A 52,818-nucleotide genomic window follows, 5' to 3' on the forward strand; every position below is an offset into this window, starting at 1 on the left:
TCCTGCACGACCCACCAATGTAAAAAAGCGCCCTAAAGGCGCTTTTTTGCTATCTACGATATATAAGATTCGAACCTGCAGCAGGTTCGAGTCGACAAAATTGTCGGGAACAATTTTGCACAACGCGTAGCGTTGCCCGAAGGGTGAGTCTCAGGATGAGACGAGTAGCGAAGAGAGACAACGGAGCCGCTTGCGGCGACGGCCCGAAGGGCGAGCGAAGCGAGTCATCCTGCACGACCCACCAATGCAAAAAAGCGCCCTAAAGGCGCTTTTTTGCTATCTGCCATTTCCTCGAAAATCACAACAATCCGCAATACTTTAATGCTGCGTTAATCTACCGTCGCGCTGTGTTTACCGTGGCTACAATTGGCACAGGCCAGTAGCCCGGACAGATGCGCAGCATCGCCTCCGGGAAATGTGCCGGGCCTGATGCCTTTGCGTGGCTTCATCCCGGGGGCGGCGCTTGACGCGCCTTGCCCGGGCTACAGATTCGTGCGTTCTGCAGGTTTGGCAGCCCGGACAGATGCGCAGCATCGCCTCCGGGAAATGGTCCCTGAGGGCAAAATTCCTCACGACATTTTCTGCACAATCGGCTATCTTGTTTAGCATATAAAACACCATTACCGAATAATGCCGTTTTGCGGGCGTTATTGCGGTTTTCAAGTTAAGCCAGTGAAACGAGACTGCAAGATGAGCGTAATGTTTGATCCGGAAGCGGCAATTTATCCCTTTCCCCCCAAGCCCATGCCGTTAAACCGCGATGAGAAGCACTTCTATCGTGAAAAAATTAAACGCCTGCTGCGTGAACGCGATGCGGCAATGGTGGCCCATTACTACACCGACCCCGAAATTCAACAACTGGCTGAAGAGACCGGTGGCTGCATCTCCGACTCTCTGGAAATGGCGCGCTTCGGCGCCCGACATTCCGCCTCTACGCTGCTGGTCGCCGGCGTACGGTTTATGGGAGAAACGGCGAAAATCCTCAGCCCGGAAAAAACCATCCTGATGCCCACGCTGCAGGCGGAGTGTTCATTGGATCTTGGCTGCCCGATCGAGGCGTTCAGCGCTTTTTGTGACGCTCACCCGGACCGTACCGTTGTGGTCTATGCCAATACCTCTGCGGCGGTTAAGGCTCGCGCCGACTGGGTTGTGACCTCCAGTATCGCAGTGGAACTCATTGAGCATCTGGATAGCATGGGGGAAAAAATCCTCTGGGCGCCGGACCGCCATCTGGGCAGCTACGTGCAAAAACAGACCGGCGCCGACGTGCTGTGCTGGCATGGGGCCTGTATTGTTCATGATGAATTCAAAACTCAAGCGCTGGCAAGAATGAAAGCGCTATATCCGCAGGCTGCGGTTCTGGTTCACCCGGAATCATCGCAGGCGATCGTCGATATGGCCGATGCGGTAGGTTCAACCAGCCAGTTAATCAGTGCGGCAAAAACGCTCCCGCACCAGCAGCTGATTGTCGCCACCGACCGGGGTATTTTTTACAAAATGCAGCAGGCGGTGCCGGAAAAAGAGCTGCTGGAAGCCCCTACGGCAGGCGAAGGAGCGACCTGCCGCAGCTGCGCGCACTGTCCGTGGATGGCGATGAATGGCCTGCAGGCCATTGCTGAAGCGCTGGAGAACGGGGGCGCTGAACATGAAATTCATGTTGATGAACAGCTGCGTACCGGGGCGCTGGTTCCGCTAAACAGAATGCTCGATTTTGCGGCTACACTTCGGGGATAGTTCATTACTGCGTCACAGTACGCTCTGGGGATAAGATGGATTTTTTTAGTACGCAGAATATTTTAGTTCACATACCCATTGGCGCCGGGGGCTATGATCTGTCGTGGATTGAAGCCGTCGGTACTATCGCAGGCCTGCTGTGCATCTGGCTGGCGAGCCTGGAGAAAATCGTCAACTATGCCTTTGGGTTAATCAACGTCACGCTGTTTGCAATTATCTTTTTTCAGATCCAGCTGTACGCCAGCCTTCTGCTCCAGGTCTTCTTCTTTGTTGCCAACGTCTACGGCTGGTATGCCTGGTCACGACAGACCAGCGATAACCAGGCTGAGCTGCAAATCCGCTGGCTACCGCTGCCGAAAGCGTTAGGCTGGCTGGCGGCCTGCGTGGTGGCGATTGGCCTGATGACGCTATTTATCGATCCGGTTTTTGCGTATCTGACCAGGATTGCCGTTGCGCTGATGCACGCCCTGGGCCTGCAGGTCGTTATGCCGGCGCTGCAGCCAGACGCATTCCCGTTCTGGGACTCCTGCATGATGGTACTCTCGATTGCGGCGATGATTCTGATGACCCGAAAATACGTTGAAAACTGGCTGCTGTGGGTGATCATCAACGTTATTAGCGTCGTTATTTTCGCCCTCCAGGGGGTTTATGCGATGTCGCTCGAATATTTGATTCTGACATTCATCGCCCTCAACGGCAGCCGGATGTGGATTAATAGCGCGCGTGAGCGAGGCTCTCGAGCGTTTTCCCGCTAGTGGTGATGGTAATGGCCATGCCCGGCGTGCGTCATGTTGAGACGGCACTCCGGGCCGCTGCAGGGCTGATACTCCATCTGCACCGTTACGTGTCCAATTTCGTACTTATGCTGTAAGAAATGTTGGATCCGTTCCAGCAGGCCATCGTGATCGTGCGGCGGCACCACCTGCACGTGCAGCGTCATCACCGTTTTTTCGCCGACCAGCCAGGCGTGGACGTGATGTACATCGCGCACCTCCGGTATTGAGCGACGCAGATCGCGCTTTAGTGCCTCAACATCAAGCGAGCGCGGCGCCCCCTCCAGCAGTTCGTTGACGCTCTCCTGCAGCAAACGCCAGGCGCTGCGCAAAACCAGGCACGATACCAGCACGGACAGGATGGGGTCGATAGGCGTCCAGCCGGTCGTAAGGATCACGATAGCGGCAATAATCGCCCCGACCGAGCCGAGTAAATCCCCCAGCACATGCAGAGCGGCGGCCCGCACATTGAGATTACGTTCTTCACTGCCGCGATGCAGGATCCAAAAGGCCAGAATATTAGCCAGCAGGCCGGCAACCGCAATAACCATCATCGTTTTACCGGCCACCGGCTGCGGATGATGAAAGCGCTGAATGGCCTCCCAGACGATGAGGATCGTAATGACCACTAAAGCAATGGCATTGAGAAAAGCCGCCAGCGTGGTCAGCCGCAGCCAGCCAAAGGTATGTTGCGCATTCGGCGGTCGACTGGCGAAACGCACTGCCAGAAAGGCGAACAGCAGCGCTGCTGCGTCCGTCAACATATGCCCGGCATCGGCCAGCAGCGCCAGTGAACCTGAAATGAGTCCGCCTGCGACCTCAACCAACATGAACCCGGCAGTAACGCAGAACGCCAGCAGTAGCCGACGGGCATTTTTATCTTCGGTGGGTTGCGCAGAATTATGCGAGTGTGATTGCCCCATGGTGCCTTCCCTACATTATTATTTTGATGATTACTTTATGACATGATTCCCTTTCTGGGGTGAATAAAATGAAAAAAAGGAGAGCCTTAGCTCTCCTCCCTGGTGTCCGGTACTCAGCTTACTGGGTGGTACCGTCGGTTTTCGTCGCTTCGTCCTGACCGACTTTTTTATCAGTATCCGGACAGCGGCCATCTTTGCACATTGAGTTTTTGTGCACTTCGTCGCTCGACATGCCGTCATGGTTCATGGTCGAGCCGTCAGGGTGGAGCATGGTGCCGTTGGTATCGGTGGAACCGGAGTTGATTTTACCGTTGTCGACGTTGTTTGGCGCCACGTTTTCACGCGCATCGGGGGCGACCTGGCCCGCGTCGGCCGCTGCGTTCGCTTGCCCATTATTCGACTGCGCCCCGGTATCGGCGGCCAGTGCCGAGCCGCTGGCCAGACCAAGGGTTGCTGCGAGGAGAAGACTGGTTAGCTTATTCATTTTCATTGGATGCTCCTGTTATGTCGATTTGTCGAATTACCTCTTCCAACAGTGCATTTGCCGGAGGTTTGACTCGTTGTGGTTAAAGCTTCGGTGATAGCAAGCGGCATTAATATATAATGCTGAATGCTAAAGAAAATTAAGTTCTAACAGTTAAAAATTATAGCTTGTGGCCACTATTCCGCGACTTTATGGCGTTTTTTAGCCTATTTCCAGGAATATTCTGCCGCTACTGTAAAATCACGTTTACACTTTTTGCATGAAGAGATAGATTGGAGGGATTGCATTTCACTGGATAAGTATGGCAACGCTGGAAATAAGATGAATTATCAGAACGACGATTTACGTATTAAAGAGATCAACGAATTATTACCTCCCGTTGCGCTCCTGGAAAAGTTCCCCGCTACCGAAAATGCTGCCAATACCGTTGCGCATGCTCGTAAAGCGATCCATCAGATCCTGAAAGGGAATGACGATCGCCTGCTGGTGGTCATTGGGCCCTGCTCCATTCACGATCCGGCGGCGGCAAAAGAGTATGCTGAACGTCTGCTTAAGCTTCGTGAAGAGCTAAAAGGCGAGCTGGAAATCGTGATGCGCGTTTATTTTGAGAAACCGCGTACCACCGTCGGCTGGAAAGGGCTGATCAACGATCCGCATATGGATAACAGCTTCCGCATCAACGATGGCCTGCGTATCGCGCGCAAGCTGCTGCTTGATATCAACGACAGCGGGCTGCCCGCGGCGGGGGAATTCCTCGATATGATCACGCCGCAGTATCTTGCCGATCTGATGAGCTGGGGCGCGATTGGCGCGCGGACCACGGAGTCGCAGGTGCATCGTGAGCTCTCTTCCGGCTTGTCCTGCCCGGTTGGATTTAAAAACGGCACCGACGGAACCATCAAAGTGGCTATCGACGCCATTAACGCCGCCGGCGCGCCGCACTGTTTCCTGTCGGTGACCAAATGGGGGCATTCGGCAATTGTGAACACCAGCGGTAATAGCGATTGCCATATTATCCTGCGCGGCGGAAAAGAGCCGAACTACAGCGCGCAGCACGTTGCCGAAGTGAAGGTCGGTCTGGCGAAAGCAGGTCTGCCCGTTCAAATTATGATTGATTTCAGCCACGCCAACTCCAGCAAACAGTTTAAAAAGCAGATGGATGTCGGCGCTGACGTATGTCAGCAGGTTGCCGGCGGCGAGCGGTCGATTATGGGCGTGATGATTGAAAGCCACCTGGTGGAAGGCAATCAGAGTCTTGAAAGCGGCGAACCGCTGACCTACGGTAAAAGTATTACCGATGCCTGCATCGGCTGGGAAGATACCGATACGCTACTTCGCCAGCTGGCCGGGGCGGTAAAAGCGCGTCGCGGTTAAGTCTGCAGCGAACGGCGCAAAAAAAAGCGTGGATTGCTCCACGCTTTTTTTACATCCTGCGAGTATTACTTCGCTTTGCCCTGGTTGGCAACGGCAGCCGCTTTCGCGGCGATCTCGTCGGCGTTACCCAGATAGTAGTGTTTGATCGGCTTGAAGTTTTCGTCAAACTCATACACCAGCGGTACGCCAGTAGGGATGTTCAGTTCAAGGATCTCTGCTTCGCCCATATTGTCGAGGTATTTCACCAGCGCACGCAGGGAGTTGCCGTGAGCGGCGATAATCACGCGCTCACCGCTTTTCAGACGCGGCAGAATCGTTTCGTTCCAGTATGGCACGACGCGGTCGATGGTCAGCGCCAGACTCTCGGTCGTCGGCAGTTCTGCATCGGTCAGTTTGGCGTAGCGCGGATCGTGGCCTGGATAGCGCTCATCGTCTTTGGTCAGCTCCGGCGGCGTTACAGCAAAGCCGCGACGCCACTGTTTAACCTGTTCGTCACCATATTTTTCAGCAGTTTCCGCTTTGTTCAGGCCCTGCAGCGCACCGTAGTGGCGTTCGTTCAGTTTCCAGGATTTCTCAACCGGCAGCCAGGCCTGATCCAGTTCGTCCAGCACGTTCCACAGGGTGTGGATGGCACGTTTCAGCACAGAGGTATAAGCAAAGTCGAAGCTGAAGCCTTCTTCTTTCAGCAGCTTACCGGCCGCTTTTGCTTCACCAACGCCTTTTTCAGACAGGTCAACGTCATACCAACCGGTGAAACGGTTTTCGTTATTCCATTGGCTTTCGCCGTGACGAACGAGTACCAGCTTAGTTACAGCCATACACTTACTCCTCAATACACGTCATCTTTCGCGCCGCCTCGTCGTTGGCTACTTTCACTCACCCTGGTCACATAGTTCACTATGTTCCCGGGGATTTGCTCATTTGCCGCCTTGATGCGACCCGAAATCTGTAGTGTGTATATTTATTGATTGATAACTATTCTCATTATATTGCCGCGATTTACCTCACGGCAATGCTTATCCCTAACCATAGCGAAAATAGTGGCTCAGTGTAAGGTGCTTGTAAAACAGAGGTTATGTTTTTGTCTGTAAGTGACGTAATTTTCAGCAAAATGATAAAAAGCCCTCCATCGGGAGGGCCAGAGGCTATCGAGCGATAAACTGATATTCCGTCAGGCTGACGTACTCTTCGCCGGGGCGCAGTACACAATCCGGCTGCGGCCATTCCGGATGATTCGGAGAATCTGGAAGGAACTCGCTCTCCAGAGCCAGGCCCTGCCAGTCATCGTACGCCTGCGCTGTGCGCGACGGCGTGCCGCCAAGATAGTTGCCGGAGTAAAACTGCAACGCGGGGGCGGATGTATAAACCGTCATCTGTAGCTTTTCGTCCTGCGACCAGACGTGAGCGGCCGGAGTATCGGCATTCCCCAGCGCCTGTAGCAGGAAGGCATGGTCATAACCTTTTACTTTTTGCTGATCTTCGTCGCGCAGGAAGTCGTCCGCCAGGGTTTTCGGCGTGCGGAAATCGAAGCTGGTCAGGGTGACGTTTTGCAGATCTCCCCCCGGAATACCGTCGCTTTCGACGGGCAGATAAACATCGGCAAAAATTTGCAGCTTATGGTTGCGCACGTCGCTCTGCACGCCATCGAGGTTGAAATAGACGTGGTTTGTCAGATTCACCGGGCACGGCTGGTCCACGGTGGCGCGATACTCAATAGCGATCCGGTTATCGTCGGTCAGGCGGTAGTGCGCGGTTGCCGTCAGATTACCGGGATAGCCCTGATCGCCATCGCGGGAGGAGAGAGAAAACAGCGCGTGGCGAGCGTCAGCGCTAACAATTTGCCAGCGGCGCTTATCAAAACCTTCCGGTCCGCCGTGGAGCTGATGGCCAGCCTCGTTGGAGGGCGTCAGATTGATGAGCTGGCCATCCAGGGTAAAGCGGCTGTTGGCAATACGGTTAGCGTAACGGCCTACGGAAGCGCCAAGGTAAGCGGCCTGGCGCGTATAGTCGCCGGGGGTCGCGCAGCCGAGCAGCGCTTCTCGTTCGCTACCGTCCGCCAGGGGCACGCGCGCGGAGAGCAGCGTCGCGCCCCAGTCCATCACGGTGACCGTCATGCCTGCGTCGTTACGCAGGGTAAGAAGATTCCATGGCTGGCCGTCCGGCGCCAGCTCCGTTGTTTGCTTTAGCATTGCCCGGCTCCCTGCGACGGTTTGCAGACGTAGAAGGTCTCTTTAATGCCCGTTTTCGCTTCATACTCTCTGGCAACGGCCTGCTGCACGGTATCAACCAGCTCCTCCGGCACCAGCGCGACGATACAGCCGCCGAAGCCGCCGCCGGTCATGCGAACGCCGCCTTTGTTGCCGATGGTCGCTTTGACGATCTCTACCAGGGTATCAATCTGCGGTACGGTGATTTCAAAATCATCGCGCATGGAGGCGTGAGATTCCGCCATCAGTTCGCCCATCCGCTGCAGGTCGCCTTTTTCCAGCGCCGATGCGGCTTCTACGGTGCGGGCGTTTTCAGTCAGCACGTGGCGAACGCGTTTGGCGACTACCGGATCAAGCTCGTGAGCCACGGCGTTGAACTCTTGCAGCGTGACGTCACGCAGAGCCGGACGCTGGAAGAAGCGCGCGCCGGTTTCGCACTGCTCGCGACGGGTGTTGTATTCGCTGCCCACCAGGGTGCGCTTAAAGTTACTGTTGATAATCACTACCGCGACGCCTTTCGGCATCGACACCGCTTTCGTCCCTAAGGAGCGGCAGTCGATCAGCAGAGCGTGATCTTTTTTACCAAGCGCGGAGATCAGCTGGTCCATAATGCCGCAGTTGCAGCCGACGAACTGATTTTCCGCTTCCTGGCCGTTCAGGGCAATTTGCGCGCCATCGAGCGGCAGGTGGTACAGCTGCTGGAACACCGTGCCGACGGCGACCTCCAGCGAAGCCGAGGAGCTTAACCCGGCGCCTTGCGGCACGTTACCGCTGATTGTCAGATCCGCGCCGCCGAAGGCGTTATTCCGCTGCTGGAGATGCTTCACCACGCCGCGGACATAGTTTGACCACTGCTGGGTATCGTGGCTGGTAATCGGCGAGTCGAGAGAGAATTCATCGGTCTGATTGTCGTAATCGGCGGCAATAACCCGCACGGTACGATCGTCGCGCGGCGCACAGGCGATAACCGTCTGGTAATCAATGGCGCAGGGCAGCACGAACCCATCGTTATAGTCGGTATGTTCGCCGATCAGGTTAACGCGGCCTGGGGCCTGGATAACATGGCTGGCCGGGTAGCCAAATTTCTCAGCAAACAGGGCTTGGGTTTTCTCTTTCAGACTCATGGTTATACTCCGGATTCGCGAAAATGGACGTCGCTCACAGCGCGCAGACGCTCGGCGGCCTGCTCGGCCGTCAGGTCACGCTGGGTTTCAGCCAGCATTTCATAGCCGACCATAAATTTACGCACCGTGGCGGAACGCAGCAGCGGCGGGTAAAAATGGGCGTGCAGCTGCCAGTGATTATTCTCTTCATCGTTAAACGGCGCGCCGTGCCAGCCCATGGAGTAGGGGAATGAGCACTGGAACAGGTTGTCGTAACGACTGGTCAGCTTTTTCAGCGCCAGCGCGAGATCGCTGCGCTGGTCGTCGGTCAAATCAGTCAGGCGCTGGACGTGCGCTTTTGGCAGCAGCAGCGTTTCAAAAGGCCACGCGGCCCAATAAGGAACCACGGCGAGCCAGTGGTCAGTGTCAACGATAGTACGGCTACCGTCGGCTGATTCGCGCTGCACGTAATCCACCAGCATCGGCGCGCCGTGCTCGGTGAAGTACGCTTTTTGCAGACGATCTTCGCGTTCCGCCTCATTAGGCAGAAAGCTGTTGGCCCACACCTGCCCATGGGGGTGCGGGTTGGAGCAGCCCATCGCCGCCCCTTTATTTTCAAAGACCTGCACCCAGGGGTAGCTCTTTCCAAGGTCGGCGGTCTGCTCCTGCCACGTTTTAACCACGCCTTCCAGCGCCTCAACGCTCAGTTCCGGCAGCGTTTTGCTGTGATCTGGCGAGAAGCAGATGACCCGGCTGGTGCCGCGGGCGCTCTGACAGCGCATCAGCGGATCGTCGCTTTCCGGGGCATCAGGGGTATCGGTCATCAAAGCCGCAAAGTCATTGGTAAAAACAAACGTGCCGGTGTAGTTCGGGTTTTTGTCGCCGGTGACGCGGGTATTGCCCGGGCACAGGAAACAGTCCGGATCGTGCGCGGGCAAGGTCTGCTTTGCCGGCGTTTCCTGCGCCCCCTGCCAGGGGCGCTTGGCGCGATGCGGAGAAACCAGAATCCACTGCCCGGTTAACGGGTTATAACGACGATGTGGATGGTCGACGGGGTTAAATACGCTCATGAAGGTTCCTTAGTCTGGATAACCCTGCGGATGACGGGACTGCCAGTGCCAGGTGTCCTGCGCCATTTCGTCAAGGTTGCGCGTCACGCGCCAGTTCAGCTCGCGGTCGGCCTTTTCAGCGTCCGCCCAGTAGGCCGGGAGGTCGCCTTCGCGGCGCGGCGCGAAGTGGTAGTTAATCGGTTTGCCGCAGGCTTTGCTAAAGGCATTGACCACGTCGAGTACGCTGCTGCCGACGCCTGCGCCAAGGTTATAGATATGCACGCCGGCTTTGTCGGCCAGTTTTTCCATCGCCGCGACGTGGCCGTCGGCAAGGTCCATGACGTGAATGTAGTCACGTACGCCGGTGCCGTCTTCGGTTGGGTAGTCGTTGCCAAATACCGCCAGCGATTCACGGCGCCCAACCGCGACCTGCGCGATATACGGCATCAGGTTGTTCGGAATGCCCTGCGGGTCTTCGCCCATATCGCCCGATGGATGGGCGCCAACCGGATTGAAGTAGCGCAGCAGTGCGATGCTCCAGTCCGGCTGCGCTTTTTGCAGGTCAGTCAGGATCTGCTCAACCATCAGCTTGCTTTTGCCGTACGGGCTCTGCGGAGTACCGGTCGGGAAGCTCTCGACATAAGGAATTTTGGGCTGGTCGCCGTAGACGGTGGCGGAGGAGCTGAAAATAAAGTTTTTCACGCCCGCAGCGCGCATAGCGGAAACGAGTTTTAGCGTTCCGGTTACGTTGTTGTCGTAATATTCAAGCGGTTTGGCGACGGATTCCCCGACGGCTTTCAGGCCGGCAAAATGGATCACCGCTTCAATGGCGTGATCGTGAAGAATTTCCGTCATCAGCGCTTCATTACGAATATCGCCTTCAACAAAGGTGGCGCTTTTGCCGCCGAGACGTTCAATGATTGGCAATACGCTGCGCTTACTGTTGCAGAGATTGTCGAGAATAATCACGTCGTGTCCCTGCAGTAGCAGTTGAACGCAGGTGTGACTTCCAATGTAACCGCTACCACCTGTAACCAGTACTTTCATGATTCGCTCCAATAGGCTTATCGTGTGAGAAGAAGATAGCATACCAAAGAAGGTAAAAGTGTGACATAGGGCAAATTGGTGGAATCGTTTACACTAAAATTTCCAGCCGTAGCTTTTAAGATTTTTTGATTATAGTACAGGGGGTTAATTTATGATCAGGCTATTATTCTGAAAAAATAAGGGATCCGCAGACCCCTTTACAGGCTTAATTTTCCAGCGGGCCGACCCGGTAGGTGTAACCGTCTCCACTGCTCACGAACGCCAGGCGATGGGTGATGCAGTCGGGAGCGTCTTCCGCATGGTGGGAGACAAACAGCAGCTGCGTCGCCCCTTCGCTAATGAGCACATCAACAAAGCGGCGCACCAGCTGGCGGTTGAGCGGATCCAGCCCCTGCAGCGGTTCATCGAGGATCAGCAGGGTAGGGTGCTTGACCAGCGCGCGGACGATCAGCGCCAGCCGCTGCTGCCCCCAGGAGAGGCTATGGAACGGCGCATCGGCGGTGCGTTTATCAATCCCCAGAATATCCAGCCAGTTCTGCACCAGCTTATGCTGTTTGTCGGAAACGGCCTGATAGATGCCAATCGAGTCGAAATAGCCCGAGAGAATCACGTTACGTACGTTGGTGCTGACGCGGTATTCAAGGTGCAGGCTGCTGCTGACGTAACCGATATGCTTCTTAATATCCCAGATCGTTTCCCCGCTGCCGCGGCGGCGGCCAAACAGGGTCAGGTCGTTACTATAGCCCTGGGGATGGTCGCCGGTGACCAGGCTGAGTAGCGTCGATTTACCGGCGCCGTTGGGGCCGACTATCTGCCAGTGTTCGCCGGGATTTACCGTCCAGTTCAGATGATTAATGATGGGGCGGTCATTGTAGGAAACCCTGCCGTCGTTGAGCACGATGAGCGGCGCATCGTCGTCCAGCCCAAGACGCGCGGCCGGGGCATCGGGCTCCGGCAGCGTCATGCCATCAAGCCTTTCGCTGTGGGCCAGCTGGGCAATGAGCGCCTGCTGCAGCAGGGCCTGCTTTTCGCCGGTTTCGCTCAGAACACACTCCGCCAGCACGCCGGCAAACTGAACGAACTCCGGGATTTCATCGAAACGATTAAGAACCAGCACCAGGGCGATCCCTTCGCCGTTGAGCGTGGCCAGCAGCGCCGCAAGCTGCTGGCGTGAGGCGATATCAAGACCGTCGAACGGCTCATCAAGGATAAGCAGGTCGGGGTCGCCCATCAGCGCCTGGCACAGCAGGGTCTTACGCGTTTCTCCGGTAGAGAGATATTTAAAGCGGCGCTCAAGCAGGTGGCTGATAGCGAACTGTTCAGCAAGGCGGGCGCAGCGGGAGGGGTCTTTAATCTCATCCTGGATAATTTCCGCTGTCGTGCGTCCGGTATCTTCTTCTCCGGGGCTGAGCAAGTCCGTGTTGTTGCGCTGCCACTCATCGCTGACCAGCTTCTGCAGCTGTTCAAAAGAGAGACGGGTAACGCGTGCGAACGTATTCTCGCGCTGTCCGCTGAGCAGCGTCAGCTCTCCGGATAGCGCCCGCGCAAGGGCCGACTTCCCGCTGCCGTTGCTGCCGACGAAAGCCCAGCTCTCGCCAGCCTGCACGCAGAGCTGTTCAATATTTAACGTTTTGGTGTCGCTCAGGCGAAACATGCCTTGCGAAATTTGCAATGATGACATTGTGTATCCCACTTTTTGCAGCGATTTATTTCAGGGATACGTCTTCACGCCCACAATGTCAATGGCGTTAGCATAACGTGGCGAGAATGATGCGATCGGCATTGAAATATGCTATCGCTTCCGCGCCTTCGGCCAGATCGCGCGTCTGTTCCACCGGCAGGGTGGCGCAAAGGCTTTGACCATCCGGGAGCGCCATCAGTACTTCGCACTGCTCCGGCCCGCGTTCGATGCGGCTGATTCGGCCGGACAGCTGATTATCAGCCTGTACCGCCTGCGCGGCATCCAGGGTGATGCCAACCCACGGCGCCTTCAGCAGCACTAATACTTCCTGGCCTTCATCCAGGCCAAGACGATCGGCGCTTTGGGCGGTAATCGCGACTTTGAGACGGGTTTGCCCGTCGGCCAGCAGGACCTCCACGTGCTGCTGAACCTGCTGATGGTCGCGGCCGGTAATCGTGCCGAACCACTGGTTGCGCGCGCTGGTCTGCAGAGAGAATCGCGAAATGGCGGCCAGCAGGCTGTCGAGGGGAAGGGCGTCATCATCGCTCAGGACATCGAACGCTTTCTGCTGAATCTGCGCCAGCAGGTCGTAGAGCTGAATCAGCCGCTGCCCGTAACGGGTGAGGACCGCGCCGCCGCCGCCTTTGCCGCCGGTCGCCCGGTCAACCAGGGTCTGCTCGCTGAGCTGATTCATTTCATTAATGGCATCCCATGCGCTTTTATAGCTGATGCCGGCATTTTTGGCCCCCTGGCTAATGGAGCCGGTCAGGTCAATTTGCTTCAGCAGGGCGATACGACGGGGATCGGCGAACAGGCGCTGCTGTAATTTAAGGGTAAGGAGAATTTCGGCCTGCATAATCATGTCCTGATGAAAAAAAGGTATTGTGACCGATAGCGGTCATCTTGCAAGATGCTTCTGCGGCGGCAGTCCGTGAGGCACCGCACAAATGGGGCGTGTTTTTCCGGCGGAATTCGTTACAATAAAGTATTCGTACTTTCTGGAGCCAACCATGTTAGAGCTATTGAAAAGTCTGGTTTTTGCCGTAGTCATGGTCCCTGTGGTGATGGCTGTCATCCTGGGGTTGATTTACGGGCTGGGCGAAGTGTTTAACCTCTTCTCCGGAGCCGGCCATAAAGACAGCAGGCCGCAAAACCACTGATTTCCCCCGCGCCCGGTTTGACCGGGCGTTTTTATTTTTCCCCCTTCGTTTGATCCTCCGCTCATTACCCCTAATTTTCTCTGGGAAAGTCCTGGCTCTATCGTTATATTGTCAGCTACATAACGAACCTACGGGAGATTCAGATGGCAGGTCAATGGTTACGCTTTTTTGCCGGAACAACGTTAACGCTCTGCGTTGCCGGTCACGCGCTGGCGGATGAGGGCAAAGTGACGGTTTTTGCCGCAGCATCGCTCACTAACGCCATGCAGGATATCGCTAAAGAGTATAAGAAAGAGAAGAACGTTGAGGTTGTCTCTTCATTTGCTTCTTCATCCACGCTGGCGCGCCAGATTGAAGCGGGCGCGCCGGCGGATCTGTTTATCTCCGCCGATCAAAAATGGATGGATTACGCGGCCGGGAAAAAGAGCATTGATTCTGCTTCTCGGACGACCCTTCTCGGAAACAGCCTGGTCGTGGTAGCGCCGAAAGCCAGCGCTCAGGGCGAGATAAGCATCAATGATAAAACCAACTGGACCAGCCTGCTGAAAGGCGGCCGCCTGGCCGTTGGCGACCCGGAACACGTGCCTGCTGGCATCTATGCGAAAGAAGCGCTGCAAAAGCTGGGAGCCTGGGATACCCTGTCGCCTGAGCTGGCTCCGGCAGAGGACGTGCGCGGCGCGCTGGCCCTGGTTGAACGCAGCGAAGCCCCGCTGGGGATCGTGTACGGCTCTGATGCGGTCGCCAGCAAGGGGGTAAAAGTTGTCGGTACCTTCCCGGAAGATTCCCATAAGAAGGTGGAATATCCGCTGGCAATCGTCGACGGCCATAAAAATGCCGCGGTCAGCGCGTTTTATGACTATTTAAAAGGGCCGGAAGCGTCCGCCATCTTTAAACGTTACGGATTCACTACCCACTAATGTTCTTAAGCGATCCTGAATGGCAGGCGGTACTGCTGAGCCTGAAAGTCTCCTCCCTGGCGGTGGTAGTTAGCTTACCTTTCGGCATCTTTTTTTCCTGGCTGCTGGTTCGTCGGGATTTTCCCGGCAAAGCGCTGCTCGATAGCGTTATCCACCTGCCGCTGGTGCTGCCGCCGGTGGTGGTGGGCTATCTGTTGCTGATTGCGATGGGGCGCCGCGGCTTTATCGGCAGCTGGCTATATGACTGGTTTGGGCTGAGCTTTGCGTTTAGCTGGCGCGGCGCGGTGCTGGCGGCGGCGGTCATGTCCTTTCCGTTGATGGTGCGGGCCATTCGCCTCGCGCTGGAAGGGGTGGACATCAAGCTTGAGCAGGCGGCGCGTACCCTGGGCGCTGGGCGCTGGCGCGTATTTTTCACTATTACGCTACCGTTGACGCTACCCGGTATTATCGTCGGCACCGTGCTGGCTTTTGCCCGTTCGCTGGGCGAGTTTGGCGCCACTATCACTTTTGTTTCCAATATTCCCGGTGAAACGCGTACCATCCCTTCGGCCATGTATACCCTGATCCAAACCCCCGGGGGAGAAGGCGCAGCCGCGCGTTTATGCTTGATTTCGATTGTGCTGGCGCTGGTATCGCTGCTGATTTCCGAATGGCTGTCCCGCCTCAGCCGTCAGCGGATGGGGAAATAACATGCTTGAACTCGATTTTACCCAGACGCTGGGAACCCACTGTCTGCAAATCCGCGAGACGCTCCCTGCCAGCGGCATTACAGCGGTATTCGGCGTCTCTGGCGCGGGAAAAACCTCGCTGATCAACGCTATTAGCGGCCTGACCCACCCGCAGCAGGGGCGCATTGTCCTTAACGGCAGAGTGCTGAACGATGTTGAAAAACGTATCTGCCTGGCGCCGGAAAAACGCCGCATTGGCTATGTTTTTCAGGACGCGCGCCTGTTTCCGCACTATAAAGTACGGGGCAATCTGCAATATGGCATGGCAAAAAATATGGCCGGACAGTTCGATAAGCTGGTCGATCTGCTCGGCATTGCGCCACTGCTTGATCGGCTACCGGGAGGACTCTCCGGCGGAGAAAAACAGCGGGTCGCGATTGGCCGGGCGCTGCTTACCGCGCCGGAGCTGCTGCTGTTAGATGAACCGCTGGCATCGTTGGATATCCCGCGCAAGCGCGAGCTGTTGCCCTATCTGCAGCGGCTGGCGCGCGAAATTAACATCCCGATGCTGTACGTCAGCCACTCTCTTGATGAGATCCAGCACCTGGCGGATAACGTGCTGGTGCTGGAGGCGGGGAAGGTGAAAGCCTTTGGCTGCCTGGAAGAGGTGTGGAGTAGTAGCGTGATGCACCCCTGGCTGCCCGAGGATCAGCAAAGTACCATCCTGAGCGCGATTGTTGCCGCCCAGCATCCGCAGTATACGATGACCGCCCTGGCGATCGGCGACCAGCAGATATGGGTCAACCGGCTTGACAGGCCGCTGGGCGAAACCGCGCGCATGCGCATTCAGGCCTCAGACGTGTCTCTGGTACTGCAGCCCGCTCAGCAAACCAGTATTCGCAATATTTTGCCCGCGGAGGTTATGCAGTGTATTGAAAGCCATGGGCAGGTTGAGGTCAGGCTCGAAATAAGCGGCCGTACGCTGTGGGCGCGCATCAGCCCCTGGGCTCGCGATGATCTGGGCGTTGCCCCGGGCCAGCGGCTGTATGCGCAGATAAAAAGCGTGTCGATAGCCGCCTGATTACAGCAGGTGGCGATAGATGTAGTCGGCGATGCTGGTGGTTTCGTTTTCACCGATCACCACGTTGGCGCGCGCTTTCACTTCCTCTACCGCGTTGCCCATCGCTACGCCGGTGCCGGCGGCCTCCAGCATGCTGAGGTCGTTATAGTTGTCGCCGAAAGCGATAACATCCTGCATTGACAGTCCCCGGGACGCCACCCACTGCGCCAGGCGTTTACCTTTACTGTTGCCTTCCCGGGCAATATCCACCTGATCGTGCCACGACCATTCGCACTCCAGGCCCAGCGTCTGGCCAACGTGCAGGGCAAAACGCTGCAGTTTGGCGGTATCTTCATCGGTCAGGGCGAATTTCCACACGGCGTTAACTTCGCGCGCCGCCTGCGCCAGAGAGTCGACCTGAGTAAATACCGGGCGCTGCTCGACGGGCAGAGACTGGGCCCAGTTGGCAGTGCGGATGACGTGCCCGGTCGGCCGCTCGTAGAGCATGGCGTCATCAACGTACATCAGGCCGTGAATATCATGCTGGTTCAGTAGCTCCGTCAGGCTCAGGGCTTTATCGACCGGCATCGGATCGGACTCAAGCACCTTTTTTGCATGATAATCATACAAATAAGTACCATTGCAGCAAATTGCAGGTGTATCGAGAGCCAGTGCCTGATAAAAAGGATGGATAGCGACGTGATGTCGTCCGGTGACGACAATGATCTGGTATCCAGCATCTTTGGCGCGAGCCAGCGCGTCGAGCGAGGCGGGGAGGATGGTCTTTTTGCCGGTTAAGAGCGTGCCGTCTAAATCCAGGGCAATCACGCGTGAGGTCATGTGTTGTTTCCGGTTAATGATGAAAAGTTAGCAGGCTATGATGGTACACCGCTGTGCCATTCCGGCAAACTTTTCAGCATCTACCGCTAAAGAGCCGATACACTTGATCTTTCAGGCTGCCTGGAGGCAATCTGAAAAATGTTGTGTATGCGTATTGTATTTTTCAGGGCGCCGTTAGTCTGAAAAATGAAATTTCCACGTGCAGTGAGGAAGGAGTATTCATGAAACAAACCGTTTATACCGCCAGCCCGGAAAGCCAGCAGATTCACGTCTGGGATCTGGATCCTGAGGGGAAACTGACGCTGGTGCAGGTTGTTGATGCCCCGGGGCAGGTGCAGCCGATGGTGGTGAGCCCGAACAAAGAGTATCTCTACGTCGGCGTGCGTCCGGAGTTTCGCGTACTGGCCTACCGCATTGCGCCCGATAATGGCGCCCTGACCTTCGCTGGCGAAGCCGCGCTGCCCGGTAGCCCAACGCACATCTCTACCGATCATCAAGGCCGCTTTGTGTTCAGCGCATCCTATAACGCGGGCTGCGTAAGCGTTACGCCGCTGGTGGACGGCCTGCCGCGGGAAGCGGTGGCGGTGGTGGAAGGGCTGGAAGGCTGCCACTCGGCAAATATTTCCCCGGACAATCGCACCCTGTGGGTTCCGGCGCTGAAACAGGATCGTATCTGCCTGTTTACCCTGAGCGACGACGGTTTCCTGGCTGCCCAGGAACCGGCTGAGGTGACCACCGTTGAAGGCGCGGGCCCGCGTCATATGGTCTTCCATCCGAACCAGCAATACGGCTACTGCGTTAACGAACTGAACAGCTCCGTTGACGTCTGGGAGCTGAAGGATCCGCACGGCAAAATCGAGTGCGTGCAGACGCTGGACATGATGCCGCCTGATTTCACCGGCGTTCGCTGGGCGGCAGATATTCACCTGACGCCCGATGGCCGTCACCTCTACGCCTGCGATCGCACCGCCAGCGTTATTACCATCTTTAGCGTTTCGGAAGACGGCAGCGTGCTGTCCATCGAGGGCTATCAAAATACCGAAACCCAGCCGCGCGGCTTTAATCTCGATCATAGCGGCAAATTCCTCATCGCTGCCGGTCAGAAATCGCATCATATTGCGGTGTATGAAATCGAAGGCAAGCAGGGGCTGCTGCAGGAAAAAGGGCGCTATGCCGTAGGCCAGGGCCCGATGTGGGTGGTGGTCAACGCTCGTTAAGCCCGCAGGTGTGGCCGAAACCTCGCCGCGGCGAGGTTTTTTTACGCCTGGCGCAAGGGCTATTTCACCCGCATACGATACTCAATCATGCCGCTTTTCTCCGCGACCCAGTTGTACAAGCGCTGACCCCGCAGATTGGTTTCATGCGTGTGCCAGTACAGGCTGGCTGAGTGACGCTTCCGCGCCTGTAGCTGTACATACTCAATCAACCGTTTGCCGATATGCTGGCCCCGAACGGCCGGATCAACGAACAGATCTTCCAGATAGCAGTAGTCGCTTTCGGCCCAGGTAGAGCGGTGGAAGAGATAGTGAACGAATCCCACAATCCTGCCTTCGCGTTTTGCCACCGCGCAATACATGGGTTCCACAGAATGGAAAAAACGCTTCCAGGTGAGTTGCGTGACGGTGTCCGGGATGTCGACGCGATAAAACGTCTGGTAGCTTTTCCACAGCGGCAGCCACGCGGCAAAGTCAGTTTCAGCTGCGGGTTGGAGGGTAATTTCCGCGAGGTTAACGTCGGTTTTCTGGCTCTTCATGCTTATTCCTTACTTTTAGAAACCGGATGGTTGTGCGTTATGATAGGAGGCGTTCTGGTTCCTAAAAAGTGACACTTTCTGTATATTTATAGGATCCACTTTTATTACGTTGATGCCGCTGCCGCTCATGCCAAAACCCATTGCCCCTCTGTTCCAGGAACTGTTATTAACGCGCGGCGTGATTAAAGACCAGGTCTATCACGCCCTGCGCCAAGCGATTCTGGATGGCCGGTTATCGGCGGGTGCAAAAATACCCTCCAGCCGGGCGCTGGCTGAGATGATGGCGATCTCCCGCAACTCGGTCATTGCCGGGTTTGAGCGCCTGATTGATGAAGGCTATCTGCTGACGCGCAAGGGGGCAGGCACCTTTGTCTGCGACCATATTCCGGATCACGTCATTAGCGAGTACGGGTCGCCGACGGCGCCGGAAACGGCAATAGCCAGCGTTGGGCCGCTGAACCCTGATGTGTCAGCCCTGGTACCCTCATGGACGGAAAGCGAAGATAGCGGAGAGATGGGCGCGGTTTTCGCCGTCGGTATTGGCTGTACCGATCTTTTCCCTCATGCTTTGTGGGGGCGCTTGCTAGGGCGCGTCTGGCGGCAATCGCGCCGTGAACTCGCATCGCACGCCTCCTCCTGGGGATTCCTGCCGCTGCGTCAGGCAATCAGCGACTATATACAGGCGACGCGCGGCGTAAATTGCCACGAAGATCGGGTGATTATTGTTAACGGCATTCAGCAAGCGTTGACGATCGCCGCGCAGGCTTTACTGGAAAAGGGCGATGAAGTCTGGCTGGACGATCCCGGATATAACGGCGCTCGCGGCGCATTCGCCGCCAGGGGAGCCGTTGTTCGGGCCGTTCGGGTTGACGATGAGGGCATGGATATTCAGGATGGAATAGACCATTATCCCGGGGCTAAGCTGGTCTATACCGCGCCGTCGCATCAGTTTCCGCTCAGCGGCACGCTGAGTCTGCCGCGGAGGCTTGCTCTGCTGGAGTGGGCGGAAGCTAACCGCGCCTGGATATTCGAAGATGATTACAATAGCGAATTTCGCTATGCCGCCCGCTCTCTGCAGGCGTTGCAGGGGCTGGATAAACATCAGCGGGTCATCTATGCGGGTACATTCTCTAAGATGATGTATCCGGCATTTCGTCTGGGCTTTTTAGTTGTCCCCGAGCATTTGCGCGAACAGTTTGCCATCACCAAATATTATACTGACCTCTGTAGCGGATATCTGGAACAGGCCGTTCTGGCGCGTTTCATCCGCGAGGGGCACTATGCCAGCCACGTTCGTCGGATCCGTAAAGCCTGTTTTGAGCGAAAAAGCGCGCTGGAGGCGGCGATTAAATTCTATTTTCCCGGGCGCATGCTGGTGCATCCTACGGATTCCGGCGTGCATATAGTCTGCTGGCTGCTGGATGGCTTACGGGCACAGGAGGTGGTGCGGAAGGCGCGCCAGATAGGCTTAGGTGTACAAACTTTTGCGCGCTATTGCCAGCGGCCAATGTCACGTGAGGGAATATTGCTTGGCTTTGCAAACCATCCGCCAGAGGTTTTGGCTGAGGGGATTCGCCGTCTGGCGGCGGTCATATAACTCAATACCGCAGGCTTTATTGAAACAAAAACTATCGCGTTTATTTCTGGCGAAGGCGAGCAAAAATAAATTAAATCTTATTTATAATTAACACACGCCTCTGAGCAGATGAGTCATCTGCTCAGCGGAGGCGAGTGTTAAGAACAATAATATTGCGCATGGATTGTAGATGTATCCACAGCTATATAACGAAACAACCATTCGCTTAGCGATAGGTGACATCCCTGTGAATGACTGCCGGTTAAAAAATCAGATATCATCCATGGTGTAGCTTACGACGATTTCCAGCGTTTTGCGGATAACGTCGGCGGTTACGACATCGCTGGTAGTCTCCAGCGCCGTAATTAACCACAGAATAATCGCTTTATTGTTGAGATGCCCCTCAGACTCCAGGATGCTACTGATAGCCAGTGACATCACCGCTGATTCATCGATCAGCCTGTCGCCTGCGTTGCGGAAATATTCAGAGAGTGCGGTATCGTTCAGGCCTGCGTAAATATCCGGTTGCTGATGCATAGTCTGTCTCATCATATTCTCTACGTTGTGAGTTAAACATTCGACCGTTAGAGGTCAGTGTATTTTATTAGTACCTGGCTGCTGAGGGGAGCCTAATAATGAATTCGGCTTATCCCAATTGTGTTTAGCGCCTGAAGTACCCACAGTTTTGTTGTTTCCACGGCGAGCTACCATATTACTGATTTCATCGATAATACGCCCAATTGCATTCCGCCGCTTTTTATCTTGTTCTCCGGCCTGCATGGCCTGGAGTTTACCGATCAGTGCTTGTTTACTAATAGGCCCCTTGCTTTTGAGTAGCGAGAGGACAGCCTCTCCAATCAATACATCGGTTAATGGATCATAATCATTGTGATTCATAACGGTATCTCTGATCATTGTCATCTCCTTGACTGGGAATTTAGTAGCAAGCCGGTAATCCGTGTCAGATACTGGCCCATCCCCTATATTTCCTCATTCAGTAACGACTTAAATCACCAGATAACTGAAGCTACTTTTACCCCTGATGCTCAAACAAGAGACCAATCAACGTTTGATAATGGTTTTCTTCTTCAGGTTCTGAAGCCACTTCAAGGCGACTCAGCAGTTTCGTACACAGGGATTTGCGATTCAGGTTCCGTCCTTCATTCAGGATATCCATAACAATCTGTCCCAACGTTTCCTGCTGAGAAGGCAACGAAGCTTTATTGAAGTAATGGGCAATAGCGTTAGCCGTGTCAGGAATGTAACCGTTCTGCTGCATATGTGCTCCTGTCAGTTCAATTATCAGTAAAGTTGCGATTAAAGTTATACAATGTTTGACAACTTGTACATAGAAAATGGAAAAAATATGTTAATTTTCTTAATATTTTTTATAACATATTGATTTATATGCTTTTAAAATTGTACAAATCTTAAGGTAAACAGCGAATGGAGATGTACGGCTTGTACAGGTGCGCAGGATGGTAAGAATGTCAGCGAAAAGAGGATGTTAATGTGATTTATTTGTTAAGGACGCGCGCTGTTTTACAGGACTTATGTGAGTAGACCTGCTACTGTAATATCTCATTAGCATTCATCTCTTCTTTCGGAAATTTCATGCTCACTACCATCATTTATCGCAGTCATATCTGCGACAACGTGTCAATTAAATCGCTCGAAAGCATGGTTGCTGCAGCAAATGTAAAAAATGGTCAGGAAGACGTGACGGGTATTTTGCTTTTTAACGGCACCCATTTTTTTCAACTATTAGAAGGACCTGAAGAGAAGGTTGAGGAAATTTATCGCCATATCTGCGAAGACCCGCGGCACCATAACCTCGTTGAGCTTCTCAGAGACCATGGGCCGACCCGTCGCTTTGGCAAAATCGGTATGGAACTCTTTGATTTACGAGAGTTTGACCGCGATGAAGTTCTGCAGGCCGTGCTGGACAAAGGAACCACGAAATATCAGCTTATCTATGACGACAGAGCTCTCCACTTTTTCCGTACCTTCGTCGAAGCCACTGAAAAGGAGAACTATTACGAAATTCCTGCGGCCGAAAGCTGGGACTTTGTGATAGAAGACGAGGCCTGGTATCCTGAAACCCCGCTCGAGCAGGCCGAGTGCAGCTTTGCTTTTCAGCCGGTGATCGATCCGTTTGCCAAAGAGGTCGTCTCCTATGAAGCGCTGCTGCGCACCAACTCCGGTGAATCGCCAGCGGTCTATTTTGACGGACTTTCGCGAGAGGAAATCTACTGGACGGATCTGCACAGTAAGCGCATCGCCTTCGCCATGGCGGGACGTTTGCATCTTCGTGGACGCACCTTGTCGATTAATCTGTTACCCATGACGCTGGTCAATGTTCCCAACGCTGTCGAATTTCTGTTGGCTGAAATTGAAGCCAGTGGTTTGATTCCCGAGCAAATTATTGTGGAATTCACCGAGAGCGAAGCGATTTCTCGCGTTGATGAATTTACCGATTCTGTGCGAAAGCTAAAATCTGCGGGAATTCGCGTGGCTATCGATCACTTTGGCGCCGGGTTTGCCGGGCTAGTGCTGCTGGCGCAGTTTCAGCCGGACCGCATTAAGATTAATCGCCAGCTGGTCAAAGATATCCATAAGCACGGCCCGAAACAGGCAATCGTTCAGGCGATTATCAAATGTTGTAATTCCCTGGAAATTGCCATTTCAGCGGTGGGGGTTGAGCGGGCGGAAGAGTGGATGTGGCTGGAATCAGCGGGGATTACGCATTTCCAGGGAAATTTATTTGCCAGCCCGTGCTTCGGGGGCATTCCGCCGGTAGCCTGGCCGGAGAAAAAAATAGCCTGCGAGCTTCTTTAATTTTTTGAACGCTGCTCAGCGCAGCGTTTCGCTTAAAAAGCCGTGTATAACGGCAAAATAAGCCTTGTTTTTTGCTGTGTACATTGGCGTCCGACCTGTTAATTTTAGCTGTACAAGAAAAGTTAATTGTACAACTCGTCTAAATTAGTTAATTTAGTCGGTAAAGTATTATCAGGTTAGAGGGCGCTAATGGCATATTACAGTATCGGTGAAGTTGCCGAACGTTGCGGAATCAACCCTGTTACTTTGCGTGCATGGCAGCGTAGATACGGTCTGCTGAAGCCGCAGAGAAGCGAGGGGGGACACCGCCAGTTTGACGAGGAGGACGTTCAGCGGATTGAGGAAATCAAACGCTGGATCGATCGCGGCGTCTCCGTTGGCAAGGTTAAGGCGCTTCTGGAAGGCCATCAGCCTGAAACGCAAGACGCAGCCGTTCTGCTCCAGGAAGAGATGATGACGCTTCTGCGAGGTGTTCAGCCCTCAAAATTACGCACCCGCATCATGTCCCTCAGCCATGAATATCCCGTAGATAAACTTATTGACCGGCTGTTTGTCCCCGTGCGCAGCAAGCTTAATCTCGACCAGAATACTTCCCTGGCTATCATCAGTATGCTGGATGGCATTTTGATAGATTGCGTGGCGTCCATCCTTGCGGAATCGCGTAAGAAGGTGGGTAAAGAGACGCTGTTAGTAGGATGGGGTAATGAAGATCGCACTCGCCTGTGGCTGGAAGCATGGCGATTGTCTCAGCGCGCCTGGCACGTTAATGTGCTGGCGGAACCGCTCGACTCTCCTCGCCCGGAACTGTTCCCTGGTCAGCACATCTTTGTCTGGACCGGCCGCGCGCTGACCCCTTTGCAGGCAGAATTACTTAGCCACTGGCAAAGTCAGGGCTTTACCATCGAGTTTCACGGAGAGTAAGTTTCTTAGAGGGTTAGCAGCGGAACATTCTTAGAGATGTTTTTCCGCCGCTTGTCTTCCTGAAGCATGGCAACATGCGCTGGCAGGTAAACTATCAGAAATTTTGCTGAGTCCAGGCTTTAAATGTTTCGCTGCGGCTAATATTAAAAAAATCAGTGCGACCAGAACAGCCTAGTTTTTTAATTAAGGTCAGGCGAATTTGGTAAATTGTTTTAATATGTAAATTCAGTGACTTCCCAATATTAACCATCGCTTCGCCATCGTTCATCAGGCGAATCACTTCTTTTTCGCGGTTGGTAAAAACAATACTTTCAGCTTCACTGTCAGGTTTTTTACCAAACAACGTCGGGCGAAGAATAAAAGATTTTATCTCAGCGGGCGTTGAGCGCGCAGGAATTCTGTACATCGGAATTTCGCTAAGGAAGTTCAGATCGTTGCCGTCGGTGAGCAGGACAAAACGAACTCTTTTGCGGTCGTAATGATGATTGAGCACCGCATAATAGTTATCGCTGGTGAAAAAGACGTATTTTCCATGAAAACAGCCTGGTGATAATGAATCTAGTACAAGCTGTAATCCTTGACGAAGAAGGTTATTGTTAATCCAAAGATCGTAATGATTAAAAAAGAGACCTTGCTTGTCGTTATTCATTTGTCCTCCGAGGCAGAAGTGTTAATTAAAGAATACTTTAACAAATCACGCTTAGTGATGATTTTTCGCGCGTAACATATGCAGCGTCTGGGTGTATAAGTCAGCGAGTATTTCATTTTTCTCGACATTCAGACGGCGCTGAACCTCAACGATTAAACGTTCATTGCTCACGGCCTCGTTCTCCATTCGCACCATATGTTCGATGTTTTTCAACAACGCAGAGTTAAATATAAATTCTGCTGGAATGGTGTTCTTTATCTGCATGGTTAATCCCGGGTTATTTTAGCCATAATCAACTAACAAAGATGAGTGATAACATCATCTTTGCTATACGGTTTTTTCACCATTTCAGAGAAATGGTGTGCAATTTTTAATTCATAAGAATTCGGTAATGCAGAGTAATCAAAACTTACGTAATAACTATAGTCACGATTTTCAGGATGTACAATTTTTGCAGAAAAATTTTGTACATTTAGTGGGTTTTTTTAACAAATAAATTTAACTATATGATTTTACTTATCTTATAGTGTAATAAAAATGTGAAAAACTTGTACAGGATTGTCGCCTGCTCTGATGAAAGAGCGTCATGACGCCAGGTAATGATTTGCAACGGAAAGGGGGCCGCAGGAAAGAGGAGGAGAAAGGGGGAGGCGCTCCCCCTTCAAGTCAGGCGTTATTGTTTCGGTTCAGCGACGACGAAGCTCCCCACGCCGCGGTTATTGTATTCCCACATGCGATTGAAGTTAGCGTCGTTCAGATTACGCTGCGGGTTGCCTTTGGCATCCGCCGTTCCGGTATTGCCGCTGAAAGGACGATTGGAACCGACCGCATCAGCCCACGGTTTGGCAATGTTAAAACCTTCGTTAATGACGCTGTCGCGAATAACGACCTGGCCATTGGTATTGCCGTCAACGTCTAACGAGCGGCCCAGCTGCGCGACGTTATCGCCGGACGCCGTAAAGCGGCTGTTGATCGCCAGGAAGCCGTAGGTCACGCTTTTCAGGGTGGCAGGGGCGAAAACGTAAGCCTCTTTCTGGGTGCGCGAGTTGACTATGCGGAAGTCGGTATTCTCAAACACGACCGCTCCGCGACCGGAAACGATGTCTACATCGCCTTCTATATAGCTGTTGCTGACCAGCGTACGGGTCTGGCGGTTATCCTGCAGGCGATTTTGCACGCCGCTGTTGGTCACGAAAAAGGTATTCTGGCGGCCAAGGATATTAACATTGTTAATCTGTACCCGATCGCCATCGTTACGCAGCGCCACCGCCTGATGCGTCCCCGCGTCAACGCTGTCGCCAAGGTTGTTGGCGATGGTCAGATTCTGCAGCTGCAGGCCGTTGTTCTGCGACCAGAATACCGCGGAACACATAACGCCAACGGTGGCGGCACGTCGGCTCTGGCAGCTGTCGTACATATACCAGGCCGGTTTACCCGGCATATATTTACCGCCCGGATTGACCTGGTGACGCCAGGAGACCGGATCCATTTCTGAATCAAGCGCTGTGCTGATTTTGACGTCAATCGGCTTCTCGCCGGTGCCGTACAGGGTCAGCGCGCCAGGCGCCGCCGGAACGTATACGGTGCCCGCATATTCGCCCGGCATAATGGCGATAAACTGACGACGGTTGGAGTGGCGGATAATCGCCGCATCCACCGCGGCCTGAATGGTGGTATGCGTTACGCCCTGGGCGCCCGCAGGACCCACGACAAAATCCGGCTGCGCCGGCAGGCTGATGGCGGATGGGCTCCACGCCGCAGCGTTAGGATCCAAAGACTGGAAATAGCTCGCCGGTAAAAAGTTTTTTGCTTCATCGGCGGTTAAAACAGGACGAGAGGCCGTGCCCGGCGCAGTCTGCGTTGAGGGCTGTTGATCGGCAGGCGTCGAACTACAGGCGGACAACGTCACGCCAAAGGCCAGCGCCAGCGCCAGGCGGGAAACGGAATATGTGTTCATGTTGCTCCGGGCAAGAATAAATTAAGGGGATAAGTCCTTTAAAGCCTGCTGTTTTATACCAACTTAAGCGAAACGGGAAGATGTAGCGCAAAAAAGTTGCTTCCTTTACATATTCAGCGCCGGAAACGGGCCGCTTTTGATCACAAATAAATAACATTTGCCCCGGTCTGAGTTGACATTTCTCGTGGAATCAAAATAAATGTCTATACAACCCATGACAAGTTGACCGCAATGACACAGACTCTTTTCGAACGCGTAATCTGGCGAAACGTCCGCCTTGCTACCCTCGACCCTCGATACGCCCGGCCTTATGGCTTGCTTGAGGACCACGTGCTGCTGGTGCGCGATGGCCGTATTGAGGCCATTGTGCCCGAAGGCGATGCGCCAGCCGGCCGAAGTATCGACCTCGGCGGCAGGCTGCTTACGCCGGGGCTGATCGATTGCCATACGCATCTGGTTTTTGACGGCAGCCGGGCGCAGGAGTGGGAGCAGCGCCTCAACGGCGTTTCCTACCAGACCATTAGCGCAAACGGCGGCGGCATTAACGCGACCGTGCGCGCCACCCGGGAAAGCAGCGAAGCGGAGCTGCTGGCGCTGGCCCGACAGCGGCTGGCTCGCCTGCTGCGCGAAGGCGTCACCACCCTGGAGATTAAATCCGGCTACGGGCTGGACCTTGAAAACGAGCGCAAAATGCTGCGCGTGATACAACAGCTTGCCGGGACGCATGCCGTGGAGATTTCGCCAACGCTGCTTTCCGCCCACGCCACGCCGCCGGAGTATCAAGGCGACCCGGACGGCTATATCGATCTGGTGTGCCAGACTATTCTCCCGGCGCTGTGGGAAGAGGGGTTATTCGAAAGCGTCGATGCCTTCTGCGAAAACGTCGGCTTTACCCCCGCGCAGACTGAACGGGTTTACAGTACGGCCCAGGCATTAGGTATCCCGGTAAAAGGTCACGTTGAGCAGCTCTCTTCGCTGGGCGGCGCCGAATTAGTGAGCCGCTATAAAGGCCTGTCCGCCGACCATATCGAATACCTGACCCCAGAGGGCGTGGCGGCGATGAGCCGCAGCGGCACCGTGGCGGTGCTTCTGCCCGGCGCGTTCTATTTCCTTAACGAAACCCGCAGGCCGCCGGTTGAACTGCTGCGCGAACATCAGGTTCCGATGGCGGTGGCGACGGACTACAACCCCGGTACCAGCCCCTTTGCCAGCCTGCATCTGGCGATGAATATGGCCTGCGTGAAATTTGGCCTGACGCCGGAGGAGGCGTGGGCAGGCGTAACCCGTCATGCGGCGCAGGCGCTGGGCCGTCAGGCGAGCCACGGTCAGCTGGCGGCGGGCTTCGTTGCCGATTTTGCTATCTGGGATGCGGCGCATCCGGTTGAGATAGTTTATGAGCCGGGGCGCAGTCCGCTCTGGCAGCGCGTGGTGCGAGGAGAGATCGTATGAAGCTATGGCAACCGACGCCCGCCGAGATTTGGCAGGGACGCGACGATAGCGCGGAGGCGGCCAACGCGCTGCGTCTGTTTCAGACTATCGCCCGCGTCGAACGTTTTGAACCGCAGGCGCAGCCCGGTGACATTGCTCTGCTGGGATTCGCCTGCGACGAAGGGGTTCGGCGTAATAAAGGACGAACCGGCGCTGCTAAAGGCCCGGAAATCCTGCGCCGGGCGCTGGCGAATATGGCCAGCCACGACGGCCACGACCGCTGCGTGGATATGGGGAGCGTCAGCGTAGAGGGCGACGCGCTGGAAGCGGCGCAGCAGGCGCTGCGCGAAGCGGTTACGGCCTGCCAACGCGCGGGCAAGCGTACGCTGGTGCTGGGCGGCGGTCACGAGACGGCTTTCGGCCACGGCGCCGGCGTGCTGGACGCGTTTCCCACAGATGAGGTTGGCATTATTAACCTTGATGCGCATCTGGACTTACGTATTGCCGACCGGGCCAGCTCGGGTACGCCGTTTCGTCAGCTGGCGCTGGCCTGCGAAGCGCAGCGGCGCGCTTTTCACTACACCTGTATCGGCGTGAGTTACGCCGCTAATACCCGGGCGCTGCTGGACGAAGCTGCCCGCCGCGAGGTGACGATCATTGACGATTTAGCGGTGCTCTCCGCCTTTGAAGCGCGGGTTATCCCGCAAATCGAGCATCTTATTGCCCGCTACGATCGCCTGTATCTGACTATCGATCTCGACGTGCTGCCCGCGCGTGAAATGCCCGCAGTGTCCGCGCCGGCCGCGCTCGGCGTTCCTCTGGCGACGTTGCTGCGCATCGTCGAGCCGCTGTGCCGCAGCGGTAAGCTCCAGGCGGTTGATCTGGTCGAGTTTAACCCGCAGTACGATATTGATAGCCAGGGAGCCCGCGCGGCAGCGCGTCTGGCGTGGCAAATCGCCCATTGGTGGCAATAGCGATTCAGTATATTCTGGACGTTTCGCTGCCCATTAGCACAAGGAAGCCCGGCCATGTTCTCATCGCAACCTCGTTCCGCGCCTGCGCCATTCTATGAAAAGGTGAAACAGGCTATTAGCGAAAAGATCCACAGCGGCGTCTGGCGGCCGCACGATCGCATCCCCTCGGAGGCGGAGCTGGTGGCGCAGTTTGGCTTTAGCCGCATGACCATTAACCGGGCGCTGCGCGAGCTGACCGATGAAGGCCTGCTGGTGCGATTACAGGGAGTGGGAACGTTTGTTGCGGAGCCAAAAGGGCAGTCGGCGCTGTTTGAAGTGCGCAGCATCGCTGAAGAAATCGCCTCTCGCCATCATCAGCACCGCTGCGAGGTGCTGCTGCTGGAGGAGACTCAGGCTGACCTGATTCAGGCCGCAGCGCTGAACGTAGCCGCCGGAACGCGCATTTTCCATTCGCTGATGGTGCATTTTGAAAATGAGATCCCGGTACAGATTGAGGACCGCTGCGTTAATGCCACCGTGGTGCCGGACTATCTGCATCAGGACTACACCGTCACCACTCCCCACGACTATCTGTCGCTGATCGCCCCCTTAACCGAGGGAGAGCACATTGTTGAGGCGGTGCAGGCTACGGCGGAGGAGTGCGCGCTGCTGCATATTCATGCCCACGACCCGTGTCTGCTGATCCGCCGCCGTACCTGGTCCACCACCCATATTGTCTCCCACGCGCGCCTGCTTTTCCCCGGCAGCCGCTACCGTCTCCAGGGCCATTTTGGCTCCTGAACGCTCTGCGCGTCGGCAAAACGTGATTGCTGACGCAATATAACAAAAATGTATCATTTCTGTTAAATCCTGTCTTGCGCATGCTTGTATAGACAAGTATATGTATTTACGTACACAACGTTAATTGTCAGGAGAACCCCCGATGTCGCAAAGCAAATACCGCCAGCAGGACGTACGTGCACCGCGTGGCACGACGTTAAATGCGAAGAGCTGGCTGACCGAAGCCCCGCTGCGTATGCTCATGAATAACCTCGACCCGGATGTCGCCGAAAACCCGCATGAGCTGGTGGTGTACGGTGGTATTGGACGCGCGGCGCGCAACTGGGAATGCTACGACGCCATCGTGAAGGCGTTGAAAAACCTCGAAAGCGACGAAACATTGCTGGTGCAGTCCGGCAAGCCGGTGGGCGTCTTCAAAACCCATGAAAACTCGCCGCGGGTGCTGATCGCTAACTCCAACCTGGTGCCGCACTGGGCAACCTGGGAACACTTTAACGAGCTGGATGCCAAAGGGCTGGCGATGTACGGCCAGATGACCGCCGGCAGCTGGATCTATATCGGCAGCCAGGGCATCGTGCAGGGCACCTATGAGACCTTTGTTGAGGCCGGTCGCCAGCACTATCAGGGTAGCCTGAAGGGCCGCTGGGTACTGACAGCTGGTCTGGGCGGCATGGGCGGCGCGCAGCCGCTGGCCGCGACCTTAGCGGGTGCCTGCTCGCTGAATATCGAATGCCAGCAGAGCCGCATCGATTTCCGCCTGCGTACCCGCTACGTTGATGAACAGGCGACGTCGCTGGATGACGCGCTGGCGCGCATTAAAAAATATACCGCCGAAGGCCGGGCGATCTCTATCGCGCTATGCGGCAACGCGGCGGAAATCGTGCCGGAAATGGTGAAGCGCGGCGTGCGTCCGGATATGGTGACCGATCAGACCAGCGCCCACGATCCGCTGCACGGCTATCTGCCGAAAGGCTGGAGCTGGGAAGAGTATCAGGCTAAAGCCGAGACTGACCCGCAGGGCACTATCCTGGCGGCAAAACGCTCAATGGCCGACCACGTGCAGGCGATGCTGGCATTCCACGAAATGGGCGTGCCGACGTTTGACTACGGCAATAACATTCGCCAGATGGCTCAGGAAATGGGCGTTGACGACGCGTTTGCTTTCCCGGGCTTCGTTCCCGCCTATATCCGCCCGCTGTTCTGCCGCGGCATCGGTCCGTTCCGCTGGGTTGCCCTGTCCGGCGACCCGCAGGACATCTATAAAACCGACGCGAAAGTGAAAGAGATCGTTAAAGACGATAAGCACCTGCATCACTGGCTGGATATGGCCCGCGAGCGTATCAGCTTCCAGGGACTACCGGCGCGTATCTGCTGGGTAGGACTGGAGTGGCGGCAGAAGCTGGGGCTGGCGTTTAACGAAATGGTGCGCAGCGGCGAAGTCTCCGCGCCGATCGTCATCGGCCGCGACCATCTTGACTCCGGCTCCGTCGCCAGCCCGAACCGCGAAACGGAAGCGATGCGCGATGGTTCCGACGCCGTTTCCGACTGGCCGCTGCTCAACGCTTTACTGAATACCGCCAGCGGCGCGACCTGGGTGTCGCTGCATCACGGCGGTGGGGTCGGGATGGGCTTTTCGCAGCACTCCGGCATGGTTATCGTCTGCGACGGTACCGATGAAGCGGCGGCGCGTATCGCCCGCGTTCTGCACAACGACCCGGCGACCGGCGTCATGCGTCATGCCGATGCGGGTTACGACATCGCCATTGAGTGCGCGACAGAACAAGGTTTGAATCTTCCGATGGTAGCAGCAACGCAGGGGCACGCTAAATGAACGCTTTAACACTGATTCCGGGCCAACTCAGCCTGTCGCAGCTGCGCGACGTCTACAGCCAGCCGCTAAACATTACGCTAGACGAAAGCGCGTTCGCGGCGATTGATGACAGCGTTGCCTGCGTCAACGCGATTCTGGCGGAAGGCCGCACCGCCTACGGTATCAACACCGGTTTTGGCCTGCTGGCGCAAACCCGTATCTCCACCGAAGACCTGGAAAATCTCCAGCGCTCACTGGTATTGTCGCATGCGGCGGGGATCGGCGAACCGCTGGATGACGATCTCGCGCGTCTGATTATGGTGCTGAAAATTAATAGCCTGTCGCGCGGCTTTTCCGGCATTCGCCTGAGCGTGATTCAGGCGCTGATCGGCCTGGTCAACGCCGGGGTAACGCCGTGGATCCCGGCGAAGGGATCGGTCGGCGCGTCCGGCGATCTCGCGCCGCTGGCGCATATGTCCTTAACCCTGCTTGGCGAGGGGAAAGCGCGGGTGCGCGGCGGGGAGTGGCTACCGGCGACGGAAGCGCTGCGTCAGGCGGGGCTTGAGCCGATTACTCTGGCGGCAAAAGAGGGGCTGGCGCTGCTCAACGGCACGCAGGCATCGACGGCGTTTGCCCTGCGCGGGCTGTTCGAAGCCGAAGACCTGTTTGCTTCCGCAGTGGTCTGCGGGGCGTTAACCACCGAGGCGGCGCTTGGATCGCGTCGTCCATTTGATCCGCGTATTCATGAAGCGCGCGGCCAGCGGGGACAGATTGACGCCGCGGCGCTCTATCGCCACCTATTGACCGATGACAGCGCAATTTCCCAATCCCACCATAATTGCACCAAGGTGCAGGACCCGTATTCTCTGCGCTGTCAGCCGCAGGTGATGGGAGCCTGCCTGACCCAGCTTCGCCAGGCGGCGGAAGTGCTGCTGGTTGAAGCGAACGCGGTCTCCGATAACCCGCTGGTATTTGCCAGCGAGAACGACGTGATCTCCGGCGGCAACTTCCACGCCGAACCGGTGGCGATGGCGGCGGATAATATCGCGCTGGCGATTGCCGAAATTGGCTCGCTGTCCGAGCGCCGAATCGCCCTGATGATGGATAGCCATATGTCGCAGCTGCCGCCTTTCCTGGTGAAAAACGGCGGCGTCAACTCCGGCTTTATGATCGCCCAGGTGACGGCGGCGGCGCTGGCCAGCGAAAACAAAGCGCTGTCGCATCCGCACAGCGTGGACAGCCTGCCGACCTCCGCTAACCAGGAAGACCACGTCTCAATGGCGCCAGCCGCCGGTCGCCGCCTGTGGGCGATGGCGGAAAATACCCGCGGCGTGCTGGCCGTAGAGTGGCTGGCTGCCGCGCAGGGTCTGGATATGCGTGAAGGCCTGACCAGCAGTCCGCTGCTGGAAGAGGCGCGCCACCTGCTGCGCGAGCGGGTGACCCACTACACCGAAGACCGCTTCTTCGCTCCGGATATCGAAAACGCCATTGCGCTTCTGGCCGCACGTCATCTTACGCGGCTGCTGCCTGCCGTGCTCTCAGACCAACGCTAAACCATCGCTGTTCTCTGTACCTGCGCCGGGAGGATATCTTCCTTCCGGCCACCCTACACGCATATTTGTCGTCGTATAAAAACTATCAGGACACTTGCATATGCAACAACAAAACAAGCCACACCTGCTGCGCGGGCTGAATGCCCGTCACATTCGTTTTATCGCGCTCGGTTCCGCCATCGGCACCGGGCTGTTCTACGGCTCGGCATCAGCGATCAAGGCCGCAGGCCCGGCGGTACTGCTGGCCTATCTGATTGGCGGCGCGGCGGTGTTTATCGTGATGCGGGCGCTGGGGGAAATGGCGGTACGCAACCCGGTTTCCGGCTCCTTCAGCAGCTACGCGCGACAGTATCTTGGCCCGCTGGCGGGGTTTATTACCGGCTGGACCTACACCTTTGAGATGGTGATCGTCGCCCTCGCGGACGTGACCGCTTTCGGCATCTACATGGGACTGTGGTATCCCGATGTTCCGCGCTGGATCTGGGTGCTGAGCATTATCTTTTTTATCGGCGCCATGAACCTGTGCAGCGTGCGCGTTTTCGGCGAGATGGAGTTCTGGCTGTCGCTAATCAAAGTGGTGGCGATTATTGCCATGATTGTGGCGGGCGGCAGCATTATTTTCTTCGGATTCGGTAACGCCTTCCCGGCAACCGGGCTGGATAACCTATGGAGTCACGGCGGCTTTGCCCCTAACGGCTGGGAGGGGATCGTGGCTTCGCTCGGAATCGTCATGTTTGCCTTTGGCGGCGTTGAGATCATCGGCGTCACCGCTGCGGAAGCGAAGAATCCGCACAAGGTGATCCCGCAGGCGATCAATACGATTCCGCTGCGTATCGTGCTGTTTTATGTCTGCACCCTGGCGATTCTGATGGCGATTTTCCCGTGGAACAGCTTCGGCGAGCGAGGTAGTCCTTTCGTACTGATCTTCGATGGCCTGGGCATTCCGGCAGCGGCCACCATTCTGAATATCATCGTCATCAGCGCCAGCATTTCGGCGATTAACAGCGATATTTTTGGCGCGGGGCGCATGATGTACGGTATGGCGAAAGAGGGGCTGGCGCCGAAGAGCTTCCAGCGCATCGCCAGCAACGGGGTGCCGTGGATGACGGTGGTGGTCATGGGCGTGGCGCTGCTGGCGGCGGTGGTGCTGAATTATCTGATGCCGGAGCAGGTGTTTGTGCTGATTGCCTCGCTGGCGGCCTTCGCGACGGTATGGGTCTGGTTAATGATCCTGCTGGCCCACTTTGCGATGCGTCGCGGTCTGTCCGCTGAGGAGCGTAGCGCTATCGCGTTTCCGGTGCCGTTCTGGCCGGTTGCGCCGCTGCTGACACTACTGTTTATGGGACTGGTTATTGCGGTGCTGGGGATGGTGGAAGAGACGCGGATTGCGCTGATCGCCGGTCTGGTGTGGCTCGGCCTGCTGACGGCGGTGTGGTTTGCGCGGGTGCGCAAAAACGCCGTGCAGGCAGTGACGGAGTCGTGATTGTTTTGGTTTACCCGGGTTGCGGCTGACGCCTTACCCGGGCTACCCAATCGCACTCACCTGTAGCCCGGATAAGGCGTTTACGCCGCCATCCGGGGATTAGCTAAACAGGGCGGTAATCGACGCGCTGCCGAGGCTGTGGAAATGGACATTAAAGCCGACCATCGCGCCGCTTGCGCCCTCATCGACCGCAATTTTTTCGACGTCCAGCGCGTGAACGGTAAAGATATAACGATGGGTCTCGCCCTTCGGCGGCGCTGCACCGCCGTATCCGGTCTGACCGAAATCGGTACGAGTCTGAATAGCCTCTTCGGGCAGTTCGGCCTGGCCGGAACCGGCTCCCTGCGGTAACACGCGGGTATCGGCGGGAAGGTTGGCCACCAGCCAGTGCCACCAGCCGGAACCGGTCGGCGCATCGGGATCGAAACAGGTCACCACAAAGCTTTTAGTGCCGGCCGGCACCTCATCCCACGCCAGGTGCGGTGAAATATTATCGCCATCGTAGCCCATGCCGTTGAAGACATGACGATTAGGCAGCTTCTCGCCGTCCTGCAAATCATGACTGATTAATTTCATCGTCTCTCCTCGCATTAATTCACTGATTAGCAAAGAAGTGTAGCGCGTGCGCCGCGCCTTTACCGTCTCTTATTCGCTAAAAAATGTTTCATCCTGAACGGCGATGTTAACCGCCCGCGTCAGGCGGCTTAGCTGCTCCCGCGCAATGATGTACGGCGGCATCAGATAGATCAGGCGACCGAACGGGCGTATCCACACGCCTTGTTCGACGAAGAAGCGCTGCAGGGCGGCCATATTAACCGGTCGATGCGTCTCAACCACGCCAATCGCCCCTAAGACCCGCACGTCGGCAACCTGTTCAGATTCGCGCGCCGGGGCCAGCTCGGCGTTGAGCTGCACTTCGATCCCCGCCACCTGCTGCTGCCACTCGCCGCTTTCCAGCAGACGCAGACTCTCGGTCGCCACCGCGCAGGCCAGCGGATTGCCCATAAAGGTCGGTCCGTGCATAAAGCAGCCCGCTTCACCGTCGCTGATGGTTTCCGCCACCTGACGCGTGGTGAGGGTGGCGGAGAGCGTCATGGTGCCGCCGGTCAGCGCTTTGCCAAGGCACAGAATATCCGCCGTAATCCCCGCGTGCTCGCAGGCAAACAGCTTACCGGTGCGGCCGAACCCGGTGGCAATCTCATCGGCGATCAGCAGGATACCTTCGCGATCGCACATTTTGCGGATCCGCCGGAGCCACTCGGGATGGTACATCCGCATTCCGCCCGCGCCCTGAACAATCGGCTCGAGGATCACCGCGGCGATTTCATGACGATGGGCGGCCATCAGTCGGGCGAACGGCGCCATATCCCGCTCATCCCAGTCGCCGTCGAAGCGGCTCTGCGGCGCCGGGGCGAAGAGGTTATCCGGCAAATAACCTTGCCACAGGCTGTGCATTGAGTTCGTCGGATCGCAGACCGACATGGCGCCGAAGGTATCGCCGTGATAGCCGTTGCGGAAGGTAAGAAAGCGCTGGCGCGGGTCGCCCTTCGCCTGCCAGTACTGTAGCGCTATTTTCATCGCCACTTCGACGGCAACGGAGCCGGAATCGGCGAGGAACACGCACTCAAGGCTTTCCGGGGTCATCGCCACCAGCTGGCGGCACAGGGCCACCGCCGAAGGGTGGGTTATCCCACCAAACATGACGTGCGACATCTGGTCGATCTGCGCTTTCATCGCCGCATTCAGGCGCGGGTGATTGTAGCCATGAATCGCCGCCCACCAGGACGACATGCCGTCAACCAGCTGCTCGCCGCCGGCGAGGGTCAGCTCGCAGCCGTGGGCGGCCACTACCGGATAGACCGGCAGCGGTGAAGTCATTGAAGTGTAAGGGTGCCAGATGTGGCGCCGATCGAAAGCGAGATCGTCCGTTGTCATAATCGACTTGTAAACCATTTTGAAAACATTTAGGTTTACAAGTCTACACTGAACTTACAATGAATCGTACACAAAATATTTCGCGCAGCATCGAGGCGGCAAACGAGAAAACCCCATGAGCAAAGTTCACTATGTCACTGGGGTGCGCGAGTGCAGCCAACAAAGAGGCTGTGTGAAATAGAACGTGTACGACTTTTGGAGAGGCTAATGGCTCACCACCCACGTTGGACAATGTCGCAAGTCACTGAGTTATTTAATAAACCATTTCTGGATCTGCTGTTTGAAGCGCAGCAGGTCCACCGTCAACACTTCGACCCGCGCCAGGTTCAGGTCAGCACGCTGCTGTCGATTAAGACCGGCGCCTGCCCGGAAGACTGCAAATACTGCCCGCAAAGCGCGCGCTATAAAACCGGCCTTGAATCCGAACGCCTGATGGAGGTTGAGCAGGTGCTGGAGTCGGCGCGGCAGGCGAAACAAGCCGGTTCAACCCGCTTCTGTATGGGCGCGGCGTGGAAGAACCCGAACGATCGCGATATGCCGTATCTTGAGCAGATGGTGAAAGGGGTGAAAGCGCTGGGGCTGGAGGCATGTATGACGCTTGGCACGCTGAACGAGAGCCAGGCGCAGCGTCTGGCCGGCGCCGGCCTGGATTACTACAACCACAACCTCGATACCTCGCCGGAGTTCTACGGCAATATTATTACCACCCGCACTTATCAGGAGCGCCTCGATACCCTCGACAAAGTGCGCGATGCCGGAATTAAAGTGTGCTCCGGCGGTATTGTCGGGCTCGGGGAAACGGTCAAAGACCGTGCCGGGCTGCTGCTGCAGCTGGCCAATCTGCCGACGCCGCCGGAAAGCGTGCCGATCAATATGCTGGTAAAGGTCAAAGGCACGCCGCTGGCGGATAATGACGACGTTGATGCCTTTGATTTTATTCGTACTATCGCCATTGCGCGCATCATGATGCCGACCTCGCACGTGCGCCTTTCCGCCGGTCGCGAACAGATGAACGAACAGACCCAGGCGATGTGCTTTATGGCCGGGGCGAACTCGATTTTCTACGGCTGCAAGCTGCTGACCACGCCAAACCCGGAAGAGGATAAAGACCTGCAGCTGTTCCGCAAGCTGGGGATCAACCCGCAGCAGACCGCGGTGCTGGAAGGCGATAACGCCCAACAGCAGCGCCTGGAGCAGGCGTTGATGAACCCGGATACCGAGGAATATTACAACGCGGCGGCGCTATGAGCTGGCAGCACCGTATCGAACAAGCGCTGGCGGAGCGGCAGGCGGCGGATGCGTTGCGCCGTCGCCTGCCGGTGACCCAGGGCGCAGGACGCTGGCTTATTCGTGAAGGGCAGCGTTGGCTCAATTTTTCCAGCAACGATTATCTGGGCCTCAGTCAGCATCCAACGATCGTCAAGGCCTGGCAGCAGGGCGCGGAGCGCTACGGCGTCGGCAGCGGCGGTTCCGGCCACGTCAGCGGCTACAGCGAGGCGCACCACGTGCTGGAAGACCAGCTGGCCGACTGGCTGGGCTATCCGCGCGCGCTGCTGTTTATTTCCGGCTTTGCCGCGAATCAGGCGGTGATTGCCGCTCTCGCGGGCAAAGAGGATCGGATTGTCGCCGATCGTCTCAGCCACGCCTCGTTGCTGGAAGCCGCCAGCCTTAGCCCGGCGCAGCTGCGGCGTTTTCAGCACAATGACTCCCGACATCTGCGGGAACTGCTGGCGAAACCGCTATCCGGTCAGCAGCTGGTGGTGACTGAAGGCATTTTTAGCATGGACGGCGATAGCGCGCCGCTGGCGGAGGTTCAGCAAGCGTCGCGGGCGGCCGGGGCGCTTCTGCTGGTTGACGACGCGCACGGTATCGGCGCGCTCGGCGAAGAGGGGCGAGGCAGCTGTTATAGCCAGCAGGTTCATCCGGATTTGCTGATCGTCACCTTCGGTAAAGCGTTTGGCGTCAGCGGGGCGGCGGTCCTCTGCAGCGAAGCGCTGGCGGATTATCTGCTGCAGTTTGCCCGCCATCTCATTTACAGCACCGCCATGCCCCCGGCGCAGGCAGTGGCGCTCAGCGCCGCGCTGGGGGTGATACGTAGCGACGATGGCCGGCAGCGGCGGGAAAAGCTGGCTGGCCATATTGCAGATTTTCGCCGCAAAATGACCCATTATTCCGGCGAACTGACCCATTCTGACAGCGCGATTCAGCCGCTGATCGTCGGCGATAACGCTCGCGCGCTGCGGCTGGCAGCCTGTCTACGCGAGCGCGGCTGCTGGGCGACGGCAATCCGCCCGCCGACGGTTCCCGTCGGTAGCGCCCGCCTGCGCCTGACGTTGACCGCTGCGCACGATTCCGCCGATATTGCCCGGCTGCTGGAGGTACTGCATGACGGTGGTGAATAAACGTGCGGTAGCTGCGGCGTTTGGCCGCGCGGCGGGACAGTACGCCCGGCATGACGAATTACAGCGGCGTAGCGCCTCTCTGCTGCTGGCGCAGCTCGATATTAAAACCTTCCCCGAGGTGCTGGACGCGGGCTGCGGTCCCGGTAGCATGAGCCGCTTCTGGCTTGATGCGGGGAGTCGGGTGACGGCGCTGGACCTTTCCGTCGACATGCTGGCTGAAGCCCGCCGCGGCGGCTGCGCGCATCGCTACGTCGAAGGCGATATCGAAGCGCTGCCGCTGGCGGACGGCTGCGTCGACCTGGCGTGGAGCAACCTGGCGGTGCAGTGGTGCGACAACCTCGTCACCGCCCTTGACGAACTTTCCCGGGTGGTGCGGCCCGGCGGACGCGTGGCGTTCAGCACCCTACTGGCGGGCTCTTTGCCGGAGCTGAACCAGGCCTGGCGCGCTATCGATGAGCAGCCGCACGCCAACCGTTTTCTCAGCGAGCAGGCGGTGCGTGATGTGCTGGCCGGTCGCCGCGCGACCGGCCGCGTCCATGCCATTACGCTGCCGTTTACCGATGCGCTCAGCGCGATGCGCTCGCTGAAAGGCATCGGCGCTACCCATCTGCACCACGGACGCAGCCCTGCGCCGCTCAGCCGCGGTAAGCTGCGGCAGCTTCAGCTCGCCTGGCCGCAGCAGCAGGGACAAAGTCCGCTGACGTACCAACTTTTTACAGGAGTCATCGAACGTGATTAAACGTTTTTTCGTTACCGGTACCGACACCGAAGTGGGGAAAACCGTCGCCAGCTGCGCGCTGCTGCAGGCGGCTAACCGCGCGGGATTTCATAGCGCGGGCTATAAACCGGTGGCCTCCGGCAGCGACCATACGGCGCAGGGATTGCGCAATGAAGATGCGTTGGCCCTGCAGCGCAATAGCCGCGCGGTGCTGCGCTACGAACAGGTTAATCCCTTTACCTTTGCCGAGCCGACCTCGCCGCATATCATTAGCGCCGATGAAGGGAGGCCGATTGACGCCGCCGCGATCTCTGCGGGTCTGCGCGAACTGGAGGAACGGTCTGATTGGGTACTGGTGGAAGGGGCGGGGGGCTGGTTTACGCCGCTGTCAGAAACGCTGACCTTTGCCGATTGGGTACAGGCGGAGCGGCTACCGGTGATTCTCGTCGTCGGGGTCAAGCTGGGGTGCATCAATCACGCGATGCTGACCGCTCAGGCGGTGCAGCAGGCCGGACTGCCGCTGGCGGGATGGATCGCCAACGATATCCAGCCGCCGGGCAAGCGTCACTCTGAATATCTGGCAACGCTAGAGCGCGTACTGCCCGCGCCGCTGCTTGGAGAAATTCCGTGGCTGGCGAATGCGCAGCAGCGCGAGGATCTCGGCCAGTATCTCGATCTCAGCGCGCTGGATCCGGCGTCATCCATTTTGCCAGCAGCGGCGCATCCAACTGCATAACGTCGCCCTGGGCCACGCTGCGTCCACAGTGCAGGAGACAGAAACGATCCGCCACCCGACGGATAAACGGCAGGTGTTGTTCGGCGATCAGCACCGTCAGGCCAATATCGCGGTTCAACCGTACCAGTAAATCCCCGAGCTTGTGTAAAAAGCGCGGGCCGCCGCCGCGTGAGGGTTCGTCGAGGATCAGCAGGCGCGGGCGGGTTATCAACGCCCTCGCCAGCGCCAGCTGGTACTGGTCGTCGGCGGTCAGGGTAATCCCTTTACTTTGGCGCAGCGCGTAAAGCTCCGGAAAGAGCTCATAAATCTCTCCGGCCATGCCCGATGCGGATTCGCCGCCCGCAGCAAGGGCTATATGCAGATTTTCCTCAACGCTTAGCTGCGAAAAAATACGTTTATCCTGCGGGACGTAGCCTATGCCGATAGCGCTGCGCGACTGGGCGGAGAGCGGCATCAGGTCATAAGGAGCCGCCCCCGCGTCCTGCCAGGTCATACTGCCGCTGGCGACCGGCAGATGCCCGGTAATACAGTTAACCAGCGTGGTTTTACCCATGCCCTGACGCCCCATCACGCAGGTGCATTTCCCCGGCCAGAGTTCAAGGTCAACATTCCACAGCGTGTGCTGGCTTCCGTAATAGTGATTCACGGCACGTAGACTCAACATAGACGTTTTCTCCTTTCCTGAGATATCAGGCGACGAGAAGATGCTGCAAATCTCTTGCCAGGAAAAAGAACTCTCGGTTTTTGCCGTTGAATGCAGGCGGCGGCGTCAGAAAGCGGACGGCGCTTGCACTTTCCCGGTGCCCGCGCGCTGGAATGTGGTGCAAAAAATAATAAAAAATCCAGCTAATCTTTGCCGATAAACAGCAAAAAAAATTCAATAAATTTTTTTCGCAGCGGGTTTTGCCGGTCCGCTCGGTTTTGTTCGGGTGGCTTGGGTCAGGGGCTGCAGACAGTTATCCACTATTCCTGTGGATAACCTTGTGTATTAGAGTTAGAAAACTTGCGGTAAGCTAGAGACTACGCGGCCTGCGGGCGAATTGACGCGAAACCCGTCTTTTATTAAATTTCATTATATTTCAAATGCTTAAATAAAAGCAATGCCTGTAAGAAAAGTGTCACCGGCTGCCATAAAACATTCATCCACTCGCTTGACAAATGTTAAATGTCAATACTTTCTGGGGATAACCCCACAGAGTGGTGGATTATGCGCAAAAGCGCTATTTATTCGTCTATTCTGACGGCAAAAAGGGCTGATTCGCCCGGATACGATAATAGGATACTGTTTTTATATCCAGTGTTTTTTATTGGCAAAAGCTGTGCTGGCGAGTAGAATTAAAGACCTGCCGTTCAACCCTTCTTCAGGTCCTGATAGATGAGTAAACCGTTCAAGCTGCATTCTGCTTTCCGTCCCTCCGGCGACCAGCCGGAAGCCATTCGTCGCCTGGAAGAGGGGCTGGAAGATGGCCTGGCGCATCAAACGCTGCTCGGGGTGACCGGCTCAGGTAAAACTTTTACCATCGCCAACGTCATTGCCGACCTGCAGCGCCCGACGATGGTGCTGGCGCCGAACAAAACGCTGGCGGCGCAGCTATACGGCGAGATGAAAGAGTTCTTCCCGGAGAACGCGGTGGAGTATTTCGTCTCGTACTACGACTACTATCAGCCGGAAGCCTATGTGCCAAGCTCGGACACCTTCATCGAGAAAGATGCTTCGGTAAACGAACATATTGAACAGATGCGTCTGTCGGCAACCAAAGCGCTGCTGGAGCGTCGTGACGTGGTGGTGGTTGCCTCGGTCTCCGCCATCTACGGCCTCGGCGATCCGGACCTCTATCTGAAGATGATGCTGCACCTGACGGTCGGCATGATCATCGACCAGCGCGCCATTTTGCGCCGCCTGGCTGAACTGCAGTATACCCGCAACGATCAGGCCTTCCAGCGGGGTACCTTCCGCGTGCGCGGCGAGGTGATCGATATCTTCCCGGCGGAGTCTGACGACGTCGCGCTGCGCGTAGAGCTGTTCGATGAAGAAGTCGAGCGCCTGTCGCTGTTCGACCCGCTCACCGGCCACATCGAGTCGACGATCCCGCGCTTTACCGTCTACCCGAAAACCCACTACGTCACTCCGCGCGAACGTATTGTCCAGGCGATGGAAGAGATCAAAACCGAGCTGGCGGAGCGGCGTAAGGTGCTGCTGGAAAACAATAAGCTGCTGGAAGAGCAGCGCCTCAGCCAGCGTACCCAGTTCGATCTCGAAATGATGAACGAGCTAGGCTACTGCTCGGGGATTGAAAACTACTCGCGCTATCTGTCAGGGCGCGGGCCGGGCGAGCCGCCGCCCACGCTGTTCGACTACCTGCCGGCGGATGGTCTGCTGGTGATTGATGAATCCCACGTCACGATTCCGCAAATCGGCGGCATGTACCGCGGAGACCGGGCGCGTAAAGAGACGCTGGTGGAGTACGGTTTCCGTCTGCCGTCCGCGCTGGATAACCGTCCGATGAAGTTTGAAGAGTTTGAGGCCCTGGCGCCGCAAACGATCTACGTTTCGGCAACGCCGGGCGCCTATGAGCTGGATAAATCCGGCGACGAAGTCGTCGACCAGGTTGTCCGCCCGACCGGGCTACTGGATCCGGTCATCGAAGTGCGCCCGGTAGCCACTCAGGTCGACGACCTGCTGTCGGAAATTCGCCTGCGTACCGCGATCAACGAGCGCGTATTGGTCACCACGCTGACCAAACGGATGGCGGAAGACTTAACCGAATATCTGGAAGAGCACGGCGAGCGGGTGCGCTATCTGCATTCGGATATCGATACCGTCGAGCGTATGGAGATTATCCGCGATCTGCGCCTCGGCGAGTTTGACGTGCTGGTAGGGATCAACCTCCTGCGTGAAGGTCTGGATATGCCGGAAGTCTCGCTGGTGGCGATCCTGGACGCCGATAAAGAAGGCTTCCTGCGCTCTGAACGCTCGCTGATTCAGACCATTGGCCGCGCGGCGCGCAACATCAACGGTAAAGCGATTCTCTATGGCGATAAAATTACGCCGTCAATGGCGAAAGCGATCGGTGAAACCGAACGTCGCCGCGAGAAGCAGCAGGCCTATAATGAAGAGCACGGTATTGTTCCGCAGGGGCTGAATAAGAAAGTGGTCGACATTCTGGCGCTCGGTCAGAATATTGCCAAAACGAAAACTAAAGGGCGCGGCAAGTCTCGCTCACCGGTTGAGGCGGATGTCGTGGCGCTCACGCCGAAGGCGCTGCAGCAGAAGATCCACGAGCTGGAAGCGCAGATGATGCAGCACGCGCAGAATCTGGAGTTCGAAGAGGCGGCGCAAATTCGCGACCAGCTTCATCAGCTGCGCGATCTGTTTATCGCCGCTTCGTAGCGGAGTTGCCAGATAAATATCGCCCGGGCTTTACCGGTGCTTCAGGGGGGGACGGGCGGTGTTTTTCGTGGGGCGGGTAAGGCGTTAGCCGCCACCCGAGAGAAAAGCGAGCGCATGAGCCAAAATGAGGCGCAACACGTTTTGTCTATTTATTGCCCCTCTGTCGCGATTTTCCGTGATGCTTAATGTTGGCTTAATATTGTTTGGCGAAACTATCCTCAATCTACTGAGGATAGCGCCATGCAAAAATTAACCTTCCGCGAATATCTGGCAGTCACCTGCGCTTTTGTTATCGTCGTTGCCTTTTTTCATCAATGGGTGCTGACGTTCTGACGGACCGTGTCGGGAAAAAGCACCCACGCGCGAACGCCGGGCCCGGGCTGACGGTTATGTAAAAAGAACTGGGCGTCGTGCAGCTGGGCGATGCGGGTGACGATGCTTAACCCGAGCCCGATACCACCGTAGCGGCTGTCCATGCGGACGAACGCTTTGCTCAATTCACCGCTTTTGGCCTCATCAATGCCCGGACCTTCATCTTCTACCGCCAGAACCGGCGTGGGGCCGGGGGCTATCGACACTTTAATCGTCGAACCCGTCGGGCTGTAACGATGCGCGTTTTCTACCAGATTGCGTAAAATCACCTGCACCAGCGTGGCGTCACCTGACACTATCGCTTCACCCTCTTTGTCGCTGACCACCAGCTTTTGCTGACGCTGTTCCAGCATCGTCTCCAGTTCGCTGCGCAGCGGCTCGATCACATCTTCCTTCAGCCTGACCTGCTGATAGCTGCCGGCGGAGAAAGACTGGCCGACCCGCGCCAGCTGAAGCAGTTGATTAATGCTGTTGGTCATCTGATCGAGGCGCTGGATCAGCGGGGCGACGCTAACGCCATGCACTTTCGCCAGCAGCTCCAGATGCAGACGCAATCCGGCCAGGGGCGTGCGCAGCTCATGGGCGACGTCGGCGGTAAACAGGCGCTCGCGATCGAGCGTTAAGTTAAGGCGGGAGACCAGCTGATTAATCGCGGTAGTGACCGCGGTGACTTCGGGCACCGACTCTTGCAGGGCGATAGGCCGCAGGTTATCCGGGGTACGGCTTTCAAGTTCCTGCTGGAGGCGGGATAGCGGCCTGGTGATTTTTTTCACCGCCAGCAGGGAGATATAGAGCGCCAGGCCGATAATCAGCAGGCTCGGGATCAGCAGACTGGCTACCGCTTCGCGAACCTCATGCTCAATATGCTTCTGATTATTATGACCTTCGATGGCGCTGGCCACCAGCAGCTGAATCTGTTCCTGGCTTTCATGCCACAGCCAGAACACGCTGATGAGCTGGCAAACCGCCAGTATCGCGCCAATGGTCAGCAGCAGCCGATGGCGCATGGTCCAGTTTTTACTGACAAACAGAGCCATAGCGTTATTCGGCTCCTGTATTATCGACCAGCATATAGCCGAAGCCGCGGACGGTGCGGATCCGCGATTTACCCACCTTATCGCGTAAATTATGGATATGCACTTCCAGCGTATTAGTGGCCGGTTCGTTGTCCCAGCTGTAGATATCGTTATAAAGAATTTCGCGGTGTACCGGACTGCCCGCCTTCATCATCAGGCGGGAGAGCAGCGCGTACTCTTTCGGGGTTAGATCCAGGGACTGTTCGCCGAGCCAGACCAGCCGCCGGGTGAAGTTCAGGCGCAGGTTACCGATAGTCAGCTCGTTATCGCCCTGATTGTTGTGGCGACGCAGCAGGGCGCGGATGCGCGCGTTAAGCTCTTCAAGAGCGAAGGGTTTAACCAGATAGTCATCCGCGCCGGTATCCAGGCCGCTAATACGTTCATCAACGGTATCGCGGGCGGTGAGGATCAGCACCGGCTGGCTAAACTTCTCTCGCCGCATGCGCGCCAGAAAGTGCAGGCCGTCCTCATCGGGCAGCCCGAGGTCAAGCACCACCAGACTGTAGTGGTTGCTGGCCAGCGAGAGCGCGGCTTCGTGGGCGGTAGAGACGCCGTCGCACACGTAGCCCTCGCTTTGCATCGCCAGAATTAATCCTTGTAACAGGAGCGCATCGTCTTCAATGACTAAAATTTTCATCGGCCTGCCTCTCTACATGGCGTTAAAATATCGTCTGTTGCCTGGTACTCGTGAGTGCTGACCCCGAGCAGACCGAGCAGGGTGGAGAAAAGGTTATCCTGCGAATACGTTTGGGTTTTCGTTTTTTGCTGCAAACACTGGCTGGAGACCCCATAGCGCTGTTGATAATCCGCTGACAACCACAGCAGCATGGGCACATGTTTTTGCGTATCTGGCGCTATGGACCACGGCAGCCCGTGCAAATACACCCCATCCTCGCCAAGCGACTCTCCGTGATCCGAGAGATATACCAGGCTGGTGGTAAATTTATCCTGCTTCGACTGCAGTAATTTTATCGCTTTGTCGACCACATAATCGACATACAAAATCGTGTTGTCGTAGGTATTAGTGAGCTGTTGCTGGGTGCAGCTCTGGATCTCATTGGTATCGCAGGTCGGCGTAAACTGTTTAAACTGCGCCGGATAGCGATTGTAGTAGGTCGGCCCGTGGCTGCCGATGGTATGCAGAACGATAATCCCGTCCTGCTGTAGATTATCGATATAGCTATCCAGATTATGGAACAGCACTTCGTCGTAGCACTCGCCGTCGATGCATTGGCCGCTCAGCTTAAGATCGGTGACGTTTTCGTGCGGCACCCGGTCGCAGGCCCCTTTACAGCCGCCGTCGTTGTCATTCCACTGCACTTTAATTCCCGCCCGTTGCAGGATATCCAGCACGCCTTCCTGATGATGCGCCAGCTCTTCATCATAGTGGGCGCGCGGCATATTAGAGAACATGCAGGGGACGGAAACCGCGGTAGCGGTGCCGCAGGAAGTCGTATTAGCGAAATAGATCACGTTATCCTGCTTCAGACGCGGGTTGGTCTCGCGAGAGTAGCCGTTCAGGGAGAAGTTGGCCGCCCGCGAAGTTTCACCTAACACTACAATGGTCAGATTTTTCCGCGGCCCGCTGCGCATCTGCGGCTTCTGAACGGCGTCTTCGCCAATTTTGACCAGCGGAAGATTGTCCATTCTGTTATGCGCATACCATGAATTCACCGCCACAATGCTGTTTGACGGGCTCAGGGACTTTACCAGCTCTTTGTTGTTGCGAAACAGCGAAGCGTAATCTTTATAGAAGAGGGCGGCGACCAGAATAATCAGCAGCGCTGAAACCGCGATGCTCACCAGCCGTACGGCAAGACTGCGCCAAAGCGTCTGCGGTTTGCGAATTTTGATCCACCATGCCGCGACGACGGCCAGAATGCCGGAAAGCCCCAGTATCAGCACCATTTTCCCGGAGAGCAGCGCAAAGCTCTCCGCGGGCGTGGTATCGAAAATATTGGTAATCATCGCCCGATCGATAACCACCCCGAAGGTCCAGATAAAATACTGGGCCGAGGCGCTGAGCAAAATAAACAGGCTAACCACGAGGCGGTCGAGCTTCAGGAACGAGGCGAGAGTGGTGATGATATTCATCACGCTGATGGCCACTATCGGCATACTGAGGAATACCAGCCAGTTATGCAGACCGTTAACCGGCAGCAGGGTAAATGCCTGGCGATAGAAAGCAAGATTCAGCGCGAGGCCGATATAGCAGGCGAACAGAAGCAAATAGGCCGTACGGCTGAGTACCGGCCGACGTAAAGAAAATGACGACATAGCGAACGTCCACATGAAGAGATGTCCGCTATCCTGCCGATTCTTTTTTAAGACAACCTTAAGATTTTAAGCCAGCCAGCTTTTGCCGCCACAATTAAGCCGCTTGAGGATTAACCTAACGCCTGAATGGCCTGTTCCAGCGCGTTGCGTAATAGCTGCCGATCGTGGCGATAGGGCACATCGCTGGCGTCCAGCGGCGTCTGAATGATGACCCGCTGTTCAACCCCTGCGGTATCGGCTTTCGGGCCGACAACCAGCGCGTCAATTACTCGTTTGCCGATTTGTTGCTCCATAATGGCGACCCTGTCGGCCAGCGTCAGGCTGGCCGCCGGGCTATGCTCTTTGCCGAGGTTATCGATAAATACCATTGGCGCGGGCGTGCGGCGCAGCGCTTGCGCCAGTTCATCAAGCAGCAAAATCGGCATCAGGCTGGTATAGAAACTGCCGGGGCCAATGAGGATTAAATCGGCTTCGGCGATAGCTTCTAGCGCCTCCCGGGTTGTGGGCACCGGCGGGGAGAGCATAAGCTCGCGCGGTACGCAGGCCAACTGATCGATATTGACTTCGCCGTAAATTTCGTGCCCGTCCTGATCGATAGCCATCAGATCGACCGGCTGTTCCGACATCGGGATCAGAAACGCATCGACCTTCAGTAAATTGCGGATCAAATTGATCGCTTCAAGCGGCCGAACGCTCAGATGATCGAGGGCCTTAAGCATCAGGTTTCCGAGGTTATGCCCGGAAAGTTCGCCGTTACCGCTAAAACGGTATTCAAACATCGCCGAGGCCACGCTGGGTTCAGCAATTAACTGATTAATACAGTTGCGCATATCGCCCCAGGCGATGCCGCCTTCCGCGCGGCGAATACGTCCTGTTGATCCGCCGTTATCGGTTGTAGTCACAATGCCCGTCAGGCGCGAACCCAGCGAAGAAAGCGATGACATTACCCGTCCCAGCCCGTGTCCGCCGCCGAGAGCCACAACGCGATCAAGATCGGCGAAAGTACGATTGCGCATAAAAATCCTTATCTCAATTAATCGGGCTCACAGTAACTGATTTCACCTTAAAAAACGATGTCCGTTCTCTCCGGGTATGAAGGATTTTTTAGCGTGGCAATGGCGAGAATATCAGCGTACTGGTGAATTCCCGCCGATTTCCAGGGTGATATTTTTAGAGCTTTTGCGCTCCAGATAACCTACTGCGCGGGAAAAATAAAATACTCAACGGGTCTGTTACCGCCCGAAGGCAAAGAAGGGAGGGATGAATTACGCTGCTTTCTCACACGCTTAGTCGTAAAAAAGCGAGATAAATCCGTTATATACATCGTTGCATAACGAAATGTGGGTATGGCATAACCCTGGTTTCCGCGCTACTATTCGGCGTAACCCACTAACACTCTAGCCTCTGTGCCTGTGTCGAAAGATATGGTGCTTTGGCCGTGACAACTTCGGTTGCCACCAGGGCGCGAAAAGAAATGACCGCGTCTCCCGTATTTGGAAAGGTGTCTATGGCTTCACAGCTTACCGATGCATTTGCGCGGAAGTTTTACTATCTGCGTTTGTCGATTACCGACGTATGCAACTTTCGTTGCACCTACTGTCTCCCCGATGGCTATAAGCCCGGCGCCGTCACCAATAAAGGCTTTCTCAGCGTCGATGAAGTGCGTCGCGTCACGCGGGCTTTCTCCGCTCTGGGAACCGAAAAGGTGCGCCTGACCGGCGGTGAACCCTCTCTGCGACGCGATTTTACCGACATCATCGCCGCCGTGCGGGAAAACCCCTCTATTCGCCAGATTGCGGTCACCACTAACGGCTACCGGCTGGCGCGGGATGTTGAAAGCTGGCGCGATGCCGGACTGACGGCGATTAACGTCAGCGTGGATAGCCTCGACGCCCGTCAGTTTCATGCTATAACCGGCCAGGACAAATTTCGTCAGGTGATGGATGGCATCGATGCCGCATTTGCCGCTGGCTTCGAAAAAGTGAAGGTCAATACCGTGCTGATGCGCGATGTTAACCATCATCAGCTTGATACCTTTCTCGCGTGGATCCAGCCGCGCCGCATTCAGCTACGTTTTATCGAATTGATGGAAACCGGCGAAGGCAGTGAACTGTTCCGCCGCCATCATATATCCGGCATGGTGCTGCGTGATGAATTGCTGCGCCGCGGCTGGATCCATCAGATCCGCCAGCGTAGCGATGGTCCGGCGCAGGTGTTTTGCCACCCCGACTATGCCGGGGAAATCGGCCTGATCATGCCTTATGAAAAAGACTTCTGCGCCACCTGCAACCGTCTGCGCGTCTCTTCCGTAGGAAAACTGCACCTGTGCCTGTTTGGCGAAGGCGGCGTCGATCTGCGCGATCTGCTTGCCGATGAGCAGCAGCAGCCGGCGCTGGAAGCGCGGATTTCCGAAGCGTTAACCCATAAAAAACAGACCCATTTCCTGCATCAGGGCAACACCGGTATTACCCAGAACCTGTCGTATATTGGCGGATAATGCATTTTAAGGAGCGATCTAATGAGTCAGGCCAGCGCTGAGTTTATCCCGACCCGTATTGCTATTCTCACCGTTTCCAGCCGACGCGGCGAAGAGGACGACACCTCCGGCCACTGGCTGCGCGATGCCGCCCAGGAGGCGGGGCACGTCATCGTCGATAAGGCGATTGTTAAAGAGAACCGCTACGCCATTCGCGCCCAGGTATCGGCGTGGATTGCCGGCGATGAGGTGCAGGTGGTGCTGATTACCGGCGGTACCGGCTTTACCGACGGCGACCAGGCGCCGGAAGCGCTGCTGCCGCTGTTTGACCGCGAGGTGGAAGGCTTCGGTGAGGTATTCCGCATGCTCTCCTTTGAGGAGATTGGCACCTCGACCCTGCAATCCCGCGCCGTTGCCGGGGTAGCCAACCGCACGCTGATTTTTGCCATGCCTGGTTCAACCAAGGCCTGTCGTACCGCATGGGACAATATCATTGCGCCGCAGCTCGATGCGCGCACGCGCCCTTGCAACTTTATCTCTCATCTTAAGAAGTAGTTTATGTCACAGCTGACCCATATTAACGCCGCCGGCGAAGCGCACATGGTCGATGTCTCAGGGAAAGCGGAGACGGTTCGCGAGGCGCGCGCCGAGGCCTATGTTGAAATGCAGGCGACGACGCTGGCGATGATTATCGACGGCAGTCATCACAAAGGCGACGTCTTCGCCACCGCGCGTATCGCCGGGATTCAGGCGGCCAAACGCACCTGGGAGCTGATCCCGCTTTGTCATCCGCTGATGCTGAGCAAAGTCGAAGTGAATCTGCAGGCGCAGCCCGAGCATAACCGGGTGCGTATCGAATCCCTGTGCCGTTTGACCGGTAAAACCGGCGTCGAGATGGAAGCTCTGACCGCCGCTTCCGTTGCCGCGCTGACCATTTACGATATGTGCAAGGCGGTGCAGAAAGATATGGTGATTGGCCCGGTGCGCCTGCTGGCGAAAAGCGGCGGTAAGTCCGGCGATTTCAGAGTGGAAGCTAGCCATGATTAAAGTTCTTTTTTTTGCCCAGGTGCGCGAACTACTCGGCACCGACTCACTGACTCTCGATCCGAACGGGCTGACCACGGTTGAAGCCGTTCGCCAGCAGCTCATCGCCCGCGGCGACCGCTGGGCGCTGGCGCTGGAAGAGGGCAAACTGCTGGCGGCGGTAAATCAGACGCTGACGACCTTTGATCATCCGCTGGCGCCCGGGGATGAAGTGGCATTTTTCCCGCCGGTTACCGGGGGCTAATATGACGCAGACGCGTATTATTGTCAGCCATGACCGCTTTAAGGTTGGCGACGAATATCCCTGGTTGGCCGAGCGCGATGAAGACGGCGCGGTGGTGACGTTCACCGGTAAAGTCCGCAACCACAACCTTGGCGACAGCGTCAAAGCGCTGACCCTTGAGCACTATCCGGGAATGACGGAAAAATCGCTGGCGGAGATCGTGGAACAGGCGCGCGAGCGCTGGCCGCTGGGCCGGGTGACGGTGATTCATCGTATCGGCGAAATGTGGCCCGGGGAAGAGATTGTCTTTGTCGGCGTCACCAGCGCCCATCGCGGCAGCGCGTTTGCGGCGGGGGAGTTTATTATGGATTACCTGAAGACCCGCGCGCCGTTCTGGAAGCGCGAGGCGACGCCGGAAGGCGAGCGCTGGGTGGATGCGCGAGATAGCGACCGCAAGGCGGCAGAACGCTGGTAGTGTGGTACGCTTAGAAGATAAATTTCGTTAATCAGGAGACAGTCATGGACAGATATCCTCGTTCCGGTACCATCGTCCAGGGGCGCAGCGGGCTACAAACTTATATGGCGCAGGTATACGGCTGGATGACGGTCGGGCTGCTGCTCACGGCGTTTATCGCGTGGTTTGCCGCTAACACCCCGGCGGTGATGATGTTTGTTTTTTCCAGCAAAATTACCTTCTTTGGGCTAATTATCGCCCAGTTGGGGTTGGTGTTCGTGCTCTCGGGCATGGTGCAGCGCCTCAGCGCCGGTATGGCGACGACCCTGTTTATGCTCTATTCGGCGCTAACCGGACTCACCTTATCCAGTATATTCCTCGTCTATACCTACTCATCGATCGCCAGTACCTTCGTGGTTGCCGGCGGGATGTTTGGCGTGATGAGCCTTTACGGCTATACCACTAAACGCGATCTGAGCGGCTTCGGCAATATGCTGTTTATGGCGCTCATCGGTATCGTGCTGGCGTCGCTGGTTAACTTCTGGCTCAAGAGTGAAGCGCTGATGTGGGCGGTGACCTATATCGGGGTGATCGTATTCGTCGGCCTGACCGCCTATGACACCCAGAAGCTGAAAAATATCGGCGAGCAGATTGACGTTCGCGATACGTCGACGCTGCGCAAATACTCGATTCTCGGGGCTCTGACGCTGTATCTGGACTTTATCAACCTGTTCCTGATGCTGCTGCGCATTTTCGGCAACCGTCGTTAATTCGTTCCCGGAGGGCGGCGCGATGCGCTTATCCGGGCTACCAGACCGCAGAAAACGATGAACCTGTAGCTTTGGTCAGAAGCAAAGTTTTCCGGAGGCGATGCTGCGCATCTGTCCGGGCTACCGGATTTCAGACGGTGGTGAACTTGTAGCCCGATGTGATGGACACCTCCCCCTTACGGCATCAAAGTGCCAGACTGAG

At 56.5% G+C, this 52,818-nt stretch carries 52 protein-coding genes and 1 riboswitch; of the genes, 28 read left to right on the forward strand and 24 right to left on the reverse strand.

The genetic code is table 11. The features are described 5' to 3' along the window. Positions 1-690 precede the first annotated feature (690 nt). Positions 691-1,734, forward strand: a complete 1,044-nt coding sequence (nadA, locus tag ABLV12_RS23580; protein ID WP_064397497.1) for a quinolinate synthase NadA — start codon at positions 691-693, stop codon at positions 1,732-1,734. A 35-nt stretch (positions 1,735-1,769) separates the two neighbouring features. Then, positions 1,770-2,489 (forward strand): nicotinamide riboside transporter PnuC, encoded by a 720-nt coding sequence (gene pnuC, locus ABLV12_RS23585; RefSeq protein ID WP_004100343.1) that lies wholly within the window; start codon positions 1,770-1,772, stop codon positions 2,487-2,489. Here the strand turns inward: pnuC and zitB are convergent. After that, a complete protein-coding gene (gene zitB, locus ABLV12_RS23590) occupies positions 2,486-3,430 on the reverse strand; it encodes a CDF family zinc transporter ZitB (RefSeq protein ID WP_201506092.1) in 945 nt (314 codons plus the stop codon). The two genes, pnuC and zitB, sit on opposite strands and share 4 nt — an antisense overlap. A gap of 118 nt (positions 3,431-3,548) precedes the next feature. Further along, on the reverse strand, positions 3,549-3,920 hold the full coding sequence (locus ABLV12_RS23595) for a YbgS-like family protein (RefSeq protein ID WP_064397502.1): 372 nt from the start codon (positions 3,918-3,920) through the stop codon (positions 3,549-3,551). Positions 3,921-4,235: 315 nt separating this feature from the next. On the opposite strand from ABLV12_RS23595, the gene aroG reads away from it, so the two are divergent. Further along, positions 4,236-5,288 (forward strand): 3-deoxy-7-phosphoheptulonate synthase AroG, encoded by a 1,053-nt coding sequence (aroG, locus tag ABLV12_RS23600; RefSeq protein WP_064345080.1) that lies wholly within the window; start codon positions 4,236-4,238, stop codon positions 5,286-5,288. A gap of 65 nt (positions 5,289-5,353) precedes the next feature. Here aroG and gpmA read toward each other — a convergent pair whose 3' ends face one another. From gpmA to modE, 7 genes are all read right to left on the reverse strand, one after another. Then, positions 5,354-6,106 (reverse strand): 2,3-diphosphoglycerate-dependent phosphoglycerate mutase, encoded by a 753-nt coding sequence (gpmA, locus tag ABLV12_RS23605; protein WP_004100351.1) that lies wholly within the window; start codon positions 6,104-6,106, stop codon positions 5,354-5,356. Between the two features lie 327 nt (positions 6,107-6,433). After that, on the reverse strand, positions 6,434-7,477 hold the full coding sequence (galM, locus tag ABLV12_RS23610) for a galactose-1-epimerase (protein ID WP_004100353.1): 1,044 nt from the start codon (positions 7,475-7,477) through the stop codon (positions 6,434-6,436). Continuing rightward, positions 7,471-8,619, reverse strand: coding sequence for a galactokinase (gene galK, locus ABLV12_RS23615; protein ID WP_017146319.1), 1,149 nt, complete (start codon positions 8,617-8,619; stop codon positions 7,471-7,473). The genes galM and galK overlap by 7 nt, the downstream gene beginning before the upstream one ends. A 2-nt stretch (positions 8,620-8,621) precedes the next feature. Continuing rightward, the gene (galT, locus tag ABLV12_RS23620) at positions 8,622-9,668 is read right to left on the reverse strand and encodes a galactose-1-phosphate uridylyltransferase (RefSeq protein ID WP_201506095.1); all 1,047 of its coding nucleotides are present in this window, start codon (positions 9,666-9,668) and stop codon (positions 8,622-8,624) included. 9 nt (positions 9,669-9,677) lie between these two features. Beyond that, positions 9,678-10,694, reverse strand: coding sequence for a UDP-glucose 4-epimerase GalE (gene galE / locus ABLV12_RS23625; protein ID WP_004100360.1), 1,017 nt, complete (start codon positions 10,692-10,694; stop codon positions 9,678-9,680). 205 nt (positions 10,695-10,899) lie between these two features. After that, positions 10,900-12,375: a molybdate ABC transporter ATP-binding protein ModF gene (gene modF / locus ABLV12_RS23630; protein ID WP_160887545.1), complete on the reverse strand. Its 1,476-nt coding sequence runs from the start codon at positions 12,373-12,375 to the stop codon at positions 10,900-10,902. Between the two features lie 67 nt (positions 12,376-12,442). Further along, positions 12,443-13,231 (reverse strand): molybdenum-dependent transcriptional regulator, encoded by a 789-nt coding sequence (modE, locus tag ABLV12_RS23635; RefSeq protein ID WP_004100364.1) that lies wholly within the window; start codon positions 13,229-13,231, stop codon positions 12,443-12,445. A 154-nt stretch (positions 13,232-13,385) separates the two neighbouring features. Here modE and ABLV12_RS23640 point away from each other — a divergent pair, with 154 nt between their 5' ends. The 4 genes from ABLV12_RS23640 (at position 13,386) to modC (ending at position 16,201) form a co-directional block, all read left to right on the forward strand. Beyond that, positions 13,386-13,535, forward strand: a complete 150-nt coding sequence (locus ABLV12_RS23640) for an AcrZ family multidrug efflux pump-associated protein (RefSeq protein WP_004848993.1) — start codon at positions 13,386-13,388, stop codon at positions 13,533-13,535. 143 nt (positions 13,536-13,678) lie between these two features. Next, a complete protein-coding gene (modA, locus tag ABLV12_RS23645; RefSeq protein ID WP_348867393.1) occupies positions 13,679-14,452 on the forward strand; it encodes a molybdate ABC transporter substrate-binding protein in 774 nt (257 codons plus the stop codon). Then, the gene (modB, locus tag ABLV12_RS23650) at positions 14,452-15,141 is read left to right on the forward strand and encodes a molybdate ABC transporter permease subunit (RefSeq protein ID WP_348867394.1); all 690 of its coding nucleotides are present in this window, start codon (positions 14,452-14,454) and stop codon (positions 15,139-15,141) included. The genes modA and modB overlap by 1 nt, the downstream gene beginning before the upstream one ends. A gap of 1 nt (position 15,142) precedes the next feature. Continuing rightward, a complete protein-coding gene (modC, locus tag ABLV12_RS23655) occupies positions 15,143-16,201 on the forward strand; it encodes a molybdenum ABC transporter ATP-binding protein ModC (protein ID WP_348867395.1) in 1,059 nt (352 codons plus the stop codon). Here the strand turns inward: modC and ABLV12_RS23660 are convergent, their stop codons facing one another. After that, complete coding sequence (locus ABLV12_RS23660) at positions 16,202-17,020, reverse strand: pyridoxal phosphatase (RefSeq protein ID WP_134882303.1); 819 nt, start codon at positions 17,018-17,020, stop codon at positions 16,202-16,204. 221 nt (positions 17,021-17,241) lie between these two features. Here ABLV12_RS23660 and pgl point away from each other — a divergent pair, with 221 nt between their 5' ends. Further along, positions 17,242-18,237 carry a 6-phosphogluconolactonase gene (gene pgl / locus ABLV12_RS23665; protein ID WP_004111503.1) on the forward strand — a complete coding sequence of 332 codons (996 nt, stop codon included), beginning with the start codon at positions 17,242-17,244 and terminating at the stop codon, positions 18,235-18,237. A 59-nt stretch (positions 18,238-18,296) separates the two neighbouring features. On the opposite strand, the gene ABLV12_RS23670 is transcribed toward pgl, so the two are convergent. Further along, positions 18,297-18,773: a GNAT family N-acetyltransferase gene (locus tag ABLV12_RS23670; RefSeq protein WP_032727965.1), complete on the reverse strand. Its 477-nt coding sequence runs from the start codon at positions 18,771-18,773 to the stop codon at positions 18,297-18,299. Between the two features lie 127 nt (positions 18,774-18,900). Here ABLV12_RS23670 and ABLV12_RS23675 point away from each other — a divergent pair, with 127 nt between their 5' ends. Further along, a complete protein-coding gene (locus tag ABLV12_RS23675; protein ID WP_160887551.1) occupies positions 18,901-20,370 on the forward strand; it encodes a PLP-dependent aminotransferase family protein in 1,470 nt (489 codons plus the stop codon). Between the two features lie 249 nt (positions 20,371-20,619). On the opposite strand, the gene ABLV12_RS23680 is transcribed toward ABLV12_RS23675, so the two are convergent. The 3 genes from ABLV12_RS23680 to ycgZ form a co-directional block, all read right to left on the reverse strand. Next, positions 20,620-20,886 carry a biofilm development regulator YmgB/AriR family protein gene (locus tag ABLV12_RS23680; RefSeq protein WP_004100382.1) on the reverse strand — a complete coding sequence of 89 codons (267 nt, stop codon included), beginning with the start codon at positions 20,884-20,886 and terminating at the stop codon, positions 20,620-20,622. A gap of 54 nt (positions 20,887-20,940) precedes the next feature. Continuing rightward, the gene (locus ABLV12_RS23685) at positions 20,941-21,264 is read right to left on the reverse strand and encodes a hypothetical protein (RefSeq protein ID WP_004111510.1); all 324 of its coding nucleotides are present in this window, start codon (positions 21,262-21,264) and stop codon (positions 20,941-20,943) included. A 118-nt stretch (positions 21,265-21,382) separates the two neighbouring features. Continuing rightward, positions 21,383-21,628 (reverse strand): regulatory protein YcgZ, encoded by a 246-nt coding sequence (gene ycgZ / locus ABLV12_RS23690; RefSeq protein ID WP_004100386.1) that lies wholly within the window; start codon positions 21,626-21,628, stop codon positions 21,383-21,385. 335 nt (positions 21,629-21,963) lie between these two features. Here ycgZ and ABLV12_RS23695 point away from each other — a divergent pair, with 335 nt between their 5' ends. Then, a complete protein-coding gene (locus ABLV12_RS23695; RefSeq protein ID WP_004111512.1) occupies positions 21,964-23,187 on the forward strand; it encodes a diguanylate phosphodiesterase in 1,224 nt (407 codons plus the stop codon). A gap of 189 nt (positions 23,188-23,376) precedes the next feature. Then, positions 23,377-24,108, forward strand: coding sequence for a MerR family transcriptional regulator (locus tag ABLV12_RS23700; RefSeq protein WP_004100389.1), 732 nt, complete (start codon positions 23,377-23,379; stop codon positions 24,106-24,108). Positions 24,109-24,202: 94 nt separating this feature from the next. Here the strand turns inward: ABLV12_RS23700 and ABLV12_RS23705 are convergent, their stop codons facing one another. The 3 genes from ABLV12_RS23705 to ABLV12_RS23715 form a co-directional block, all read right to left on the reverse strand. Then, the gene (locus ABLV12_RS23705; protein ID WP_004100391.1) at positions 24,203-24,757 is read right to left on the reverse strand and encodes a LuxR C-terminal-related transcriptional regulator; all 555 of its coding nucleotides are present in this window, start codon (positions 24,755-24,757) and stop codon (positions 24,203-24,205) included. 51 nt (positions 24,758-24,808) lie between these two features. Next, entirely contained in the window at positions 24,809-25,021 is a 213-nt protein-coding gene (locus tag ABLV12_RS23710; protein ID WP_004100392.1) for a hypothetical protein, read from the reverse strand. A gap of 409 nt (positions 25,022-25,430) precedes the next feature. Next, positions 25,431-26,714: a putative acyl-CoA thioester hydrolase gene (locus tag ABLV12_RS23715; RefSeq protein WP_348867396.1), complete on the reverse strand. Its 1,284-nt coding sequence runs from the start codon at positions 26,712-26,714 to the stop codon at positions 25,431-25,433. 177 nt (positions 26,715-26,891) lie between these two features. Here ABLV12_RS23715 and hutI point away from each other — a divergent pair, with 177 nt between their 5' ends. From hutI to ABLV12_RS23745, 6 genes are all read left to right on the forward strand, one after another. Beyond that, positions 26,892-28,163: an imidazolonepropionase gene (hutI, locus tag ABLV12_RS23720; protein ID WP_348867400.1), complete on the forward strand. Its 1,272-nt coding sequence runs from the start codon at positions 26,892-26,894 to the stop codon at positions 28,161-28,163. Further along, on the forward strand, positions 28,160-29,116 hold the full coding sequence (hutG, locus tag ABLV12_RS23725) for a formimidoylglutamase (RefSeq protein ID WP_016808910.1): 957 nt from the start codon (positions 28,160-28,162) through the stop codon (positions 29,114-29,116). The genes hutI and hutG overlap by 4 nt, the downstream gene beginning before the upstream one ends. 54 nt (positions 29,117-29,170) lie before the next feature. Next, complete coding sequence (locus tag ABLV12_RS23730; RefSeq protein ID WP_064397516.1) at positions 29,171-29,896, forward strand: histidine utilization repressor; 726 nt, start codon at positions 29,171-29,173, stop codon at positions 29,894-29,896. Positions 29,897-30,038: 142 nt separating this feature from the next. Then, positions 30,039-31,727: a urocanate hydratase gene (gene hutU / locus ABLV12_RS23735; RefSeq protein WP_064397518.1), complete on the forward strand. Its 1,689-nt coding sequence runs from the start codon at positions 30,039-30,041 to the stop codon at positions 31,725-31,727. Further along, complete coding sequence (gene hutH / locus ABLV12_RS23740) at positions 31,724-33,259, forward strand: histidine ammonia-lyase (protein ID WP_024273935.1); 1,536 nt, start codon at positions 31,724-31,726, stop codon at positions 33,257-33,259. The genes hutU and hutH overlap by 4 nt, the downstream gene beginning before the upstream one ends. Before the next feature lie 100 nt (positions 33,260-33,359). Further along, on the forward strand, positions 33,360-34,742 hold the full coding sequence (locus ABLV12_RS23745) for an amino acid permease (RefSeq protein ID WP_004100403.1): 1,383 nt from the start codon (positions 33,360-33,362) through the stop codon (positions 34,740-34,742). A 99-nt stretch (positions 34,743-34,841) separates the two neighbouring features. Here ABLV12_RS23745 and ABLV12_RS23750 read toward each other — a convergent pair whose 3' ends face one another. Then, entirely contained in the window at positions 34,842-35,318 is a 477-nt protein-coding gene (locus tag ABLV12_RS23750) for a kinase inhibitor (protein WP_016808907.1), read from the reverse strand. Between the two features lie 69 nt (positions 35,319-35,387). After that, positions 35,388-36,677 (reverse strand): adenosylmethionine--8-amino-7-oxononanoate transaminase, encoded by a 1,290-nt coding sequence (gene bioA / locus ABLV12_RS23755; protein WP_201506111.1) that lies wholly within the window; start codon positions 36,675-36,677, stop codon positions 35,388-35,390. A 207-nt stretch (positions 36,678-36,884) separates the two neighbouring features. Here bioA and bioB point away from each other — a divergent pair, with 207 nt between their 5' ends. From bioB to bioD, 4 genes are read left to right on the forward strand one after another with little or no spacing between them, the layout of a single operon-like run. Further along, the gene (gene bioB, locus ABLV12_RS23760) at positions 36,885-37,925 is read left to right on the forward strand and encodes a biotin synthase BioB (protein ID WP_004111537.1); all 1,041 of its coding nucleotides are present in this window, start codon (positions 36,885-36,887) and stop codon (positions 37,923-37,925) included. Continuing rightward, on the forward strand, positions 37,922-39,079 hold the full coding sequence (gene bioF / locus ABLV12_RS23765; protein ID WP_348867397.1) for an 8-amino-7-oxononanoate synthase: 1,158 nt from the start codon (positions 37,922-37,924) through the stop codon (positions 39,077-39,079). Before bioB ends, bioF begins: the two co-directional genes overlap by 4 nt. Next, positions 39,063-39,818, forward strand: coding sequence for a malonyl-ACP O-methyltransferase BioC (gene bioC, locus ABLV12_RS23770; RefSeq protein ID WP_348867398.1), 756 nt, complete (start codon positions 39,063-39,065; stop codon positions 39,816-39,818). The genes bioF and bioC overlap by 17 nt, the downstream gene beginning before the upstream one ends. Next, positions 39,811-40,533: a dethiobiotin synthase gene (gene bioD / locus ABLV12_RS23775; protein WP_004100415.1), complete on the forward strand. Its 723-nt coding sequence runs from the start codon at positions 39,811-39,813 to the stop codon at positions 40,531-40,533. Before bioC ends, bioD begins: the two co-directional genes overlap by 8 nt. Here the strand turns inward: bioD and ABLV12_RS23780 are convergent. Beyond that, a complete protein-coding gene (locus tag ABLV12_RS23780) occupies positions 40,475-41,197 on the reverse strand; it encodes an ATP-binding cassette domain-containing protein (protein WP_004100417.1) in 723 nt (240 codons plus the stop codon). The genes bioD and ABLV12_RS23780 overlap by 59 nt on opposite strands. A gap of 711 nt (positions 41,198-41,908) precedes the next feature. On the opposite strand from ABLV12_RS23780, the gene uvrB reads away from it, so the two are divergent. Then, a complete protein-coding gene (gene uvrB / locus ABLV12_RS23785; RefSeq protein WP_004111544.1) occupies positions 41,909-43,924 on the forward strand; it encodes an excinuclease ABC subunit UvrB in 2,016 nt (671 codons plus the stop codon). Positions 43,925-44,235: 311 nt separating this feature from the next. Here the strand turns inward: uvrB and pmrB are convergent, their stop codons facing one another. From pmrB to yvcK, 4 genes are all read right to left on the reverse strand, one after another. Beyond that, entirely contained in the window at positions 44,236-45,333 is a 1,098-nt protein-coding gene (pmrB, locus tag ABLV12_RS23790) for a two-component system sensor histidine kinase PmrB (protein WP_004100423.1), read from the reverse strand. Positions 45,334-45,337: 4 nt separating this feature from the next. After that, positions 45,338-46,009: a two-component system response regulator PmrA gene (pmrA, locus tag ABLV12_RS23795; RefSeq protein ID WP_064397523.1), complete on the reverse strand. Its 672-nt coding sequence runs from the start codon at positions 46,007-46,009 to the stop codon at positions 45,338-45,340. Beyond that, entirely contained in the window at positions 46,006-47,649 is a 1,644-nt protein-coding gene (gene eptA / locus ABLV12_RS23800; protein WP_348867399.1) for a phosphoethanolamine transferase EptA, read from the reverse strand. Before eptA ends, pmrA begins: the two co-directional genes overlap by 4 nt. A gap of 110 nt (positions 47,650-47,759) precedes the next feature. Next, positions 47,760-48,665 (reverse strand): uridine diphosphate-N-acetylglucosamine-binding protein YvcK, encoded by a 906-nt coding sequence (yvcK, locus tag ABLV12_RS23805; protein WP_004100435.1) that lies wholly within the window; start codon positions 48,663-48,665, stop codon positions 47,760-47,762. A gap of 365 nt (positions 48,666-49,030) precedes the next feature. Next, positions 49,031-49,169: riboswitch (molybdenum cofactor riboswitch) on the forward strand. Between yvcK and moaA the strand changes: the two genes are divergently transcribed. The 6 genes from moaA to ABLV12_RS23835 all read left to right on the forward strand — a co-directional run bounded on the left by moaA (position 49,157) and on the right by ABLV12_RS23835 (position 52,616). After that, complete coding sequence (gene moaA / locus ABLV12_RS23810; protein WP_004111553.1) at positions 49,157-50,146, forward strand: GTP 3',8-cyclase MoaA; 990 nt, start codon at positions 49,157-49,159, stop codon at positions 50,144-50,146. (Overlaps the previous riboswitch by 13 nt.) Before the next feature lie 21 nt (positions 50,147-50,167). Further along, positions 50,168-50,680: a molybdenum cofactor biosynthesis protein B gene (gene moaB, locus ABLV12_RS23815; RefSeq protein WP_004100439.1), complete on the forward strand. Its 513-nt coding sequence runs from the start codon at positions 50,168-50,170 to the stop codon at positions 50,678-50,680. Between the two features lie 3 nt (positions 50,681-50,683). Next, positions 50,684-51,172 carry a cyclic pyranopterin monophosphate synthase MoaC gene (moaC, locus tag ABLV12_RS23820; protein WP_004100440.1) on the forward strand — a complete coding sequence of 163 codons (489 nt, stop codon included), beginning with the start codon at positions 50,684-50,686 and terminating at the stop codon, positions 51,170-51,172. Then, positions 51,165-51,413: a molybdopterin synthase sulfur carrier subunit gene (moaD, locus tag ABLV12_RS23825; RefSeq protein ID WP_023320611.1), complete on the forward strand. Its 249-nt coding sequence runs from the start codon at positions 51,165-51,167 to the stop codon at positions 51,411-51,413. The genes moaC and moaD overlap by 8 nt, the downstream gene beginning before the upstream one ends. A gap of 1 nt (position 51,414) precedes the next feature. After that, positions 51,415-51,867 (forward strand): molybdopterin synthase catalytic subunit MoaE, encoded by a 453-nt coding sequence (gene moaE, locus ABLV12_RS23830; protein ID WP_064397527.1) that lies wholly within the window; start codon positions 51,415-51,417, stop codon positions 51,865-51,867. 44 nt (positions 51,868-51,911) lie between these two features. After that, complete coding sequence (locus ABLV12_RS23835) at positions 51,912-52,616, forward strand: Bax inhibitor-1/YccA family protein (protein WP_004100449.1); 705 nt, start codon at positions 51,912-51,914, stop codon at positions 52,614-52,616. Positions 52,617-52,818: the final 202 nt, after the last annotated feature.

Source organism: Klebsiella sp. CN_Kp100, assembly GCF_040065315.1.
GTDB lineage: Bacteria > Pseudomonadota > Gammaproteobacteria > Enterobacterales > Enterobacteriaceae > Klebsiella > Klebsiella oxytoca.

Bases quoted from the DNA above. Each gene is read 5' to 3' on its own strand.
- uvrB (WP_004111544.1), top strand. From the start codon at position 41,909: ATGAGTAAACCGTTCAAGCTGCATTCTGCTTTCCGTCCCTCCGGCGAC.
- zitB (WP_201506092.1), bottom strand. From the start codon at position 3,430: ATGGGGCAATCACACTCGCATAATTCTGCGCAACCCACCGAAGATAAA.
- ABLV12_RS23680 (WP_004100382.1), bottom strand. From the start codon at position 20,886: ATGCATCAGCAACCGGATATTTACGCAGGCCTGAACGATACCGCACTC.
- bioC (WP_348867398.1), top strand. From the start codon at position 39,063: ATGACGGTGGTGAATAAACGTGCGGTAGCTGCGGCGTTTGGCCGCGCG.
- ABLV12_RS23595 (WP_064397502.1), bottom strand. From the start codon at position 3,920: ATGAAAATGAATAAGCTAACCAGTCTTCTCCTCGCAGCAACCCTTGGT.
- pmrA (WP_064397523.1), bottom strand. From the start codon at position 46,009: ATGAAAATTTTAGTCATTGAAGACGATGCGCTCCTGTTACAAGGATTA.
- modE (WP_004100364.1), bottom strand. From the start codon at position 13,231: ATGCAGGCCGAAATTCTCCTTACCCTTAAATTACAGCAGCGCCTGTTC.
- ABLV12_RS23700 (WP_004100389.1), top strand. From the start codon at position 23,377: ATGGCATATTACAGTATCGGTGAAGTTGCCGAACGTTGCGGAATCAAC.
- hutG (WP_016808910.1), top strand. From the start codon at position 28,160: ATGAAGCTATGGCAACCGACGCCCGCCGAGATTTGGCAGGGACGCGAC.
- ABLV12_RS23780 (WP_004100417.1), bottom strand. From the start codon at position 41,197: ATGTTGAGTCTACGTGCCGTGAATCACTATTACGGAAGCCAGCACACG.
- ABLV12_RS23710 (WP_004100392.1), bottom strand. From the start codon at position 25,021: ATGCAGATAAAGAACACCATTCCAGCAGAATTTATATTTAACTCTGCG.
- ABLV12_RS23835 (WP_004100449.1), top strand. From the start codon at position 51,912: ATGGACAGATATCCTCGTTCCGGTACCATCGTCCAGGGGCGCAGCGGG.
- eptA (WP_348867399.1), bottom strand. From the start codon at position 47,649: ATGTCGTCATTTTCTTTACGTCGGCCGGTACTCAGCCGTACGGCCTAT.
- bioA (WP_201506111.1), bottom strand. From the start codon at position 36,677: ATGACAACGGACGATCTCGCTTTCGATCGGCGCCACATCTGGCACCCT.
- bioB (WP_004111537.1), top strand. From the start codon at position 36,885: ATGGCTCACCACCCACGTTGGACAATGTCGCAAGTCACTGAGTTATTT.
- moaD (WP_023320611.1), top strand. From the start codon at position 51,165: ATGATTAAAGTTCTTTTTTTTGCCCAGGTGCGCGAACTACTCGGCACC.
- modF (WP_160887545.1), bottom strand. From the start codon at position 12,375: ATGTCATCATTGCAAATTTCGCAAGGCATGTTTCGCCTGAGCGACACC.
- ABLV12_RS23640 (WP_004848993.1), top strand. From the start codon at position 13,386: ATGTTAGAGCTATTGAAAAGTCTGGTTTTTGCCGTAGTCATGGTCCCT.
- moaE (WP_064397527.1), top strand. From the start codon at position 51,415: ATGACGCAGACGCGTATTATTGTCAGCCATGACCGCTTTAAGGTTGGC.
- moaB (WP_004100439.1), top strand. From the start codon at position 50,168: ATGAGTCAGGCCAGCGCTGAGTTTATCCCGACCCGTATTGCTATTCTC.
- modA (WP_348867393.1), top strand. From the start codon at position 13,679: ATGGCAGGTCAATGGTTACGCTTTTTTGCCGGAACAACGTTAACGCTC.
- modB (WP_348867394.1), top strand. From the start codon at position 14,452: ATGTTCTTAAGCGATCCTGAATGGCAGGCGGTACTGCTGAGCCTGAAA.
- ABLV12_RS23660 (WP_134882303.1), bottom strand. From the start codon at position 17,020: ATGACCTCACGCGTGATTGCCCTGGATTTAGACGGCACGCTCTTAACC.
- ABLV12_RS23675 (WP_160887551.1), top strand. From the start codon at position 18,901: ATGCCAAAACCCATTGCCCCTCTGTTCCAGGAACTGTTATTAACGCGC.
- ABLV12_RS23695 (WP_004111512.1), top strand. From the start codon at position 21,964: ATGCTCACTACCATCATTTATCGCAGTCATATCTGCGACAACGTGTCA.
- moaA (WP_004111553.1), top strand. From the start codon at position 49,157: ATGGCTTCACAGCTTACCGATGCATTTGCGCGGAAGTTTTACTATCTG.
- galT (WP_201506095.1), bottom strand. From the start codon at position 9,668: ATGAGCGTATTTAACCCCGTCGACCATCCACATCGTCGTTATAACCCG.
- pmrB (WP_004100423.1), bottom strand. From the start codon at position 45,333: ATGGCTCTGTTTGTCAGTAAAAACTGGACCATGCGCCATCGGCTGCTG.
- galE (WP_004100360.1), bottom strand. From the start codon at position 10,694: ATGAAAGTACTGGTTACAGGTGGTAGCGGTTACATTGGAAGTCACACC.
- aroG (WP_064345080.1), top strand. From the start codon at position 4,236: ATGAATTATCAGAACGACGATTTACGTATTAAAGAGATCAACGAATTA.
- ABLV12_RS23670 (WP_032727965.1), bottom strand. From the start codon at position 18,773: ATGAAGAGCCAGAAAACCGACGTTAACCTCGCGGAAATTACCCTCCAA.
- ycgZ (WP_004100386.1), bottom strand. From the start codon at position 21,628: ATGCAGCAGAACGGTTACATTCCTGACACGGCTAACGCTATTGCCCAT.
- modC (WP_348867395.1), top strand. From the start codon at position 15,143: ATGCTTGAACTCGATTTTACCCAGACGCTGGGAACCCACTGTCTGCAA.
- ABLV12_RS23750 (WP_016808907.1), bottom strand. From the start codon at position 35,318: ATGAAATTAATCAGTCATGATTTGCAGGACGGCGAGAAGCTGCCTAAT.
- nadA (WP_064397497.1), top strand. From the start codon at position 691: ATGAGCGTAATGTTTGATCCGGAAGCGGCAATTTATCCCTTTCCCCCC.
- ABLV12_RS23745 (WP_004100403.1), top strand. From the start codon at position 33,360: ATGCAACAACAAAACAAGCCACACCTGCTGCGCGGGCTGAATGCCCGT.
- ABLV12_RS23705 (WP_004100391.1), bottom strand. From the start codon at position 24,757: ATGAATAACGACAAGCAAGGTCTCTTTTTTAATCATTACGATCTTTGG.
- yvcK (WP_004100435.1), bottom strand. From the start codon at position 48,665: ATGCGCAATCGTACTTTCGCCGATCTTGATCGCGTTGTGGCTCTCGGC.
- moaC (WP_004100440.1), top strand. From the start codon at position 50,684: ATGTCACAGCTGACCCATATTAACGCCGCCGGCGAAGCGCACATGGTC.
- pgl (WP_004111503.1), top strand. From the start codon at position 17,242: ATGAAACAAACCGTTTATACCGCCAGCCCGGAAAGCCAGCAGATTCAC.
- ABLV12_RS23715 (WP_348867396.1), bottom strand. From the start codon at position 26,714: ATGAACACATATTCCGTTTCCCGCCTGGCGCTGGCGCTGGCCTTTGGC.
- galK (WP_017146319.1), bottom strand. From the start codon at position 8,619: ATGAGTCTGAAAGAGAAAACCCAAGCCCTGTTTGCTGAGAAATTTGGC.
- ABLV12_RS23685 (WP_004111510.1), bottom strand. From the start codon at position 21,264: ATGATCAGAGATACCGTTATGAATCACAATGATTATGATCCATTAACC.
- pnuC (WP_004100343.1), top strand. From the start codon at position 1,770: ATGGATTTTTTTAGTACGCAGAATATTTTAGTTCACATACCCATTGGC.
- hutU (WP_064397518.1), top strand. From the start codon at position 30,039: ATGTCGCAAAGCAAATACCGCCAGCAGGACGTACGTGCACCGCGTGGC.
- bioF (WP_348867397.1), top strand. From the start codon at position 37,922: ATGAGCTGGCAGCACCGTATCGAACAAGCGCTGGCGGAGCGGCAGGCG.
- ABLV12_RS23730 (WP_064397516.1), top strand. From the start codon at position 29,171: ATGTTCTCATCGCAACCTCGTTCCGCGCCTGCGCCATTCTATGAAAAG.
- hutH (WP_024273935.1), top strand. From the start codon at position 31,724: ATGAACGCTTTAACACTGATTCCGGGCCAACTCAGCCTGTCGCAGCTG.
- gpmA (WP_004100351.1), bottom strand. From the start codon at position 6,106: ATGGCTGTAACTAAGCTGGTACTCGTTCGTCACGGCGAAAGCCAATGG.
- galM (WP_004100353.1), bottom strand. From the start codon at position 7,477: ATGCTAAAGCAAACAACGGAGCTGGCGCCGGACGGCCAGCCATGGAAT.